The organism is Magnetococcales bacterium (assembly GCA_015231755.1).
In the GTDB taxonomy this organism is placed as follows: domain Bacteria; phylum Pseudomonadota; class Magnetococcia; order Magnetococcales; family Magnetaquicoccaceae; genus Magnetaquiglobus.
This window is the reverse complement of sequence record JADGAZ010000006.1, coordinates 57,672-115,342: the sequence shown is the minus strand read 5'-3', so window position 1 is coordinate 115,342 and position 57,671 is coordinate 57,672. Positions and strand designations below refer to the sequence as shown.

At 58.7% G+C, this 57,671-nt stretch carries 41 protein-coding genes, 4 tRNA genes, 1 other RNA gene and 13 pseudogenes (2 of these 59 cut by a window edge); 8 read left to right on the top strand and 51 right to left on the bottom strand.

Features of this window, described 5'->3' with window-relative positions:
- The 16 genes and pseudogenes from HQL98_05815 to HQL98_05740 all read right to left on the bottom strand — a co-directional run.
- Positions 1-50 (bottom strand): annotated as a pseudogene (locus HQL98_05815) (calcium-binding protein); it reaches 166 nt to the left of the window's first position.
- Between the two features lie 63 nt (positions 51-113).
- A pseudogene (locus HQL98_05810) lies at positions 114-272 on the bottom strand (calcium-binding protein).
- A 45-nt stretch (positions 273-317) separates the two neighbouring features.
- Positions 318-587: pseudogene (locus HQL98_05805) on the bottom strand (type I secretion C-terminal target domain-containing protein).
- A 6-nt stretch (positions 588-593) separates the two neighbouring features.
- Positions 594-992: pseudogene (locus tag HQL98_05800) on the bottom strand (calcium-binding protein).
- Positions 993-1,145: 153 nt separating this feature from the next.
- A pseudogene (locus tag HQL98_05795) lies at positions 1,146-1,403 on the bottom strand (type I secretion C-terminal target domain-containing protein).
- 312 nt (positions 1,404-1,715) lie between these two features.
- Positions 1,716-2,063: pseudogene (locus HQL98_05790) on the bottom strand (hypothetical protein).
- Between the two features lie 225 nt (positions 2,064-2,288).
- Positions 2,289-2,600: pseudogene (locus HQL98_05785) on the bottom strand (hypothetical protein).
- 24 nt (positions 2,601-2,624) lie between these two features.
- Positions 2,625-2,735, bottom strand: a pseudogene (locus tag HQL98_05780) (calcium-binding protein).
- 24 nt (positions 2,736-2,759) lie between these two features.
- Positions 2,760-3,104 (bottom strand): annotated as a pseudogene (locus tag HQL98_05775) (type I secretion C-terminal target domain-containing protein).
- A gap of 93 nt (positions 3,105-3,197) precedes the next feature.
- Positions 3,198-3,560 (bottom strand): annotated as a pseudogene (locus tag HQL98_05770) (calcium-binding protein).
- Positions 3,561-3,959: 399 nt separating this feature from the next.
- Positions 3,960-4,091, bottom strand: a pseudogene (locus HQL98_05765) (hypothetical protein).
- A 243-nt stretch (positions 4,092-4,334) separates the two neighbouring features.
- Positions 4,335-8,087 (bottom strand): annotated as a pseudogene (locus tag HQL98_05760) (hypothetical protein).
- A gap of 588 nt (positions 8,088-8,675) precedes the next feature.
- A pseudogene (locus HQL98_05755) lies at positions 8,676-9,407 on the bottom strand (FecR domain-containing protein).
- A gap of 16 nt (positions 9,408-9,423) precedes the next feature.
- Entirely contained in the window at positions 9,424-13,203 is a 3,780-nt protein-coding gene (locus HQL98_05750) for a tetratricopeptide repeat protein (protein ID MBF0271566.1), read from the bottom strand.
- A gap of 102 nt (positions 13,204-13,305) precedes the next feature.
- Positions 13,306-13,617: a hypothetical protein gene (locus HQL98_05745; GenBank protein MBF0271565.1), complete on the bottom strand. Its 312-nt coding sequence runs from the start codon at positions 13,615-13,617 to the stop codon at positions 13,306-13,308.
- A gap of 136 nt (positions 13,618-13,753) precedes the next feature.
- Entirely contained in the window at positions 13,754-15,523 is a 1,770-nt protein-coding gene (locus HQL98_05740) for an SLC13 family permease (protein ID MBF0271564.1), read from the bottom strand.
- Between the two features lie 207 nt (positions 15,524-15,730).
- Between HQL98_05740 and HQL98_05735 the strand changes: the two genes are divergently transcribed.
- Positions 15,731-15,806: transfer RNA gene (locus HQL98_05735), tRNA-Lys, on the top strand.
- Positions 15,807-15,988: 182 nt separating this feature from the next.
- On the opposite strand, the gene HQL98_05730 is transcribed toward HQL98_05735, so the two are convergent.
- The gene (locus HQL98_05730) at positions 15,989-16,525 is read right to left on the bottom strand and encodes a hypothetical protein (GenBank protein ID MBF0271563.1); all 537 of its coding nucleotides are present in this window, start codon (positions 16,523-16,525) and stop codon (positions 15,989-15,991) included.
- A 471-nt stretch (positions 16,526-16,996) separates the two neighbouring features.
- Between HQL98_05730 and HQL98_05725 the strand changes: the two genes are divergently transcribed.
- Complete coding sequence (locus HQL98_05725; protein MBF0271562.1) at positions 16,997-19,834, top strand: bacteriohemerythrin; 2,838 nt, start codon at positions 16,997-16,999, stop codon at positions 19,832-19,834.
- Between the two features lie 60 nt (positions 19,835-19,894).
- On the opposite strand, the gene HQL98_05720 is transcribed toward HQL98_05725, so the two are convergent.
- From HQL98_05720 to HQL98_05710, 3 genes are all read right to left on the bottom strand, one after another.
- Positions 19,895-21,457 (bottom strand): methyl-accepting chemotaxis protein, encoded by a 1,563-nt coding sequence (locus HQL98_05720; protein ID MBF0271561.1) that lies wholly within the window; start codon positions 21,455-21,457, stop codon positions 19,895-19,897.
- A 171-nt stretch (positions 21,458-21,628) separates the two neighbouring features.
- The gene (locus HQL98_05715; protein ID MBF0271560.1) at positions 21,629-22,288 is read right to left on the bottom strand and encodes a TIGR00730 family Rossman fold protein; all 660 of its coding nucleotides are present in this window, start codon (positions 22,286-22,288) and stop codon (positions 21,629-21,631) included.
- A 68-nt stretch (positions 22,289-22,356) separates the two neighbouring features.
- Entirely contained in the window at positions 22,357-23,025 is a 669-nt protein-coding gene (locus HQL98_05710) for an ABC transporter ATP-binding protein (GenBank protein MBF0271559.1), read from the bottom strand.
- Between the two features lie 97 nt (positions 23,026-23,122).
- Here HQL98_05710 and HQL98_05705 point away from each other — a divergent pair, with 97 nt between their 5' ends.
- Positions 23,123-23,734, top strand: coding sequence for an arylesterase (locus HQL98_05705; protein MBF0271558.1), 612 nt, complete (start codon positions 23,123-23,125; stop codon positions 23,732-23,734).
- On the opposite strand, the gene HQL98_05700 is transcribed toward HQL98_05705, so the two are convergent.
- The gene (locus HQL98_05700; protein ID MBF0271557.1) at positions 23,677-24,030 is read right to left on the bottom strand and encodes a hypothetical protein; all 354 of its coding nucleotides are present in this window, start codon (positions 24,028-24,030) and stop codon (positions 23,677-23,679) included. The genes HQL98_05705 and HQL98_05700 overlap by 58 nt on opposite strands.
- A gap of 143 nt (positions 24,031-24,173) precedes the next feature.
- Here HQL98_05700 and HQL98_05695 point away from each other — a divergent pair, with 143 nt between their 5' ends.
- Complete coding sequence (locus HQL98_05695) at positions 24,174-25,907, top strand: EAL domain-containing protein (GenBank protein ID MBF0271556.1); 1,734 nt, start codon at positions 24,174-24,176, stop codon at positions 25,905-25,907.
- A gap of 109 nt (positions 25,908-26,016) precedes the next feature.
- A complete protein-coding gene (locus HQL98_05690) occupies positions 26,017-26,976 on the top strand; it encodes an OmpA family protein (GenBank protein MBF0271555.1) in 960 nt (319 codons plus the stop codon).
- A 348-nt stretch (positions 26,977-27,324) separates the two neighbouring features.
- Here HQL98_05690 and HQL98_05685 read toward each other — a convergent pair whose 3' ends face one another.
- From HQL98_05685 to HQL98_05545, 29 genes are all read right to left on the bottom strand, one after another.
- Positions 27,325-27,924 carry a response regulator transcription factor gene (locus HQL98_05685; GenBank protein MBF0271554.1) on the bottom strand — a complete coding sequence of 200 codons (600 nt, stop codon included), beginning with the start codon at positions 27,922-27,924 and terminating at the stop codon, positions 27,325-27,327.
- Positions 27,925-28,409: 485 nt separating this feature from the next.
- Positions 28,410-28,580 carry a hypothetical protein gene (locus HQL98_05680; protein ID MBF0271553.1) on the bottom strand — a complete coding sequence of 57 codons (171 nt, stop codon included), beginning with the start codon at positions 28,578-28,580 and terminating at the stop codon, positions 28,410-28,412.
- A 26-nt stretch (positions 28,581-28,606) separates the two neighbouring features.
- Complete coding sequence (locus HQL98_05675) at positions 28,607-28,753, bottom strand: hypothetical protein (GenBank protein ID MBF0271552.1); 147 nt, start codon at positions 28,751-28,753, stop codon at positions 28,607-28,609.
- 64 nt (positions 28,754-28,817) lie between these two features.
- Positions 28,818-29,081, bottom strand: coding sequence for a hypothetical protein (locus HQL98_05670; GenBank protein MBF0271551.1), 264 nt, complete (start codon positions 29,079-29,081; stop codon positions 28,818-28,820).
- 259 nt (positions 29,082-29,340) lie between these two features.
- Complete coding sequence (locus HQL98_05665) at positions 29,341-29,778, bottom strand: hemerythrin family protein (GenBank protein MBF0271550.1); 438 nt, start codon at positions 29,776-29,778, stop codon at positions 29,341-29,343.
- A 71-nt stretch (positions 29,779-29,849) separates the two neighbouring features.
- A complete protein-coding gene (locus HQL98_05660; protein MBF0271549.1) occupies positions 29,850-32,072 on the bottom strand; it encodes an NADP-dependent isocitrate dehydrogenase in 2,223 nt (740 codons plus the stop codon).
- Between the two features lie 207 nt (positions 32,073-32,279).
- Positions 32,280-34,307 (bottom strand): sodium-translocating pyrophosphatase, encoded by a 2,028-nt coding sequence (locus HQL98_05655; protein ID MBF0271548.1) that lies wholly within the window; start codon positions 34,305-34,307, stop codon positions 32,280-32,282.
- Between the two features lie 138 nt (positions 34,308-34,445).
- On the bottom strand, positions 34,446-35,087 hold the full coding sequence (locus tag HQL98_05650; protein MBF0271547.1) for an adenylate kinase: 642 nt from the start codon (positions 35,085-35,087) through the stop codon (positions 34,446-34,448).
- Between the two features lie 165 nt (positions 35,088-35,252).
- Positions 35,253-35,549 (bottom strand): succinate dehydrogenase assembly factor 2, encoded by a 297-nt coding sequence (locus HQL98_05645; protein MBF0271546.1) that lies wholly within the window; start codon positions 35,547-35,549, stop codon positions 35,253-35,255.
- Positions 35,550-35,556: 7 nt separating this feature from the next.
- The gene (locus HQL98_05640) at positions 35,557-36,195 is read right to left on the bottom strand and encodes a pentapeptide repeat-containing protein (GenBank protein ID MBF0271545.1); all 639 of its coding nucleotides are present in this window, start codon (positions 36,193-36,195) and stop codon (positions 35,557-35,559) included.
- A 173-nt stretch (positions 36,196-36,368) separates the two neighbouring features.
- Entirely contained in the window at positions 36,369-37,247 is an 879-nt protein-coding gene (locus HQL98_05635) for a 2-oxoacid:ferredoxin oxidoreductase subunit beta (protein ID MBF0271544.1), read from the bottom strand.
- Entirely contained in the window at positions 37,247-38,965 is a 1,719-nt protein-coding gene (locus tag HQL98_05630; GenBank protein ID MBF0271543.1) for a 2-oxoacid:acceptor oxidoreductase subunit alpha, read from the bottom strand. Before HQL98_05630 ends, HQL98_05635 begins: the two co-directional genes overlap by 1 nt.
- Positions 38,966-39,031: 66 nt before the next feature.
- Entirely contained in the window at positions 39,032-39,904 is an 873-nt protein-coding gene (gene sucD / locus HQL98_05625; GenBank protein ID MBF0271542.1) for a succinate--CoA ligase subunit alpha, read from the bottom strand.
- Positions 39,905-39,917: 13 nt separating this feature from the next.
- Positions 39,918-41,078 (bottom strand): ADP-forming succinate--CoA ligase subunit beta, encoded by a 1,161-nt coding sequence (sucC, locus tag HQL98_05620; protein ID MBF0271541.1) that lies wholly within the window; start codon positions 41,076-41,078, stop codon positions 39,918-39,920.
- Between the two features lie 90 nt (positions 41,079-41,168).
- The gene (locus HQL98_05615; GenBank protein MBF0271540.1) at positions 41,169-42,836 is read right to left on the bottom strand and encodes an FAD-binding protein; all 1,668 of its coding nucleotides are present in this window, start codon (positions 42,834-42,836) and stop codon (positions 41,169-41,171) included.
- Between the two features lie 11 nt (positions 42,837-42,847).
- On the bottom strand, positions 42,848-43,609 hold the full coding sequence (locus tag HQL98_05610; GenBank protein MBF0271539.1) for a 4Fe-4S dicluster domain-containing protein: 762 nt from the start codon (positions 43,607-43,609) through the stop codon (positions 42,848-42,850).
- Positions 43,610-43,710: 101 nt separating this feature from the next.
- A complete protein-coding gene (locus tag HQL98_05605; GenBank protein MBF0271538.1) occupies positions 43,711-44,505 on the bottom strand; it encodes a hypothetical protein in 795 nt (264 codons plus the stop codon).
- A 1-nt stretch (position 44,506) separates the two neighbouring features.
- Complete coding sequence (locus HQL98_05600) at positions 44,507-45,823, bottom strand: EAL domain-containing protein (GenBank protein MBF0271537.1); 1,317 nt, start codon at positions 45,821-45,823, stop codon at positions 44,507-44,509.
- A gap of 87 nt (positions 45,824-45,910) precedes the next feature.
- On the bottom strand, positions 45,911-47,545 hold the full coding sequence (locus HQL98_05595) for a 4Fe-4S binding protein (protein ID MBF0271536.1): 1,635 nt from the start codon (positions 47,543-47,545) through the stop codon (positions 45,911-45,913).
- 46 nt (positions 47,546-47,591) lie between these two features.
- Positions 47,592-49,631, bottom strand: coding sequence for a 2-oxoacid:acceptor oxidoreductase family protein (locus tag HQL98_05590; GenBank protein ID MBF0271535.1), 2,040 nt, complete (start codon positions 49,629-49,631; stop codon positions 47,592-47,594).
- Positions 49,632-49,842: 211 nt separating this feature from the next.
- Positions 49,843-50,448 (bottom strand): recombination protein RecR, encoded by a 606-nt coding sequence (gene recR, locus HQL98_05585; protein MBF0271534.1) that lies wholly within the window; start codon positions 50,446-50,448, stop codon positions 49,843-49,845.
- A 26-nt stretch (positions 50,449-50,474) separates the two neighbouring features.
- Positions 50,475-50,795, bottom strand: coding sequence for a YbaB/EbfC family nucleoid-associated protein (locus tag HQL98_05580; protein MBF0271533.1), 321 nt, complete (start codon positions 50,793-50,795; stop codon positions 50,475-50,477).
- Positions 50,796-50,832: 37 nt separating this feature from the next.
- Positions 50,833-52,596 (bottom strand): DNA polymerase III subunit gamma/tau, encoded by a 1,764-nt coding sequence (dnaX, locus tag HQL98_05575; GenBank protein ID MBF0271532.1) that lies wholly within the window; start codon positions 52,594-52,596, stop codon positions 50,833-50,835.
- Positions 52,597-52,623: 27 nt separating this feature from the next.
- An RNA gene (gene ffs, locus HQL98_05570) (signal recognition particle sRNA small type) lies at positions 52,624-52,721 on the bottom strand.
- A gap of 71 nt (positions 52,722-52,792) precedes the next feature.
- Positions 52,793-52,882 (bottom strand) — tRNA-Ser (locus HQL98_05565).
- Between the two features lie 81 nt (positions 52,883-52,963).
- Entirely contained in the window at positions 52,964-53,425 is a 462-nt protein-coding gene (locus HQL98_05560) for a nucleoside deaminase (GenBank protein MBF0271531.1), read from the bottom strand.
- Positions 53,422-53,982 carry a hypothetical protein gene (locus HQL98_05555; GenBank protein MBF0271530.1) on the bottom strand — a complete coding sequence of 187 codons (561 nt, stop codon included), beginning with the start codon at positions 53,980-53,982 and terminating at the stop codon, positions 53,422-53,424. Before HQL98_05555 ends, HQL98_05560 begins: the two co-directional genes overlap by 4 nt.
- Positions 53,983-54,006: 24 nt before the next feature.
- Positions 54,007-54,363, bottom strand: coding sequence for a (2Fe-2S) ferredoxin domain-containing protein (locus HQL98_05550; GenBank protein ID MBF0271529.1), 357 nt, complete (start codon positions 54,361-54,363; stop codon positions 54,007-54,009).
- 144 nt (positions 54,364-54,507) lie between these two features.
- Positions 54,508-54,598: transfer RNA gene (locus HQL98_05545), tRNA-Ser, on the bottom strand.
- Between the two features lie 140 nt (positions 54,599-54,738).
- Here HQL98_05545 and HQL98_05540 point away from each other — a divergent pair.
- Positions 54,739-54,815 (top strand) — tRNA-Ile (locus HQL98_05540).
- Between the two features lie 139 nt (positions 54,816-54,954).
- Positions 54,955-56,025 (top strand): Rpn family recombination-promoting nuclease/putative transposase, encoded by a 1,071-nt coding sequence (locus HQL98_05535; protein MBF0271528.1) that lies wholly within the window; start codon positions 54,955-54,957, stop codon positions 56,023-56,025.
- 101 nt (positions 56,026-56,126) lie between these two features.
- On the opposite strand, the gene HQL98_05530 is transcribed toward HQL98_05535, so the two are convergent.
- A complete protein-coding gene (locus HQL98_05530) occupies positions 56,127-56,564 on the bottom strand; it encodes a hypothetical protein (GenBank protein MBF0271527.1) in 438 nt (145 codons plus the stop codon).
- A gap of 646 nt (positions 56,565-57,210) precedes the next feature.
- On the opposite strand from HQL98_05530, the gene HQL98_05525 reads away from it, so the two are divergent.
- A protein-coding gene (locus HQL98_05525) for a DUF4445 domain-containing protein (protein ID MBF0271526.1) crosses the window boundary here: on the top strand, positions 57,211-57,671 show its beginning. It continues 1,144 nt past the right edge of the window; 461 of the gene's 1,605 nt are visible here — the first part of the coding sequence; it begins with the start codon at positions 57,211-57,213; its stop codon lies off the right edge, out of view.

Genomic DNA, 57,671 nt, shown 5'->3' with positions numbered 1-57,671 from the left:
CTTAAGGTGTCATTGCCCGCGCCACCATACAGATACCCATGACCCGTCATGGTGTCGTTGCCGGCTTCCCCATACAGGATATCCCCGGCATTCTCGGAGCCACCATCCAGGGTGTCATCCCCCGCACCGCCATACAGGTAATCGGTGCCGAATCCGCCCAGAAGGGTATCGTTGCCCGCGTTGCCGGTCAGGGTATCATTCCCCCCCAGACCGGTCAGGATATCGTTGCCCGCGTCACCCGTCAGGCTGTTGCTGCCCCGATCCCCGGTCAACGTCAGATCGATCACCGGACCCGCCGGCAACAAGGCTCCCGCCAGATCGGACTGGGTGACCCCTTTCAGGGTGACCAGGATAACGGAATAATCGGTGCCGGCTCCGGTGGAGTCCAGACGGATCAACAGATCGCTGCCCGATTGCTCGGTCCGCAACCATCCTTCTCCAAAGGGATTGGAACCGTAATAACCCAACTGATTCAACACACCCGACAGATTCAACCGGTCGCCCAGGGTGAAATCGGTAATGGTATCACTCCCGCTGACCACGTATTTGGACAACGTGTAATCATAAGTAGCCGTCCCCCAATCCATCACGAAGGTATCCGAACCATCACCACCGGTCAGGGTGTCGGAACCGGCTCCGCCGTTGAGGGTATCATCCCCGCCGCTGGCGATCAGGGTATCATCACCGGCTTCTCCGTACAGGGAACCATTGCCGGTCAGGGTGTCGTTGCCGTCTCCACCATACAAGGTGCCAATGCCGTTCAGAGTGTCATTGCCCGCCCCCCCCGACAACGTACCGTAACCGGTCAGGGTATCGTCCCCATCTTCCCCATACAGTTGATCCCCATAACCATAATAGGAATTGTATCCAAATCCGCCACCATCCAGGGTATCGTTGCCCGCACCGCCATACAGATAATCCGAACCATATCCACCCGACAGTTGATCATTGCCCGCATCGCCATGCAGCGTGTCATTGCCCGATCCCCCGATGAGGGTATCGTCACCGGACCCGGCCGTCAGGTTGTCATCCCCCGACAGGCCCGCCAGGGTATCACTGCCGCTGCCGCTGGTCAGGGTATTGGCACCCGCGTCCCCGGTCAGATTCATGTTGAGGATCGGTCCACCCGGCAACATGTTGAGCAGCAGATCCTGGACGGTCACGTTTTTCAACGTCACCAGCCTGGTCGTGAAATCAAGACCGGTTCCCTTGGGGTCCAGGAGGATCACCAAGTCGCTGCCCTCCTGCTCGGCCCGCAACCACCCGTCGGCAAAAGGATTGGAACCATTGTAGCCCGCGTGATTCAGGATCCCGGTCACATCCAGCCGGTCACCCACGGTAAAATCGGTAATCGTGTCGCTGCCGCTGACCACATACTTGGAGAGGGCATAGTCATAAACCATGCTGTTCCAATCCAGGATAAAGGTATCGGTCCCCTCACCGCCGGTGAGGGTGTCCGAACCGGCTCCACCGTTCAAGCTGTCGTCCCCATCGGAGGCCACCAGAATATCGTTCCCGTCATCACCATACAGCGATCCATTTCCGGTCAGGGTGTCATCCCCGGCGCCACCGGACAAATACCCGGAGCCATTCAGGATATCCCGACCGTCTCCACCGGAAAGAGAACCATAACCGGTCAGGGTGTCATCACCCGCCTCGCCATACAGGGAGTCTCCATTGTAATAGCCATAATAGTAATTATAGCCATAACCGACATCCCCTCCTTCCAGGATATCGTTCCCCGCACCGCCATACAGGGAATCCTGGCCGTAACCGCCGTTCAGGGTGTCGTTGCCGTTATTGCCGTACAGCGTGTCATTGCCGGAATCCCCGGACAACAGATCGTTGCCGGCGCCACCCGTGATCTGGTCATCACCACCCGCACCGGCAATCGTATCATCCCCAACACCACCCTTCAGGATGTTGGCAGCCGCATCCCCTTGCAAAACCACGGTGACCACTGGCCCACCGGGCAGCAGGCCAGTCACCAGATCCAGCGGGGTGACATGACTCAGCACAACCACAGTGGAGGAAAAATTCTTGCCGGTTCCTGTCAGATCCATCCGGATTTCGGTATCGGTGCCGACCTGCACAGCCGTCAGCCAACCATCCCCGAAGGGATTGTTGCCGGAATAACCAACGGCACTGAGCAGACCACTCAGATCCAGGGTATCTCCCGCGGAGAAATCCTCGATGCGGTCGACGCCATCCACCGTGACGGTCTCGTTCCAGACCGATTCCTGATTGTACCCGTACTCGACGCGCAACGACGACGAATCCATGACAAACGTATCGTTGCCCAATCCACCGTTCAACGTATCCGAACCGGCCCCGCCAATCAGGGTATCGGAGCCATCGCCACCCAACACGAAATCGTCGCCTGCGCCGCCATGCAGCCAGCCACTGCCCCTCAGGCTGTCGTTGCCCCCTTCTCCCGAGAGGGTTCCCTGACCGATCAACAGGTCGTCACCCTCCCCGCCAGACAGATAGTCCGTGCTGCCATCCGAGCCGCCATCCAGCAGATCGTTGCCCGATCCGCCATACAGAGAATCCGATCCATCTCCGCCATACAGAGAATCATTCCCGGTGTTGCCGGACAAGGCATCATTGCCCGCACCGCCCAGGAGTTGATCGTTGCCGTAATCACCGGACAGGGTGTCGTTACCCCCCAGACCGGAGAGGGTGTCGTCACCGAGACCGCCTTGCAACGTATTGGCGGACTGATCTCCGTTCATCACCTTGTTGGCGACCCCCAACAAGATTCTGCTGGATGCATCGCTGGTGGTGACGTTGTTCAAGGTGAGCAGAGTGGTGGAATAATCGGTTCCCAGACCACTCACATCCACCCGGATGACCGCATTGGTGTCCACCTGCTCTAATTTGAGCCAACCGGCAGTAAAGGGCGTGGTGCCCGTATAGCCCAAACCGGTCAGCACACCCGCCAGATCGATCACATCTTGAGTGACATCAAAATCGGTGATGGTATCGCTGCCATCGATGACGAATTTGCCACCGGCCTGACCCACCACGCTGGCATCCAGCACAAAAGTGTCCTGCCCACCGCCGCCGGCCAAGATATCCGAGCCCTTGCCGCCATTGAGCACGTCATCTCCGGAGGCGCCATAGCTCCAGTAGGTCAGATTGTAATAATAGATATAATCGTTCCAGTACTCGGACGTGGGACCTTGATCCCCATACAACGTATCGTTACCCGCGCCACCCATCAGGTAATCCGAACCCGCAGCCCCACGGATTTCATTGTCGTTGGCATCACCGGTCAGGGTATCGCCGGACTCGGAGCCGAAAAGATTCTCGAAGTGCAGCGCCGTGGCATCGGCCAACGAAAAAGTGACGCCCGAATACTGGCCATTGTAACCGAAGTGGAGCCAGTCCGCCCCATCGCCGCCATCCAGCAGGGTATCGTTCCAGGAAGTTCCTTCCAGGAACAACACATCGTTGTCCCCTTCCAGCCGCACGGTATCCGCACCCGGACCCGGTCTGACGAAATCCCGCCCTGCCCCGGTGGTGATCGTATCCGCGCCGGTGGTGCCACGGATCAGATCATCATCCGACGTGCCGATAATGGTGGTGGAAACCGGAGAACCTGGGAAAAAGAGCGGCGCGTTGAACGCGTTGTAGGACAGTCCGCCATCATACAGGATCGCTTGGTTGGTCTCCGTCGAATACAGGAAGTATCCAGAAGAGCCGATGGAACTCATGGAATTGTTCGGAGCGGTCTGACCGATCTGATAGGTATGCTCTCCCACCTGCACCGCCTCGATGTTCTTGAACGAGATGGCCCCCCCATTGGCATCGGTCCACAGATGGGTTCCGTTGGTGAAACTGCGGGAAACGAAACTGTTCAGATCCGTCATGCCCGCATACTGAACCGACAGGGTATCGAAGCCGCCCCCGCCATTGATGTGATCCAGAAACGCCCCGCTCTTGTCGCTCACCCGGATCAGGTCGTTCCCACCAGCGGCGTGCAGGGAGTCGTTGCCCCCGAATCCGTCGAAGGTGTCGTTGCCCATGCCGCCGGTGAGCAAATCGTCACCCGAGGTGCCGATCACGGTCAGAGGGGTTTGGGTCATGCGAATGAAATGCAGGGCATTGAGATCGGTGGCGGTGACTCCTTGCAAAATGGCCAGGATATCCCCACCGCTGGCCAAACGCACGAGGGTATCCCCGGCGTTGACCCCGTCACCCTGGGTCAGGGAGAGATCGCTGTACGTCAAGGTGCCGTTCAGACCGATCCGGTCCGATTGGGGACTGAAATCCTGGATCACGTCCGCTTTGGAAAGCTCCGGGCCACCCGGGGCCGGGCCGATCACAAACAGGTCGTTGCCATTGCCACCTTTCAGGATATCCGCGCCGGCGGCACCGTCGAGAAGGTCATCCCCCGATCCGCCATCCAGGGTATCCGCCCCACCGCCGCCGGTGAGGGTGTCGTTGCCATCCAGCCCCTGGATCACCCAGCCATCGGCGTTGGGAGCCGTGAGGGTGTCATTGCCATAGGTACCTTGCAGAATGGTTCTCAACCCCAGAAAGCCGGTCACGGCCTCGGCCACCCCATCGCTCACCGAAACGGCGATCTGAACGGTCTGGGTCAGTCCCGTTCCCGGAGTAAAAGTCACCCCGGCCAGCAGGGTATTGACATCCGCTATCGCGCCACTGGCGCTCCAGATCGAGCCACTGAAGGTCGAAGTCACCCCGTTGGAGGTTCCCGTGGACAAGGTTCCCCCTACGCCCTGGGGCAGGGTCAGGGTGGCGGTCACCTGGGAACTGTCCACATCCTGGATGATCAGGTTGGGCAGATCGTAAACCGCAGTCTCCGGGGTAATGCCCACCACCGCGTTCAGATTGGCGACGGTCGGGGCGTCGTTGACCGGGGTGACCGTGACACTCTTGGTGCCGTTGAGGATCACAAAATCATCCGTCACCATGGTGGAGATGGAAAAATCCTGGGCCCAGTTGGCATCGGGGATGAAATTCACCCCGGAAAGCAGCACATTGACATCCTCCACCGAACCGGTGGCGCTCCAGGTGGTGCCATCGAAGTGGGAGGTCGAAGTTCCGGCAGTGGCGGTGCTCAAGTCACCGGCCTGAGCGTTGGAAAGGGTCAAGGTGACGGTGATGATCTCACCGGGATCCGCATCGGTGACCACGATATCGTGCAGGCTGAAAGCCGGCGCGCCTTCGTTGAGGGATTCGGCGGTATCCATCCCGGTGGCGGTGGGGGGATCGTTGACATCGGCGACCATGCTGGTGGGATCGCTGGTGACATGCTCCAGGTTGCCGGCGCCATCGGTATAGCTCACCTTCACCTGGATCACCTTGCCCACCTCGGCAGCCGACAGCAGCAAGGTCTCTCCCGTGGCCCCGTCAATCGGATTCCCGTTGGCCAGCCATTGATACGCCAGGGTTGAGGTATCGATGCCATCCAGATCCGCCAGCGTATGGGTGGCGTTCAGGGTCTGGCCTTCGGCGATGCGATCACCGCTGTGCAACTGGATCGCGTCGATCTCCTCCCAGGCTGAACTGTTGTGGGCGGTATCGACATAAACCTTGAGTCCTTTCACCAAAAACTCGGTGGCACTCCAGTTGGCCTGGAAATCCACCGGTTGCCCCGGCTGACTCGGATCCACGCCATTCCACACGGTGTGCAGCACCCCCTCCAGATCCATCGCGTCGATCCGGGTGACAAAACCATTGCCGTAGGTCTCACGGATGGTGGCTCCGGTGGCATGCACCGGGGTATCGAACAAAACGGTGACATGTTCGATGCCCGCGTTGCTCGGAGAAGGCGCCCATGAGGTGGAGATGTCCCCGTAACCGAAAGTGTTCGGCGCCCCCAGCACCTGACTGGCCGACCAACTGCCCGTGGACCACTGGGAACTGAAATCATGCACCGCGGACGCATATTGAGAGCCGGAACCGGTGGCCCCCAGGATCACGACGCTTCCGGTGGGCGCGTCGTTGGCATCGGCGACCGTGGCAGATCCAGCGGAAATCAGACTCTCCGCGGTACCCTGGAGGTCGGTGTAACGCACCTCCACGGTCATCACCTTCCCCACCTGACTCTGGGTCAAAAGCAGGGAACTTCCCGTCGCGCCAGAGACCGCCTCCCCGCCCGCGTACCACTGATAGTTCAACACCCCCAGACCATCCGGGTCCGCAATCGCCGCATGGTTCACGCTCAAGGTGTGACCCTGGGTGGCGGTGCCGACGATCACCGGTTCACCGGTGGGGGCGTCGTTGATGTTGGCCACAGTGCCGGTGGCCGCACTGGTGACGCTTTCGGGAAAGCCGTTCTCGTCGGTATAAAGCGCCTTTACCGTGATCACTTTTCCCACGTGGGATTGGGTCAAAAGCAGGGAGTCCCCTGTGGCCCCCAGGATGCTGCTGCCATTGGCCATCCATTGATAGGTGATGGTGCCCAGGCCATCCGAATCCGCCAGGGTATTGGCGACTGTCAGGGTGCCGTCTTCGACCGGTGTGCCACTGATCGTGACGCTTCCGGTGGGAGCATGGTTGTTGGGATCCACCACCGCGTCGGTGCCGGACGAAGTAAGACTTTCGGAAGTACCCTGGAGGTCGGTGTAGCTCACCTGCACGGTGACCACCTTGCCCACCGTGGTTTCGGTGAGCACCAGAGAAGAAGAGGTCGCCCCGGAGATGGCCTGATCACCGGCATACCATTGATAGTGCAAGCTCCCGAGGCCATCCACGTCGGCCAGCGACGCCGTGTTGACCGTCAGGGTCTGATCCAACTGGGCCGTACCGGAGATGATCGGTTTGCCGGTGGGGTCATCATTGACATTGGCGACCTGACCGGTCCCATCGCTGGTGACGCTTTCGGATTGGCCACGGGCATCGGTGTAAACCGCCTGGGCCGTGATCACCTTGTTCACCTGGGACTGGGTCAACTTCAGGGTGCTGCCTGTCTCCCCCGCAATGGCCACGCCATCGGCCAGCCACCGATAAGACACGGTTCCCAAGCCATCGGCATCCTCAAGGGTGTTGGACACGCTCAGGGTTTGACCCTGGGTGGCACTCCCACTGATCACCACCGATCCGGTGGGATCGTGATCGGACAGATCACTCATGCTGGTGGCGTTCTTGATGGTATTGATCGCCACCAAAACCTGGGGCAGCACGGCGGATGTCAGCACGGTGGTGGGAAAAATCTCGGTGAGGACCGCTTCACTCGCCAGATCGATGGGATCTGCTCCGGTGGAATTGGAAATGGCCGTCGTCAAGGCATCCACCGCCGCATCGGAAGAGGTGGAGGAGATGGCAAGGGTCACGATCTGGGCAATCGCCTTTTGCACCGTGACCGCATTGGCGTCCGAGGGGGTGGACAGGGGATCGAAAGTGGAAAGATTGACGCTGTTGGGCAGACCCAGCATGGTCTTGACCGTATTCTCGGCCAACGTCGGCTCGGAACCCTGCGGTTGCTGCTCCGACAGTTCCTGCACCAGCGTGGTCAACGGATTGACGATCGAAGAACCACTGGCGGCACGCAGAACCATGGTATTTGAAATGCCGGTCTGTTCGTTCACCCCGCCGACGGCGATGATGTTGCCTTGCAGGCTGCTGGTAAAGCTGATCGTTCCACCCGAACCCGTGGTGCCGACAAATTCATTTTCCTGGGCGACCCCATCTTTATTGACATCGATATAGACCCGCGCACCCACGATATAATCGTCCGCGACCTTGAAGGAGCGGGCCTCGCCCGTCTGGGTTGGGGTCTGGGTTTGTGGATTGGTCACAACCGGGATGATCGGAGTGGCAGGAGGCGTGGACTGTTGAACCCCGGTGGGAGACTGGACCGCATTCTGGCCCGCCGCCAGACTGTTGTTGATTGCAGTCTGAATCGTTTCCAGCGCCGTTCCTCCACCCGAAGTCCCACCCGAAGTCGCCCCAGGGGTCCCACCAAGGGTCGTTCCCGTACCGGGAACGGGAAGCGTGGTTCCGGGAACCACCGCAGACGTATTGATCACCGGTGTGAACATGGGAGCCTGCGCGGGAGGAGTCGCTTCAGCCCCCTGGGACCCGGTTTTCTGAGACTCGGCTCCCGGGTGCATTCCCGGATCTCCGGCTCCGAGATTCACCGGATCACCCGCATGCTGCGGATCTCCACCCGTCAAACCCGAACCATCCTTTGTGGCCCCTTCAGTCCCGACCTTGGCGTCACCCTTGTGTTCGCCGTCTTTGGGAAGCTCGCCGTCCTTTTTGCCGTCGCCTTCGCCCTCTTTCTTGCCTTCTCCGTCCTTTTTCCCGTCGCCCTCGCCTTCCTTCTTGCCCTCGCCGTCTTTTTTGCCTTCCCCTTCTTTCTGGCCCTCGCCGTCTTTTTTGCCTTCCCCTTCTTTCTGGCCTTCGCCGTCTTTTTTGCCTTCGCCGTCTTTTTTACCTTCCCCGTCTTTCTTGTCGGCGGCGGCCTCACCGGCACGCTTGTCGTCGCTCTTCGTCGTGGTGGGAATGACCTGGGGGGGCGGCAACGACTGGGTGGCGGAACCGTAGCGTTGCGCGATCTGGGAGGCCGGCATGATGTACGGCTGGGCCGGCGGCGCGGAATAACTCTTGACCGTCGTGGTCTGGTTGATCTGACTGAGCACCTGGGTGCCCGCCGAGTTGGTGACCGAAATCTGACCCACGCCACCATCCGCGTCTTGCAGCAAGGTGATGGTGTTTTCCTTGCCCTCGGCCTGAGCCTGCCCCGCCACGGTGGTACCCCGGATGCCGATTTCGGCCACCGGGGTCTTGAAGACCATGTTATTCGGACCCAGCTTGGCCACGGCGCCGCTGGTGAAGGTGAACACACCCTGCACCACATTGGTGGAGGATTTGCCGGTTCCGGCAGCCGGATCGAACTGCATGGACTCGATCACCAGACGGCCATTGTCTCCCAAGGCCACCGTGGACTTGTCGGCGTAGATCAGACCCACGCTTCCTTTGGCGCCGGTCTGGACAATATCCCCTTCCAGCAAGGCCATGCCCTGGGTGATGGGGATCTGCACCCCGGAACGAATCACAACGGCTTCACCCTTCACCGAATCCACGGTGCCGATTCCCGTCTGCCCGGGAGAGGCGGCGGCTTCGGCGTAGACCCCTGGCACCAGCGGTCCGGCCAGACGCGTCGCCAGATCCCCGGTGATGCGCGCTCCGGCGGAGGTCAGAAGATCCGGCGGCGTGGTCAACGAGAAGTATCCAGGGATCACCACCGATTGACCGGCGTGCTCTCCGGTGCCCCGCAGCATCAAATCCGCACCCTGCCGCTGAAACTCGGCCCGCAACATCATGTCGTCGCCCGGAACCACGATCCGTGACCCCTCGTGGGCACGATCCAGCACCTGCGAATCGATATTCAGGGGACGAAACGGGGTAAGTTCAATGCGCTTGGCCATGACGGACGACTCCTTCTTATTTTCCCACCAGCATGAATGCAGACCAGATGTACGGGTAAGACCACTCCTGAGAATCCATCAACTCCAAACGGGCCTCACGCAAGGATTCGTGGGGGGTCTTGCCATTCAGCAGACGCTTGTACAAGCCGGTCATCAAGGCCTGGGTACCTGCGTCGCTCACCTCCCACAACGAGGCGATCACCGATTCCGAACCCGCTTCCTGGAAGGAACGACGCAAACCGTAGACCCCTTCGCCTTCGTGAATCTCACCCAGACCGGTTTCGCACGCGGACAGCACGGTCAACCGGGTTCCGGTCAAATCCAGACCCAACACCTCCAAAGCTGTCAACACCCCATCGTTGCGGGTATCGATCTCTCCAAGGAAGGCGGCGTTGCTGTTGATGCCTGCAAAAGCAAGACCAGATCGCAACAAGGGATTGTCACCGGGCGGGGGAATGCTGACCTCGCCACCGCGCTGCATTTTCAAAAGCCGCTTTCTCAAGCTGTCATCGGCTTTGAGAAAAAATCCATGAGTGGCAATATGCAGCACTTCCGGAGGAGCGTCGATGGATTGCACCACCTTCTCCTGGGCATCGAACTTGAGAAACAGTCGATTGTTTTGGTTCGGATCCCCGGATTGACCCGTCTTCTTCGGATCTCCGGCCTGACCCAGAATCAGTTTTCCCTCCTTTTCGGCACCCGGCAACGGATCGAAGTGCAACCCGCGCATGCCCTGGGAAAAGGCCCGCATGCCCTCTTTCAACTCGCCGGAGGCGGAACGTTTGCCCTCGATCTCCTGAAGCACCTGACGATCCACCACCTTGTCCGAGTCGTAATCCGGACCCGCCAGAATCATCAAGCCCCCCTGGGCCGCCGGAATCTCCGAAGGCACCAGATCGCGACTGGAGGTGAGGATGTGCAGATCCAGGGTCTTGGCCAGATAAGCCCCTTCCTCATCCACCAGGGCATTGAAGGGCAGAATGTTCAGCAGTCCATCCGGCACCACATACACCACCTTGCGCTCCCCCAACGCCTCCTTGAGAGGCGCCCAGACCACCTCGTGGGTCTCTTGTCCGGCCTTGATCAGATCTTCGGGATCCAGATGTTCATCCTGGATGGCGGTGCGATAATCCACAATGACCTTTTGGATCTCATCCATGTCGGTCCGATAAGAGACCAAGGCAAAGACCGGTTTGCCCTTCTCGCGACGCACGGTTCCCGCCACCAGACGGTTTCTGCCATGCTCCGCATAGGTGATAAAATCCACCAATACCGCGTCTTCCGGGAGGTATTGGACCATTTTTTCCAGGGTGAGGGGATCCGTGGACCGGCGGAACCGCTTGCTCTCCCGCCCCAGATCCAGTTGCAGCTTGTCCACAGTCTCTTCGAGTTCGTGCAACACCCGCAGATGGTTCTCCTTGGTCTCCGGCGTCGGGCCGGAGAGGGTCAGGGCGGCCAGTTTTTTGCGGGCGGTGGTCAAACGACGCCCGATCACTTCCAATTGGGGATTCTTGGCCATCTGCACCACTTGGCGCATCTCGGCGGTGATCTTGAGCAGCAATCCCTTGCGCCGCAAACCCACCTCCAGCAACGCCTCCCCCCCGGCAACCGACTCCTGACGGGCCACCATCGACAGGAAGGTGTTGAACTCCTCCCGATGCAGCCGCACATACCCCTCCCGGGCATTGTCCCCGGTGGCCCACAACATGCGATTCAAAAACTCCGTGCGGCGCGTGAACCCTTCCCGTCGCAATCCATAGGCCTGCTGGATGGAGGCCTTGTCCTTCTTGGCCTCCAGCACATCCGCCAGGGTGTTGAGGGTTTCAAAGGTGTAGGGATGCTGCTTGCCCAACACCTGTTCATCCAGCTCCAACGCCTTTTTCAGCAACTCCTCGGCTTCCGGCAGACGCCCCATGTCCAGATACAAGGCACCCAGATCCCGCATGGAACGCAACACATCCATGTGCCGCTCCCCCAAAGCCGACTTGCGCAACTCCAGGGCCTTCTTGAACAGCTTTTCCGCCTCATCCCGCGCCCCGAGCTTGTGTCGCACCCGGGCGAGATTGTTCATGGCCTTGAGGGTCTTTTGATGGGACTCCCCATGAATGATGGTCCAATGGGCCAGCACCTTTTCAAACAAAGGTGCCGCTTCCTTGTAGTTCTGCTGCAACAGATACAGATAGGCGAGATTGTTCACGAACGCCAAAGCGTCCGGATGCTTCTCCCCCAGTTTGCGGGTCGATATGGCGATGGCGTTTTGATACAACGGCTCCGCCTTGTCGAAATTGCCCTGGCTTTCGTGCAACAAAGCCAGATTGTTCAACGTGGCCAGGGTTTCGGGATGATCCTCCCCGGAAAGCTTGCGGGAACTTTGCAAGGCGGCACGCAACAAAGGCTCGGCCTCGTCGTAAAGACCTTCGTTCTCATACACCAGACCCAGATTGTTCATCAGGTTGATCGAGGCCTGATGCTCGGTGCCCAGCACCTTGCGATACCCGTCGAGAACCTGAGCGTAAAGCTTTTCCGCCTCCGCCAGTTTGCCCTGACGGCGATAAATCCCCGCCAAACGATTCCGGGTGGCCAGAAGATTGGGATGATCCGCGCCCAGCATGGCCTGTTCGCCCTTCAACACCTCCTGAATCAAAGGCTCCGCCTTGTCGTATTCCCCCTGATCCTCGAACACCTGCACCAACGCCCCCTGGGCATCCAGCAGCGGTTGGACCAGCAACGGTTGAGATGCGGCATCCTTCTTGGCGAGGCCCATGACCTCCTCCAGAATCTTTCGGGCCTCGTCGAAACGGCCATCCCGACGAATCCACTCCGCCGCCTCCACCCGGGCGGTCAGCACCGCCGGCGTTCCAGCCGGCAAGGCGACCCGGTGAATCCCGTCCGCCTGCTCGTACAAGGCCAACGCCCCTTTGATATCCCCCTTGCGCCCGACGACCGCGGCGGTCAGGGTCAGACACTCCGCCAGACGGGGATGCCAGGATCCCAGACTCTTGTCGAAACGGGGACGGGCGGCCTCCAGCCACTGGAGCGCCGGATCCAGATTGCCCGAATTCACCAGCAGTCGCGCCAGAGTCATGCCCGCGTCCAGAGCGACGGGATGATCGGCCCCCACAGCCCCCTCCCATGCCGCCAGCACCGCCTTGCGGATCTCGACCGCCTTGGCCAAGCCCCCCCCGGCTTCCGCCAGATCCGCCTGCAAGGCTTGCACTTTCAGGGTTTCAGGATGGTCCGCCCCCAGAATCTCCACGCCCAAAGCATAAGCCTTGGCCAGTCCCGCCTCCGCCTCGGGAACCGCCCCGGCCTGATAGTGCAACAAAGCCTGCTCCCGCAACGCCACCAATACCGTGAAATGCTTGGGACCGAATTCGGTTTTGGCCATTTCCAAAGCCTTGCCCCCCCGGGCCAAGGCTCCAGCCGCATCCCCGCGCGCCATCAACGCGGCGGCTTCCTGGTTCAAGGCGGACCAAGCCCCCGCAGAGGCCGATTTTTCCGCAGACAATGCGGTCACGGTCGCCATCTTTGCGTTGAACCGCTCCGGAAGAGCCTCACGCAGCCGCAAAATGGCTTCATTGCTGGTGGCGAGTTCCTTCTGACGCTTGGCCTCGGCTGCCAAGCGGGCCGCCTTCAAGAAACGCTCCCAAGCCGACGCATCCCGTTTCGCTTCGGCCTCGACCGCCTGTTGCAGGGCTTCGGTCACCCCATCCTTGGACTGGACCGGAGCCGGATCCGCAGCCCATCCGGACCCGGGGCCCAAAAAAAGCCCCCAGACCAAGAGGCTCCATACCATGAAAACACGCCTCGCGGCTGACATCGAACCCGACGGACCTTGATTCGCACCGATCATTTCATCTCTCCAGGGGGCTTTTAAGGGCTGGATGCATCCGGTCCACTAGCCATTTTTGATCCGTTCGATCTCGGCGCGCACCAGCCGTTCGGCCACCTCGGGCAGATGTTCCAGCACCATTTCACGGGTGGTCTCACGGGCAATACGCTCCACAAGGGGTAAAAAGGCGTCACGGATCACGGCGACCCGTTGCGCGTCATCACCCGGCAAGGCCATTTCCTCGGCGCGAATGCGGTCGATCTCTTCCTGGATGACCTTGCGCGCCAAGTCGGGCAGCAGGGTTTTCACCAGTTCCCCCAACCCATCCCGGAATCCCGCGGTCAGCGAGGCCAGATGATCTTGTTGCGATGCCTGCATGCGCCATGCACTCCATGAATTTCGTTAACATGATTGATGGGCAGAATCCCAACATCCGGTTCATGCCATCAATATTCGGCATTAGGCATTATAACACAAAATAGATCCTGTGGGGTAAATTAATTTCGGCCCGGATTCAAAAAGGCCAGATCCAGGGAGTCAAAGTCACGGTAACGATTCCAACCAAAAAGAAAAGCGGCCAACCATAACGCATATAGTCCATAAAACGATAACCTCCCGCCCCTTGCACCATCAAATTGACCTGATAACCAATCGGCGTGACAAAAGCGGAAGAGGCCGCCACCAGCACCACGACGGCAAAGGGCATGACCGAGACATTCAAATCCCTGGCTGTAGCCATGGCGATAGGGAACATCAATACAGCGGTGGCGTTGTTGGTGACGATCTGGGTCAAAAGCGCGGTGACCAGATAGACCGCAGCCAACGAAGTCCAGGGATCCTGGTCCATGAATTGAATCAGCCGGGTGGCCAGAAAACGGGCCGCGCCACTGGTTTCCAGGGCGATACCCAGACTGAAGGAAGCGGCGATCACCAGCAGCACCTGCCATTCGACCGCCCGACGCGCCTCACCGCTGGTGACACAACCGGTCAGCAACATCAGACCGGCGGACAAAAGTGCCGCCTCCAGCGTGGCAAGCCCTCCCAGGGTGGCCATGGCGACAAAACCGAATAAAATCCCCAAAGCCACCGGTGCCCGCTGATGGCGCACCGGATGAAAATGTTCCACATTGCGCACCAGGAGAAAATCCCGGGTCAAACGATACTGGTCGAGAAAGGAGGGATGCGCCTCCAACAACAACTGATCCCCGGGGCGCAGGGTGATATCTCCGATTTTACCGGGCAATTTTTCTCCATTGCGGCCCACGGCCAGGATGGCGGCGTTATAAAGGGTGCGAAACCGTCCATCCCGCACGGTACGCCCCACCAAAGGACAGGAGTCGGAGACCACCGCCTCGGCCATGACCCGTTCCCGGGCCGGGGCATCGAGTTTGAACACCTGATCCGTGGCGGGCAGCAGGCCCCGCATGGCGCGCAAATGGGCCACGGAATCCACCACGCCGGTGAACAGCAATCGATCCCCCCCGTGGAGAATCTGGTGGGAAGAGACCGCGGGCAGCACTTCCCGGGTCCGGCGGATTTCCACCAGAAACAGACCCGGCAACTGTCTGAGGCCCGCCTCGCGGATGGATTTGCCTTCCAGAGGCCCACCGGGTTGCACCACCATTTCGACGGTGTATTCCCGGACATTGGCAAAGGATTCGGAGACCGTATGCCGCGCAGGCAAAAAGCGATTGCCGGTGATCAGGACATACCCCAGCACCGTTGCCGTCACCGGCAGACCGATGGCCGCCAGTTCCCACAAGGAAAACCCCCGCCCCCCGGAAGGCGCAAGCAACAAACCGTGCACAACCAGATTGGTGCTGGATCCCACCAGGGTACAGAGTCCGGCGGCGGAGGTCAGAAAGGCCAATGGCATCATCAATCCGGACATGGGGAGCCGATGGCGGGCCGCCCAGGCGCCAATGGCCGGAATGAACATGGCCACCACCGGGGTATTGTTGAGAAAGGGCGAAATCACCAGGATAGGCAAAGCGATGCGCCAGAGGGCATGACGCAGGGAACGGGGTTGTCCCAGGATGGTATCGGAGATCCAGCGCACGGCACCGGTCTCCTCCAATCCCGCGACCACCACATACAGCACTCCGACCGTGACCATGCCTTCATTGGCCAAGCCGGCCAAGGCCTGTTTGGGGGTCAGCACACCAAACAACAGCAGCAAGGTCACCCCCCCGAGCAACACCGCATCCGCCGAATGACGATTTCTGGCCAAAAGCAGCACACAAACCAAAATCACACCCAACGACAACCATGCCTGCCACATCATCGAAAAGACCCCTTTTCACCCGGGGGAAGAGAAGCGGAGAACGAATCGGCAAAAACGTTTTCAAACGATCCTGGCCATCGATTACACACCCCATCCACCCCACGTCAAGGGGACCGCACACTTTTTTGCTGCGAGACCACCCGCATTTTTTGCTTGACTCCCAGACCAGGAAATGGCATTTTTATGAAATCGATTGACACCCAGTACGGGTCGTTAGCTCAGTTGGTAGAGCAGCTGACTCTTAATCAGCGGGCCATAAGTTCGAGTCTTATACGACCCACCAATCAAAAAAAACGAAACATGGACGGCCACCTTCGGGTGGTCGTTTTTGTTTCGACAGTTCCGGATCAGACCCCATCCAATAAAAAACCTGAAGCCGCCATTCAAGACAGCTCCAGGTTTCATGACCATCAGACCGTTATCGTGGTGTGGTCAAACCACGATAACGACCCCCAAAAGACCCGATCAGCGACGTTTCCAGCTCTCTTTGCTGAGGAACGTTTCGCTTTGTTCAATGCATTGGCCCTTCCAGCCCGTTCCATCCGGCTCCATCAGACAAATGGTGGGCTTGTTCTCACCGGAATAGGCGATACCCAGCGTATTGCCGGTCATAAAAGCGATACCAGTATACTTGCCTTCAGAGTCCTCGTACTTGACCTGATAAGCCTCACCTTTCTTGGTGACGAGGGCGACACCTTCAAAATTGGACTTGTCCACAGCACTGACACCGGACACATCATAACTGCCGACAACAGCCGGGGCAGCAGCGGCCGGGGCAGCAGCGGCCGAGGCAGCGGCAGCCGGGGCGGCAGCAGCCGGGGCGGCAGCAGCCGGGGCGGCAGCAGCCGGGGCAGCAGCAGCCGGGGCAGCAGCAGCCGGGGCAGCAGCAGCCGGGGCGGCGGCATCAGGAGCGGCATCCACCAAAGTCGGCGAGATCCCACACAGACCTAACGTGAAAGCCGCGGCAACAGCACAGGAACTGCGCACTTGAAATTTTTGCATAGCACTACTCCTCTTTTTCCGAATACGGTGTGAGAAACATTACCGAAGAACATACAAACAGACCCGGACAAAGTCAATCACCAATAGAACTGATTTCCGGATGCCCTCTGCACCCGTGGCGACAACAATCGCACTTCCTGAGAAAAGGAAGGACCGGTTTATTGACTGTTCCCATCAAAACCTCCCCATCCTGAACGGTTGGAAAACGACGTTGCACCACTGACCGGGGTCAACGGGTGAAACAGCGAGGAGCATCCCATCCCCTGTCCATCACAAGAGGAGCGCGCCTCCAGAAATGCTCACTTGGATGAATTTGCAAATTTCCCTTGCCAAGGTGTGCAGATCATTTTACCGTGCACACGTAAAGATATGAATTGATGCCAATCAACCCAAGAAACGCATACCGATCATTTCATAATCATGAAGATTATACGGTTCATCTGACAGATCCGACGTTGAGGTAAACGACCAATGTTGCACAATCGTTTCGTTGGCCAGGACCAAAAAACGCATTCGGAGCACACCATTCCGAGACTTTCCCGCATCATCCGATCCATTCGCCGCATCCAGGCCTTCCGCACGGTCAGTTTCCGCATTCTGGCTGTGGTGGGGGTGATTGGAATCCTCAGCCTGTCCATCCTGGGTGGATTCCTGATCCACGGGATGGAAAAAAATCTGCTGCAACAAAACGAAGACAGCATCCTCAAACTGGCGGAACAGGCGGGTCAGGGATTGCAGACCATCATGCTGGCCGGCTATGCGGATATTGCACGCAACTATTCCGACAACCTCAAAAAAGTCCCCGGACTGCTCGAATTTCGCATTCTGAATCGCTACGGTCGCGAGGCCTTTCATCCCGAAGGAGAACCGGGCTTCGAGGCCAAAGGCGCCATTCTTGACGCCTTCAAGCAGGCGATCCAGGAGAAAAAACCCGCCTCTTTCATCGAGATCGGGGAAAACGGCAACCAGCGTACCCTGTTGATGCCTCTACTCAACCATACCCGTTGTCACGCCTGCCACGGGGGGGATCATGAAGTGCGGGGGGTATTCCAGTTGACCGTCTCCCTGAACGCCATGGAACAAGAAATCGCCCAGGCACGCACCCAGGCCATTCTGGGCATCATTGGCGCGGTGGGACTGTTTCTGGTGTTGCTGGGGGCTTTCCTGGCCCGGTCGCTGAGAGCGCCGTTGCAATCCATCAGCTCCGCCATCGAAGAGGTGGCCAACGGCAACCTGACCAGTCGCATCGCCACTCCCGGCGACGACGAAATCACCGCCATCGCGGTCAATGTGAATCGGCTCAAAGAAAAACTCATCGAGACGATCCGCATGATCAACCTGCAATCCGGCAGCATTACCGCCTTCATCCGGGAAGTCCTGAAACTGCGCGCCGCCATTGGCGCCGACGCCTCGGGGATTCAAAAGCTCTCCGGGGGGGTGGCGGATGAAAATGACCGCTTGGCTGCCGAAATCCACCACATGATGCAACTGTTGAATCAATCCCTGGACAACATTTCCGCCATCGCCACGGAAGCGGAAAGCGTGGCCAATGGCATCCAGGGAACCGCCCGCAATGCCGACCATGCCAGTCAAAACGTCACCACCATGGCCATGGCCGCCGAAGAGATGACCACCAACCTCAACGAAGTGAATCACAGCCTGAGTCAGGTCAGCCACTCCGTGACCCGTGTGGCCAGTTCCATTCAAGAGATGACCACTTCCCTGGCCGGGGTGGGTCAACGCTGCGAAAACGCCAATCACGACTCCCGCCAGGCCCACGATTACGCCCTGGAGGCCTTCTCGGCGGTGGATGACCTTTCCAATTCGGCCAGCGAGATCGGCAACGTGGTGGAGATGATCCAGGCCATCGCGGAACAGACCAACATGCTCGCCTTGAACGCCGCCATCGAAGCCGCCGGGGCCGGCGAAGCGGGCAAAGGGTTTGCCGTGGTCGCCAACGAGGTCAAGGAACTGGCTTTGCAAACCGGTCGCGCCACCCATCAGATCTCTCTCAAGATCGAAGACATCCAATCCGGAACCGCCAACGTGGTGGAACGGGTCAAAGAGATCACGGTGATCGTGGAAAAAATCAACGCGGCCAACAGCGAAATCCTGCACGCGGTAGACGAACAGCATGTGATGATCCAGGGGATCGCGGAAGCCATGTCGGAGGTGACAGCGGCCACCACCATGGTGACCCAGAATGCCGACACCCTGAACAACGCCGCCCAGCAGGTGGCCCGTTCCGCCTCCGAAGCGGCCCTGGGCACGGCGGAGATTGCCACCACCAGTTCCGTGGTGGCGGGTTCGGCGAGCGGCATGGCGGAACAGTCGGACGCAGCGCTTCAGTTTGTCCGGACCGTGCTCTCCTCCTTCACCACCACGGAAGCCGCCTCCGATACCGTGCGTCGCAGCATGCAGGACGCCTTGAAAGCCGTGGGGCGTTTGCATGGCACGGTCAACCATTTCCACGCCCTGGGGGATGTGGCCAGCAACATCAGCGACGCGCTTTACGCCGCCCAATCCTCCTTGGATATCGGTCCCGAACTGTTCGACATCCGCAAACTGAAAGAATCCATTCTCCACCTGCTGGGCCGCCTGGAGCAGGCCACCCATGGAGACGTTCCTTTAACGGTCACCGATGTCAACGCCTTGTGCGCGGTATGCGCCTGGGAACGGACCGCCGAAGCGGAACTCGGCGCACGCCCGGTGTTCCAGCGCATGAAAGAGACCCACCAGCAGATCCATCAGACCTGCGACGAGGTGATCCAGCGACTCGGCGCACAACGCAACGAACAGGCCGCCGCCGATGCCATGCGCTTTTTCTGCGCGTTACAGCACACCTTTTTCGAGCAACTCGATCAGATTTATCTGGGCCGGGAGAGTGTGGGCGCCTACCGTCCGTTGATCACCTGGACGGAAAAAATGGCGGTCAACGTACCCCCGTTGGATGCGGACCACCGGCAACTCATCAGCCTGATCAACGAACTCCACGCCGCGGTGCAGTTGGGCAAGGGGCAGTCTCTGCTCAACCAGATCGTGGAAAATCTGCTCAACTACACCCGTACCCACTTTGCCCGCGAGGAACGGTACCTGGAGTCCATTGGCTTTCCCGGACAAGAGGCCCACAAGGAGGAACATCGCCAGTTTTGCGATCAGGTGGTGATCTATCAGCAAAAACTGCTCGACGATCCCTTTGCCCTGTCCAGCGATGTGTTGCAATTCCTGCGCAACTGGCTTATCCACCACATCCAGGGATCGGACATGGCCTACCGCAACCATATGGAATCCAAAAAGAAGCCCGTCTGATGGTCCACACCCCAGCCTGACGCCATCCCATCCGCCCCCTCACGCGGATCCGGGTGGATTTCACGCCTCCGGGTTGCCGGCGGGGACCGAACGACCTTCCTGCAACTTGAAAACCGCGATGGAGTGTTCCAACCGGTCGGAAGCGACCCGCAACTCCTGGGCGATATCGCTCACCCGTCCCGAGGTGAATACGCTATCCCGCACTACCCGATCCAATCGGCTCACCGCCTCGGAGATCCGTCGCGCGCTGTCGTTTTGATTGCCGGACAGCTGATCGATCCGTCGCACTTCCTCGGCGGTACGGGTGATCCAGGGCACCAACTCCTCCAGTACATCCCCCACCCGTTTGGCCGTGGCCAGGGTGCTGGCGGTGATCTGACCGATCTCTTCGGCGGCGTCCCGACTGCGTTCCGCCAGTTTGCGCACCTCTCCCGCCACCACGGCGAAGCCTCGACCCACATCCCCGGCCCGGGCCGCCTCAATGGCGGCATTGAGGGCCAGCAGATTGGTCTGACGGGCAATCTCTTGAATGATGCCGGTCTTCTCCGCCACTTCGGCCATGGCGGCAATGGCCTCGCGCACGGTCTCACCCCCCTCCACCGCCCGACCGGCGGCCTGTCGGGCCACCTGCTCGGCGGATTTGGAGCGTTCCACACTCTCCCAGATGCCGCCGATGATGACCTGCATGAAGCGGGCGACCTCCTCGGAAACCGATGTAGTCTGCCCGGTTCCCTGTTCCAACTCCTCCCGCACCTTCAGAAACGACCCGATCCCCGACGACAAGGTCCGGGATTGCTCCTGAACCGTCAAAATAGTCTCCTCCAGGTTGTCGGCCATGGTGTTGACATGGCGCCCGATCTCCGACACCTCATCCCGCGCCCCCGGGGCGACGCTCAGGCGGGGACGCAGATCCCCGGCGGCGATCACTTCGATCACCCCCCGCATCCGGGACAAAGGACGGGTCACCAGCCGCTTGAAAATCTCCCAGGAGGACCACAAGAACAACGCCAAAAACGCCACCAGCGCCATTCCGAGTTCCCCCCGCACCCGATGAATCCGGGCTTCCGATTCGCTTAAGGAGAGGGTCAGATGCAACACACCCCGCACCTGGTGGTCTGGACCGTGACAGGCGTGACACTCGGGTTTGTTGATCAGGGGCACCCAATAATTCACCCGCGTGAAGCCATCCTCCCCCTGACTCAACACAGAAACCGGCTGCTGCCCTTCCACCGCCTTGGCAAACTCCGGACTAACCTTTCCGGAATCAAAATGGGTAAACCCAACATAACCATTCTCGTTCGGACTGGCGCCATTCTCCGCACGGAAGGCTTCCTGCGCATCCAGCCGCAGCACCTGGAAGAGATCGACTCCTTTCACCCCCTTGAGGCTTTCGGCGTAACGACGGGCCACATCCGAATTGCCCCCCAGCATGATGGACTCGATTCCCCGCAATGCGGTTTCGGTCAGTTGTCGCACGTTCTGCTCGGATTGCTCGACGATGCCCGCCTGCATCCGATGGAGCGCGATCCCCCCCATCCCGAGCAGACTCCCGGTTCCCGCAATGCCGGCCACCAGCAACAACCGGATGCCAATGGAATGTTTCAGCCTTGAAGTCACGGCCATGCGGTTCACCCCCTTCAGTCCCATTCATTGCACACAAGGAGACAACATCCTGCGACGCGAACCAACCGCATACCCTGATATCATTACTACAAAGATCCATGCCATCACAATATCCGGTCGATCAACTTACGCAAAAAATGCAAAATTTTTGCGGGCTGTTACATATTCATCTCATTTTTTCCCCCTGTCACACGCCTTCAGATGGGCCGTGACCAGTCGTACCACCTGCTTCGGATCATCCGTGATCACAAACAGATCCAGGTCTTCCGGAGAGATGGTTCCTGCGGCCAACAGGGTATTGCGCATCCAATCCACCAGCCCTTTCCAGTATTCCGAACCGAACAGGATCATGGGAAACGGACGGGATTTGCGGGTCTGAACCAGGGTCAACGCCTCGAACAGTTCATCCAGGGTACCGAAGCCGCCAGGAAAGACCACCATCGCCTCCGCATGTTTGGCGAACATCAGCTTGCGCACAAAAAAGTACCGAAAGGCCATGCGTATATCCAGATAGGGATTGGAATGCTCCTCGAAGGGCAGTTCGATATTCAACCCCACGGAAATGCCCCCTTTTTTATAGCATCCCCGGTTGGCCGCCTCCATGATCCCCGGCCCGCCGCCGGTGATCACCGAGATTCCCTGGCGCGACAACGCCCTGGCCACCTTGTGGGCCAGTTTGTAATAACGGGACTCCTTCGGCGTGCGGGCGGAACCGAAAATGGTCACCGCCCGACCCAGCCCCCGCAACGACTCAATGCCATCGATCAATTCGGCCTGAATGCGGAAAATTCTCCAGGCTTCGCTTGTCTTGAAATCCTCGACCTCTTTCATGCTTTCCTCGCCTTGGTTCTTGCGGCAGCCCATGCCCCCGGTATCCGGTGACATCGAAAGGGATTGTCTCACGGCGCCATTTTTTGTAGTGTTCCCGCGTCCAGTCGATAGTGATGATCCGCACGGGCGGCCAATTCCGGATTGTGGGTGACCAGCACCATGGCGGCTTGCCAACTCCGGGCCAAACGAAACAACAGCGCCACGATCCGCCCTCCGGTCTCCAGATCCAGATTGCCGGTCGGTTCGTCGGCCAGGATCAACGCGGGACGAGCCACGAAAGCACGGGCGATGGCCACCCGTTGCTGCTCTCCGCCGGACATCTCCAAAGGTCGATGGTCGGCCCGATCACGCAGTCCCACCTGATCGAGCATGACCTGCGCCCGTTCCATGGCATCCCGGACGCCGGCCAACTCCAGGGGCAGGGCCACGTTTTCCAACGCGGTCAGAGTGGTGATGAGATGAAAATCCTGAAAGACAATCCCCATGCGTCCACCCCGCAACCGGGCCAGATCATCATGGGTGAGACCGGCGAAATCCTGGCCATCGACCCGGATCCGCCCCCTGGTGGCCCGCTCCACCCCGGCGATCAAAGCCAGAAGCGTACTTTTGCCGCTCCCCGACGGCCCGGTTAAAGCGACGATCTCGCCGGAAGCCACCGTCAGATCCACCCCGCGCAGGATCTCCAGAGGTCGCCCGGCATGAACCACCGCATACTCCACGGATTCCAAGATGATCATCTTCCACTCCCTGTCCCTGTCTGGTCCATTCCGACCTTTTCACCGTCACACCCGTGGTGCACGGTTGTCCCTCACCCTTGTTATGGGAGTTTTGCTCATGTGCGCAACCCTGGCAACCGCCTCTGAAACCCCGGTGATTCTTTGTCTTGGAGACAGCCTCACCGCCGGTTTCGGCGTGCCTCCGGGAGCCGACTATCCGGCCTTGCTGCAAAACAAACTCCGGGAACACGGATATCCCCACCGGGTGGTCAACGCCGGACTCTCCGGGGATACCACAGCCGGCGCCCTGCGTCGTCTGGATTGGTCCCTGCGCTCCAAGCCGACCATCGCCATCGTGGTTCTGGGGGCCAACGACGGACTGCGGGGACTGGATCTGACCGACATGAAACACAATCTGCTGGCCATCACCACCCGGTTGCGCCAGTCCGGGGTATCGCTCCTGCTGCTGGGAGGCATGCGTCTGCCCCCCAACTACGGAGCGGGTCACGACTCCCGGTTTCAGGCCATCTATCCCGAGGTGGCGGAAGAGAGCGGAGCGGAACTGATTCCCTTTTTTCTAGAGGGGGTGGCGGGCAAGCCCGGCTTGAACCAACCCGACGGCATCCATCCCACGGAGGCCGGCTATCGGGTGGTGTTGGAGAATGTCTGGCGTCACCTGTCGCCGCGATTGGAATCGGCATCCTCGGCCCAATCCTCCCGACCGAAATAATGACGCCATCCGATCACCAACCCGGACGCCACCTGTACCAGCACCAATCCGACGTAGATCAGCGTCGGCCGATAGATCCCATCCCGCAGGCCGGCCATGGCATTGAACCGGATGAAGTCCGATAGAAACAAAAGATGCACCGCGTTGATTCCCACCCCGATCAACGCGGCGGGCGCGCTGGCCCGCCCCACAAAAAAAGCCAGAACACCGGGCAACACCGTCAAATAGCCCCCCAGCAACGGCACCAGCACCAGAACAAAGGAAATCAGCAGGATAACCCCTCCAAACAAACCCATGCATCACCTCGTTTCAAAAAATCGCATGCCCCATGGCGGCTTGCGGGGTATCAAAAACGATCCGATCTTTGCTATCATTCCATCTCGTCATTCAGCAATACATATCAAGATGGGCGGATCACCAAATCTTAAGGAAGAACAGCATGACGGATCATCCCGACACTCCGACGACCGGTGACGTGACCGGACCAACCAGCCTGGACGATTGCCGGCGTGTGATCGAAAATCTGCCGGATGGACTCCTGATCCATCGTGACGGCATCATTCTACTGGCCAATCGAGTCACAGCGGCCATTTTAGGGCTTGGAGAGGCCGATGAATTGATCGGTACGTCTTTGATCGCGTTTTTCAACAACGACGCCTGGAAACGGTTGTTGCAATCCATCGACGACCAGCCTCCCATGACCCAGCGCCGTTGGACCGCCGACATGGAACTGACCCGCTGCGACGACCGGGGCGCGATCATCGATACCGCCACGGGCTGGACCCTGTTTCAGGGGGCACCCGCGCTGATCACCACCTTGCGGGATATCACCCAACTCAAACGGGGCGAGGAGGAGATGCGCCGTCAGGCCAACTATGACACCCTGACCGGCCTGCCCAACCGCAGCCTGTTCCTGGACCGGCTGAACCGGGAACTGATCCGCGCCAAACGCGCCAACAGTCGGGTGGCGTTGATGTTCATCGATCTGGACCGTTTCAAATGGGTCAACGACACCCTGGGTCACGCCGCCGGAGATGACCTGTTGCGTCAGACCGCCAAACGCCTGCTGTCGTGTGTACGCAAATCCGATACCGTAGCCCGCCTTGGCGGAGACGAATTCACCGTGATCCTGCCGGACATGGCCCGGGGTCCCTTCGCGGAACGGGTGGCCGCCGAAATTCTCTCCCAGTTGGTGAAGCCGTTCATTCTCATGGGACAAGAGGCGTTCATTTCCGGTTCCGTGGGGGTCACGGTGTGTCCCGACGATGCCCAGGATCTGGACAGTCTGCTCAAAAACGCCGATACCGCCATGTACCGCGCCAAAAGCGACGGACGCAACGCCTATCGTTTCTACACCCCGGACATGCACGCTGAAGCCGAAGAGCGCATGGCCCTGGAAAAAGATCTCCACCACGCCCTGGAACGCAATCAACTGGTGGTCCATTATCAACCCATCATCAATCTGGCCTCCGGAAAACTGATCGGCGCGGAAAGTTTCCTGCGTTGGGAGCATCCCACCCGTGGCAGCGTCTCTCCCGGCACTTTCGTGCGTCTGGCCGAAGAGATCGGCATGATCAGCCAGATCACCGCCTGGACCATCCAGACCGCCTGCGCCCAGGCCCAGCAATGGCGTCAAAGACCGGACAGCCAGGATTTCCTCATTTCGGTCAACATCTCCTGCACCCGCTGCCGGGAACTCTCCACGGATGACAAAATCCCCGACATCCTCCGCGCCACCGGTCTGCCCCCCACCGCCCTGGTCCTGGAAATCACGGAAAACATCCTCTCCGAAGACGAAGACAAGGCCATGGCCATGCTCAACCATCTGAGCCGCCTGGGGGTCAATCTGTGGCTGGACGACTTCGGCACCGGCTACTCCTCCTTGAGCGTGCTCAAACGCCTGCCGGTCAACGGTATCAAGATCGACCGAACCTTCATTCCCGACATCTCCGTGGATCCGGAAACCAGCATCCTGATCCAGGCCATTCTCTCCCTGGCCCACGCCATGCACCACCAAGTGATCGGCGAAGGGATCGAAACCGCCAATCAAGCCGATTTTCTGCGCACCCGGGGCTGTCAGATGGGTCAGGGCTACCTGTTCCACAAACCGGTGGACGCCGCCGGATTTGAATCCATCCTCGGCAAAACCTTTTCCATAGGACTGACGGGATGACTGAATAACCATTGCATCAACGCGCTTAATCCGCGAGAATTATATTCCAAACATGATCATGCCGTCTTCATCCATCCGGCCAAATCTTTTAGCTTGAGGGATCACTCCAATGAAATCGACCCGTCGTTCAACCCTGGCTTTGCTCTCCATGGGTATCCTCTCCCTGGGGGTGGCGTCCTGCGTTCCTCAACAACAGGTAGTGCAAAGCTGGCAAGTCGCCTCGCCCCGTATCAACGAAGGCTGGACGGGCAACAACGGTCAGCTTCAATGGCATCCCCAGACCGGCAACCAATCCCTGTCTTCCATCGGAACCCAGTGCTATTTCTGCGGAGAAGGGATCGACTCGGATGGAGATGGCATTTTCGACAATCGCGATGAATGTCCCGGCACCCCCAAAGGGGTCAAGGTCTATTGGCAGGCGGAACATTTCGGTCGGGTCGAAACCCCCATCGGTCGTCCCGGCTGTCCCTTCGACGGCGACCTGGACGGCGTCCCGGACTACCAGGACAGTTGCCCGGATACCGCCCGGGATGTCAAGGTGGATGCCATGGGATGCCCGCTGGACTCCGACCATGATCGGGTTCCGGACGACCGGGACAAGTGCCCCAACACGCCCCACGGCGCCGCGGTCGATTCCACCGGTTGCCCCCTGGATGCGGACTCCGACGGGGTCAACAACGATATGGACAAATGTCCCAACACCCCGATCGGGGCGCGGGTCAACCAGATGGGATGCTGGGTGCTGGAAAATCTCCAGTTCTCCTTTGGCAGCGCCAAAATCGAATCCACCTCCCTGCCCACTTTGAATCGGGCTGTGGATGTGCTGGCGGACAATCCGAAAGTGAAAGTCGAAGTGCAAGGACATACGGACAACATCGGAGGCGAAAAAGCCAATCTCCTCCTGTCGCAACAACGGGCCGACGCGGTACGGGAATTTCTGGCCTCCCGCGGCATTGCCGCCGACCGCCTCACCTCCAAAGGCTACGGCTTCTCCCAACCCCTGGCCAAAGCCGATGACCCGGTGAGCCGCGCCATCAACCGACGGGTGGAACTCAAACCCCTCCCGTAACAGCCGGACCGCAACGCCCATGTTTCAACGTGCTGTGGCGCGGAAATAATCCCTTTCCGCGCCACAGGGTTGGTTCTCTCCCTCCTGGCTGCTACCCCGCCAATCAATACCTTCCTGTGGCCACTGGGTACGGCATTACAGCCAGATCATCCCGGCCAATGCCGGAATGAAAATCACCAAAACGATCCAGGAGGAAACCAGGGAGTTGCACAACGCCCGGAACTGCTGTCGAAGGGCTTCAAGGCACCGTCAGGGATGATGACCACACTCAACACGCCGACCATCCACGGGGCAAACACCGCACCGGGGGATTCTCATGCCACCCTCCCGCCTTTCCCCTTGAACCAACTAAAGCGACAAGGCATTCTCCATGGCATAACGGACCAGATCCGCTGTCGAGCCTTCGATACCGAGCTTTTCCTTGATGCGACGACGATAGGTGGTCACCGTGCTGGGACTGAGATGCAACTCCTCGGCGATGCGGGAGACCGTGTATCCACGGGAAATCAACAGCAGAATATTGAACTCTTGCGCCGAAAGCCGGTCGTGGGGCAGACCGAATTGCGCCTGGGGCGCATGCTCGGAAAAATGATTTCTCACATCTTCGGTCAGAAAAAACTCTCCCCGGGCCACCACCCGAATGGCCTGCAACAGTTCTCCCGACAAGCACGACTTATCGATGAAACCGCTGGCCCCGCTGTGCATCAATCTTCTGGCCAGATGAAAATCCCGATACATGGTTAAAATCAGCACCTTCCGGTCACATCCGGAGGCCCGCACCTGTCGCAACACCTCCAACCCGTTGATATCCGGCAGATTGACATCCAACAACGCCACATCCCAATCCATGCTCCCGATCAGGGCCAGGGCCTGCCCGCCGGTTTCCGCCTCACCGACAATACACATATCCATTTCCGGCCCGATCAGGGATTTCAGCCCATCACGCATAACACCATGATCATCAATTATTATAATTCTAATCATTTGATATTCCCCTGCCCATTTCCAAATCATGCGGGAATGTTATCACACCCCCCCCCATTTCCGCACGGTCTGTCTCACATCAATTATGAAAATTCCGCAAAAAAATCGCCAAACATCATGACACAACAGCAAAAGAATCCACTCCGCCAAGCACCGAATCCGTCCACTCTGCTCCCAAAACAAGAACGGCCCCTCAGAAAACCACAAATTAACATTAATTAATTAGCACTTCAATCTCCAGCCATTCCAAAACAACCTGCCTGACTCCATTGACCACAAATCCACACCATCATCAACCTCCCCACGCGCCCCCCGGGTACGATCAGCGTCCACAAACGGAGCATGAATCACCGCGCCATCAACCAGACAGGAGATAGACAAATCACGCCACACCAACGATCCATCCTCCGTGGGCACGGTTTCCGTGATGAAACCATACACACTGCCGATCAACCGCAGATTTTCCAACAACCGGTATAAGACAGCGCGTCGGGATGGGACGCCTCAATGAACAACAATCCCTGAACGCGATTGATGCAGGCGATTTGCAGGTGCAATAGATTCTTGGCAGCCCACCATTCGGCTTCAGCCTTTTTGCGGGCCGTGATCTCCTCGGCCATGGCCGGCCTGCAACAGGCGATCCCGTCTATCCCAACAAGGCCACGGCCAAGGCGGGATAGATCCGGTTCAACACCCCATCACCACCCAGGATCCAGAAGGAATCCGGGAAAAGATTGAAGAACCAATCCCGTTTCTCCTCGACTGCGACATGCCGATCGATCTGGTCGCGCACCCAGCCCCCACCATCCCTCCTGAGTCCATCATCCCGATTTGCTTTCTTCCAAACAACCCCACCCTCAGGATTGGGTGGCCGTCCCCCCAGAGGCCGCGGGAGTCTGACGCAACACCCCGGCTTCCACCAGTTTCTCGATCACCTGCCGGCTCATGCCATAGGCACGCAAGAAGCCATCCAGCGGCATCACCAGCCGGGATCGGGTTTCCAGCTTCAGGTTGTTCTGATCCGGACTGGTAGGATCCAGGGTGGACAATTCGATACGCACAATATTGCCGGTCACAACAATATTGCCAAAGGTATCGCAATAGTTTTCTTGAATGGTCATTTTTTCATCTCCAAATCCTATGATCGAATCCATACCAACTCAAAAACACCTGAAAAACAAAAAAACATCCCGTTTCAGGATTTTTCCAGTTCGGATTGTATACTCAGGATTCAGGATTGGAAAGTCAAGAACAGCGTGCCGACGGGCCAGCGGAGAGCAAAACCGGAAAAAATGGATGACGACGGCCATTTCCGAAAAAAACGGCAGAACCAAACATTCAAGATGGACCACTCAAACCCGGAATCCAGTCACCAGCCCCTCAAGGCGTGTCGATTCCCTGTTCAAGCAGGTATTCACACAACTCCCGATCCACTTCGGCGATATGATGTTCCAACCAGCCGAGCAAAAAAACCGCCACTTCCCCGGCGATGGCCCGTTTTTCCTCCTGGGAACCGGCCAGAACAAACCGACCCCGCAACTGACCTACCTGCAGGGCCAGACTGCGGTGTTCACGGATATGAAATTCCGTGCCGGGAAACCCGCAGGCACGCATGAAATCCTCTTCATGCCTGAAATGGGTGCCCGCATAACTGTTGAGGGAGAGAAAAACGAATTCGAGTTCATAGCTGTCCTCGCCCTGCTGTTGCGAGCGAAGCAGTTCATGATACATGGCAAAGATCAACTCGTGCTGGGTGTCGATGGAAGGACACCCCAATCGAAATTGCTCCGGCATGCGACTCCGTCGGTGATCTGACATGGACACGTCTTCCCGATAAGGGCCATGAATCCGCCAAACACGGATTCATGGCCCATGAGGTCAAAACACGATCAACCGATAATGGCGTTCAAGGTCGGGCTGGGGCGCTGGGCCACAGCCACCTTGGCCGGATCGGTGTGATAATAACCACCCAGGTCGATACGCGATCCCTGGCCGATCTTCAACTCTTCCAGAATCCGGGCATCCTGGCTGGCCATCTGCTGGGCCATGGCGGCAAAATGACTCTTGAGCTCGGCGTCCTCGTTCTGATCGGCCAAAGCCTGTGCCCAGTGCTTGGCGATATAGTAGTGGCTGCCTTTGTTGTCGTTCTCGCCCACAGCGCGGCCCGGAGACATATTGTTGTCCAAAAGCTTGCCGATGGCCAAATCCAGGGTCTTGGCCAAAACCGCGGCCTTGGGATTGTTGCGGGTCTGGGCCAAATGTTCCAGCGAGGCTCCAAAGGCGGAAAACTCACCCAAAGAGTCCCAACGCAAATGCCCCTCTTCCACAAACTGCTGCACATGCTTGGGCGCGGAACCGCCGGCACCGGTCTCGAACAGTCCACCACCCTGCATCAACGGAACGATGGAGAGCATCTTGGCGCTGGTACCCAGTTCCATGATCGGGAACAGATCGGTGAGATAATCCCGCAACACGTTGCCCGTGACCGAAATGGTATCCTGGCCATCTTTCATGCGTTGCAGGGAAAGGGTGGCGGCATCCTCCGGGGTCATGATGCGTATATCCAGACCCGAGGTGTCGTAATTCTTGAGATAGACCGTGACCTTGGCAATCAACTGGGCGTCGTGGGGACGGGCCTCATTAAGCCAGAAAACCGCCGGCGTCCCGGTCAGACGGGCCCGATTGACCGCCAGTTTCACCCAGTCCTGAATCGCCGCATCGGTGGCCTGACACATGCGCCAGATGTCACCCGTTTCCACCGTATGCTCCATCAGGGTGGTGCCGGCGGCGTCGATGACGCGGATCACCCCATTGCCAGGAGCCTTGAAGGTGGTATTGTGGGAGCCATATTCCTCGGCTTTTTGGGCCATCAGCCCCACATTGGGCACGCTGCCCATGGTGGCGGGATTGAAGGCACCATTTTTCCGACAGAAATTGACCGTGGCATCGTACACCCCGGAATAACAACGATCCGGAATCACCGCCTTGGTGTCCTTGGCCTTGCCATCCGGACCCCAACCCTTGCCACCGTTACGGATCATGGCGGGCATGGAAGCGTCGATGATGATATCGCTGGGAACGTGCAGATTGGTGATGCCCCGATCCGAATCCACCATGTAAAGGGTCGGACCGTTGGCGAAACCGGCCTGAATGTCCGCCTCGATCTCCTGACGTTGCGCCTCGGGAAGCGAGGCGATCTTGGCGAGCACATCGCCGAAACCGTTGTTGGGATCCACGCCGAGTTGGGCGAAGGTGGCGGCGTGTTTGTCGAACAGATCCTTGAAGAAGACCGTCACCGCGTGTCCGAACATGATCGGATCGGAGACCTTCATCATGGTGGCTTTCAAGTGCAACGAGAACAGCACACCCTGCTGTTTGGCATCGTCGATCTGCTCGGCCAGGAACGCACGCAACTGCTTGACGCTCATGAAGGTGCCATCGATGACATCGGCCTTTTTCAAAGGCACCTTGTCCTTCAACACCGTGACCGCGCCATCGGCACCCACGAACTCGATGCGGGCATTGCCCACCGACGCATCACCGACAGTCAGGGATTTTTCGTTGGCGAAAAAGTCGCCGCTGGTCATGGTGGCGACATGGGTTTTGGAATCCGGACTCCAGGCACCCATTTTATGGGGATTCTTTTTGGCGAACGCTTTGACGGAAAGCGGAGCGCGACGATCCGAATTGCCCTCTCTGAGGACCGGATTGACGGCGCTGCCCTTGATCTTGTCGTAGCGGGCCCGGGCTTCGCGCTCTTCGTCGGTTTTGGGATCGTCCGGAAAATCGGGGATGTCATATCCCTGGGACTGCAACTCCTTGATGGCGGCCTTCAACTGGGGAAGCGAGGCGCTGACGTTGGGGAGCTTGATAACATTGGCTTCCGGAGTTTTGACCAGTTCACCCAACTCGGCCAGATCATCGGGCTGTCTTTGCGCCGGAGTCAATTTTTCCGGAAAATTGGCGATGATCCGTCCCGCGAGTGAGATGTCCCTGGTCCCGATGGTGATGCCTGCCACGCGGGTAAACGATTGGAGGATGGGGAGAAAAGAACCGCTGGCCAGTTCGGGGGCCTCATCGACCTTGGTGTAGATGATATCCGGTTGTGACATCGTACTTGAGCTCCTGAAGGTAGAATCTGTTGCGGATGGACTGACAACCGGGCTATTGCAAGAACGGGCGCGACGATCCTTCATTGAATGGCACCGGGTTGTCAAGCGTAGCCACCGAGTGATGAACCCCTTGGTGGAAGCTTAAGCCGAAGGTCGGCCCCCGGGATGAAAAGGGACCGACCTTACGACTGGCAGGATAAACAACAATCAGACGATGAGGGCCACGATCAGCAGGGCCACGATGTTGGTGATTTTGATCATGGGGTTGACCGCCGGGCCAGCCGTATCCTTGTAGGGGTCGCCCACCGTGTCACCGGTGACCGCCGCCTTGTGGGCTTCGGATCCCTTGCCGCCAAAGTTACCCATTTCGATGTACTTTTTGGCATTGTCCCAGGCGCCACCACCGGTGGTCATGGAGATGGCCACAAAGATACCGGTGATGATGGTACCCATGAGTACGCCACCCAGAGCCTGCGGCCCAAGAGCGAAACCGACCAGCACCGGCACGAGTACCGGCAGCAAGGAAGGAACGATCATTTCCGAGATGGCGGCTTTGGTCAGCATGTCCACGGCCTTGGAATAGTCGGGCTTGCCCGTGCCATCCATGATGCCGGGGATTTCCCGGAACTGACGACGCACTTCGATCACGACGCTGCCCGCCGCACGTCCCACGGCTTCCATGCCCATGGCCGCGAAGAGGTAAGGCATCAGACCACCGATGAACAGACCCACGATGACCAAGTGATCGGACAGGCTGAAGGTGATGCCGTGCGCGAACTTCTCCAGTTCATGGGTGTAGTCAGCGAACAGCACCAGGGCGGCCAGACCGGCGGAACCGATGGCATAGCCTTTGGTGACCGCTTTGGTGGTATTGCCCACCGCATCCAGAGGATCGGTGATGTCACGGATTTCCGAGGGCAGATTGGCCATTTCGGCGATGCCGCCGGCATTGTCCGTGATGGGGCCATAGGCGTCTAAGGCGACGATGATGCCGGTCATGGAGAGCATGGAGGTGGCTGCGACGGCGATGCCGTACAGACCGGCCAACTCATGAGCGGCGAGGATGCTGGCGCACACGGCGAGAACCGGAGCGGCGGTGGACTTCATGGAGACGCCCAGACCGGCGATGACGTTGGTGCCGTGGCCGGTTTCGGAGGCCTTGGCGATGTCACGCACGGGTTGGTACTCGGTGGCGGTGTAGTATTCGGTGATCATCACCATGGCGGCGGTGAGGGCCAGACCAATCAATGTGGCGCCGTAGATGGCCCCCACGCTGTATTGGCCATTGCCCGCCATGATCCACTTGGTGATCGGCAGATAGATGATGGCGGCGATGGCGCCGGAGACGACCAGACCACGATACAGAGCGGTCATGATCTTTTTGCCCGGCAGATACTTGACGAAATAGACACCGACGATGGAGGCGATGATGGAAACCCCACCCAGCACCAACGGATAAACCAAGGCATTGCCGAACTTGGGCAGCAGCAGGGCGCCCAGCAGCATGGTGGCCACCACGGTCACCACATAGGTCTCGAACAGGTCGGCGGCCATGCCAGCGCAGTCGCCCACGTTGTCGCCCACGTTGTCGGCGATCACGGCCGGGTTGCGTGGGTCATCCTCGGGGATGCCGGCTTCCACTTTACCCACCAGATCGGCACCCACGTCCGCGCCCTTGGTGAAGATACCACCACCCAGACGGGCGAAGATGGAGATCAGCGAGCCACCGAAGGCCACACCCACCAACGGCTTGAGCAGTTGGGACATGTTGCCGCCGCCGGCTGCCTTGATGAGGATCAAAAAGAAGATCGCCACACCCAGCAGGCCCAGACCCACCACCAGCATGCCGGTGATGGCACCACCCCGGAAGGCCACCTGCAACGCCGCGTCCAGGCCATTCTTGGCCGCTTCGGCGGTGCGCACGTTGGCTTTGACCGACACGCCCATGCCGATGAAGCCCGAAGCTCCGGAGAGCACCGCGCCCACGGCAAAACCCATGGCCGTGCTCAGGTCCAGGAACATGGCCATGAGCATGAACAGCACGCCGCCCACATAGCCGATCGTGGTGTATTGACGACGCATGTAAGCACGCGCGCCCTCTTCCACGGCCCCCGAAATTTCCCGCATCCGATCCGTACCAGTGGGCAGGCCAAGGATCCACTCCCTGGTCATCCACCCGTACACCACTGCGCCGATTCCGCACAGTATGGCGAAGTACAACGCTCCCATCGACATTTCCATAGCCTCAAACCCCTTACCCGATGAATGGTTTTACAATCCCGCTGACGCGGATTTCCTGATTTTTCCTGACATGTCACCCCTCTTTATAGAAAATCTCAAGAGAGGATTGATCATAAATGGCCCAGTTCTTGCTTAACCGATAATAGCGCACAAAGCGTCAAAAACCACGCCCATGTCCTGCATGCCGTCCACGGTTTTGATCTCCCCCTTGCCACGATAGAAATCAAGCACCGGGGCGGTTTGGGCATGATAGACCGACAAACGGTTGCGCACCGTCTCTTCGGTGTCGTCGGCCCGGGTGACCAGGGCGCCGCCACACTTGTCGCAGACGTTCTCCTGGGCGGTGGGCTTGAACTGAATATGGTAACCCTCACTGCATTTGCCGCAGGTGCGACGACCGGTGATGCGACCCACCAGGGCTTCGTCGGCGGCGGTGATGTCGATGACCTGATCGATCTTGAGGCCACGTTCGATCAGCATGCTGTCCAGGGCCTGGGCCTGTCCCACGGTTCTGGGGAAGCCGTCGAGGATGAAACCCTTGGCGCAATCGGCCTCGGCGATCCGGTCGCCGATGATCCCGACCACAATGGCGTCGGTCACCAGACCACCGCTTTCCATGGCGGCTTTGGCCTGCAATCCAACCGGGGTGCCGGCCTTGACCGCGGCCCGCAACATGTCACCGGTGGAAAGCTGAGGAATTCCATATTTTTCAGCAACTTGACGTGCCTGGGTACCCTTTCCGGCACCGGGAGGTCCCATAAAAATCAGATTCATGCCTCACTCCTTGCAATGGGGATAATGGTGTGAAAATTGTTTAAAAGGTAAGCCAATCGCTTGAGATTGAGCCAGTCTTGCAATTCAAAAAATAATGATGGTAAACGATTCCCACGCGCTTGTCATACCCTAAAACGCACCCCGGCCAAAAAAACAGCATCCCCCTCACTCCCCCACGGCCATTCCCTCTTCCCGGGAATGCACCATCAGACGGGCCAGGAGATCGGCTTCCAGGTCATCCGGCATCGGCTTGAGACCAGCCATCCAGTCCATCAAATCCGCGTCGGCACGATTGAGCAAGGATTCCAGACGCTGGCACTGGCCATCGTCCAGTTCCGTCAATTCCCTGACCAGAAACCGGTGCAGAATGCGCTCCATCTCGGCCATGGCCCGACGACTCGCCAGATAAACCAAACGTCGTTGCGCACTGCTCCGGGCCATCGGCACTTCCGGAAATGGCATGGTTTCGTCACTCTCCGTCAAAGACCAACAGATCACGCACCCAATCCCGTCCGGGAATGGTCTCTCCACCCCAGGGGGGTTTGCCATAATACAAGGCGTCGTCGGTGCAGACATGACGATACTCGGCGTGGTGCAGATTGGTCTTGCGAAAATCCACGCCACGCAAATCACAAGAGATGAACCGGGTCTGTTCCAGGGAAGATTCCCGCAGCTGGGCGAACGACAGATCCGCACCCGTGAAATCGGCGCGATCCAGATTGGTTTCCAGAAATTGCGCCTTGATCAACTTCGCATGACGGAAATCGGTGTCGGACATCACACTCAAGAAAAAGGAGGCTTCAGAGGCTTCGACCTGCTCGAAGGCACACCCCTTCAGTTCGACACGCTGCCACAACGCATGATCAAGTCGGGTACGCCGAAAATTCACCCGGGTGAACTGGGACTCCACCACATGCACGTTGCTCAGGTCGCACCCGTCCAGGTTGACATCTACCCAGGCCCCACCGGAAAGATTGGCCCCGGAAAGATCCATCCCGGAAAGATCCACACCCTCTACTTGAATGAACGACAAATCCGCATCCACCAGCGTTCCGCCCGGTGTGCCGAACGCATCCATCAAGTCCTGTTTTTCTGTAAAGCGTCGCATGGCGTTATCGAAATAATGGATTTACAATTAAATTACTGTCGAGACAGTCTAGCACAGAAAAACACAGCCATCCAGGTGGAAAACTGGTTGCGATCCACATACAAAATCTGAAAGCGGGTGTCCCCTTCCCGATCCTCCCAAAAGGGGACACCCGCTTCGCAACCCGTATGCGATCAGGGACGGTACTGATTGATGATCTTGTTCCGATCAAAATCCGGATGTCCACCGACCTGTTTCACAATCGCGGCCAGACGCTCGTCCAGGGTCTCCCGCTGCACCTGATACAGCAGTCCCATGGGACGATGTCCTTCCGTGTCACCACGGGCCAGTTCCATGGCGGCGCTCAGATCCGAAGGATCATGATCCGCCGGAATCTCCCGCATCAAATCCCGATAATACTGGATGGTATCGATGCGGTTGTAGGTGACGCACTGGGAATAGATGTTCACATAGGAAAAGCCCTTGTGTTCCATGGCGCCCTTGATCAGATCCGCGCACACCTTGGGCTTGCCCGCGAAGGCCTGAGCCACATAGGTGGCCCCGTAGGTGAGCATGTACAGCAACGGATTCATGGGATCGTCCGGACCGCCATAGGGGGTGGTATAGGCCTTCAACTCCCGGCGAGAGGTGGGAGAATACTGCCCTTTGGTCAAGCCATAGATGCCGTTGTCAAACAGGATGTAGGTCAGGTTGACATTCCGGCGGGCCATGTGGGGCATGTGACCCCCACCAATGGCAAATCCATCGCCGTCGCCACCGGTGACGCACACCAACTGGTCGGGACGGGCCAACTGAACCCCAGTCGCCACCGGTCCGGCGCGACCATGCAGGGTGTGCATCTTGTAAGACTGCATGAAATAGGGCGTGCGGGAAGAACATCCGATGCCGGACACATTGACCAGATTGGTCGGATCCACACCCAGTTCGGACAACGAGCGCAAAATCGCGTTCAAGATGCCATGATGCCCACACCCCGGACACCAGACAACGTTCACGTCGGATTTGTACTCTTTGGGAGCCATCTCTTTCTTGTGCAACGCGGCGACGGACATCAGAGCACCTCCTTGACTTTATTCACGATCATCGCGGGATTGAAAGGCAGCCCGCCGCAGATGGTGTAGGGAATGGGACGAATGGTCGTTTCCGCACGGATAAAGTGGGACAGTTGACCCTGGAAATTGACCTCTGGAACCAGAATCTTTTTACAGGTGGCCGCGAAAGCCTCGTACTGAGCCACAGGCATGGGCCACATCAGCTTGGGATAGAATCCCTTGACCTTGATCCCCTCGGCCCGCAACCGCATGATGGATTCGCGCACCACACCGATGGTGCTGCCCCAGGCGATGATACCCACATCGGCTTCGCCTTCGCCATCCACTTCCACCGGCTTGTAGGTATTCACCAAACCGCTGATCTTGCCGAACCGCTTGCGGTGCATGGCCTCGTGATTTTCCGACGACCAGGACGGCGCGCCGCTGGCACCGTGTTCCAGACCCGTGGCGATATGCTCGCCTCCCGGAGTGCCCGGATCGGACATGGGGGAGATCAGGTCTTCGGTCATGGCATAACGGAAATACTTGCCTTCCCCATCCCACCGTTTGCGATTGACCAGGGTATAGTTCTCCGGCTTGGGCGCGGGAATGGTCTGGGTGGAAAAGGCCAGCGAACCGTCGGACAACAAAATCACCGGGCACTGATACTGTTCGGCGAGATTCAAGGCGTCCACGGTCATGTCCACGCAGTCTTTCACGTCCTCGACCGACAGCACCACCCGGGGCGCATCACCGTGGGTGCCGTGAATGGCCAAAAACAGATCCGATTGCTCATGTTTGGTGGGCAGACCCGTGGACGGTCCACCACGCTGCACATCCACCACCAACGCGGGAATTTCACCCATGGAAGCCATACCCAGCAACTCGCTCATCAGGGAAAGCCCTGGACCTGAGGTGGAGGTCATGGCTTTGCGACCGGCATAGGAGGCACCCAACACCTGGGCGATGGAGGCGATCTCGTCTTCGGCCTGCACCAGGGTTCCGGTCAGCTTGGGAATGTGGATGGCCACAAATTTGGCGATTTCCGTGGCCGGCGTGATGGGATAGGCCGCGAAAAATTCCAGTCCGCCCAGCAAAGCGCCCATGCCCACGGCGTCGTTGCCGGAGATGATGATCACATCCTTGGGTTCCACCGGATCCGCCACCCGCCACTCATCCTGCTTTTGCAAGGCGGCGCCCAGCTCTTTACCCTTTTCAAAGGCTTTCAGGTTGAAGCCCAGAATCTCGTCGCCCTTCTTTTTGAACTTGTTGGTCAAAACCTGCTTCAAGGTCTCCTCGCTGATGTTGAACAGCACCGAGAGGGCACCCATGGCCACCATGTTCTTGGAACGATACGAACCCAACTCCTTGGAAGCCTGCGACATGGGGATCGGATAGGCGATCACCCCTTCCGGGATGGCGTCGGGTTGAAAATCTCCCCCCGGGTAATCATAGACAAAGGCGGTCCCCGGGGTGAGGAGATGCTTGTTCAGCTCGTAGGCCTCACCATTAAAGGCGCAAAAAACATCAAAGGTGTCACCCTGATTGTACACCCGTTCGGAACTGACCCGAACCTGGTACATGGCATACCCCCCTTTGATCTCCGCCGGGAATGTCTTGAAGGTATACACCTCCAAGCCCGCCCGGGCACAGGCTGCGGCAACGAAATCACCGGTCGAGATGATTCCCTCGCCCCCCTCTCCGGCAACCCGGATGATCAGGTCATTTGCTTTAGACATCGAGCGTTCCTTTCCTTCCGAAAAAGTATGCCGCCCCAATCGAAATTGGGGCGGCGACTGTCCATCCTAGCTTTTCAACGACTGTTTGACAACAACTCCCATCTCGGCCGGTGAGCGGGCAATGTGAACGCCAGCCTTTTCCAAAGCCTCGAATTTTTCGGCAGCGGTCCCCTTGCCACCCGAAATGATCGCCCCGGCGTGACCCATGCGTTTACCCTTGGGTGCCGTGGCTCCTGCGATGAAGGCGGTGACCGGCTTGGTCATGTGCTGCCGGATCCAGGCCGCGGCCTCCTCTTCGGCGGTACCGCCGATTTCACCGATCATGATGACCGCCTCGGTTTGGGGGTCATCCTGGAACATCGACAAACAGTCGATGAAATTGGTGCCATTGATCGGATCTCCACCCAGTCCCACACAGGTGCTCTGCCCCAATCCCACGGCGGTGGTCTGGGCCACGGCTTCGTAGGTGAGGGTGCCGGAACGAGAGACCACACCCACGTTGCCCACCTTGTGGATATGACCCGGCATGATACCGATCTTGCAGGCTCCCGGCGTGATCACCCCAGGACAGTTGGGACCCACCAGACGGGTGACGCGACCCGCCAGGAACCGTTTCACCTTGACCATGTCCAGCACCGGGATTCCCTCGGTGATGCACACCACCAGTTTCAAACCGGCGTCCGCGGCCTCCAGGATGGCATCCGCCGCAAAGGGGGGCGGCACGAAAATGACCGAAGCATCCGCACCGGTCTCACGCACCGCGTCGGCCACGGTGTTGAAGACCGGACGATCCAGATGACGGGTTCCACCCTTGCCCGGCGTGACACCTCCGACCAGTTGGGTGCCATAGGCGATGGCCTGCTCGGAATGGAAGGTTCCGTTGGCCCCGGTAAAGCCCTGACAGATGACCCGGGTATTCTTGTCAACCAAAATGCTCATGGAAAACCCTCCCTTATTGAATGGATGCCACCACCTTGGCGGCGGCGTCGTCCAGGTCGTCTGCGGGGATGATGGCCAAACCCGACTGACGCAAAATCTCCTTGCCCAGATCCACGTTGGTTCCGGCGAGCCGGACCACCAGGGGCACCTGCACATCCACCTGTCGGGCCGCGGCCACCACGCCATCGGCGATCACGTCGCAGCGCATGATGCCACCAAAGATGTTGATCAACACCGCCTTGACGCTGGGATCGGAGAGAATCAGCCGCAGGGCCGCCGTCACCGACTCCGTGGTGGCACCACCCCCCACATCCAGGAAGTTGGCAGGACTGCCCCCCTTGAGCTTGATGATATCCATGGTGGCCATGGCCAGTCCCGCGCCATTGACCATGCACCCGATGGTGCCATCCAGGCTGATGTAGTTAAGATCATGCCGAGAGGCTTCCACTTCCCGGGGATTTTCCTCGTCCAGATCCCGCAACTCCACCAAATCCTTGTGGCGATACAGGGCATTGCCATCGAAATTCATTTTGGCGTCCAGGGCCATCACATCCCCGTCTTCGGTGACCACCAGGGGATTGATTTCCGCCAAGGAGGCGTCGGTGGCGACAAAGGCGTTGTACAAGGCGGTCATGAACTGCACCGCCTTGTTGACCTGTCCACCCACCAGACCCAGACCGAAGGCCAGATTCCGGGCCTGATAGCCCTGGAATCCCACCGCCGGATCAATGGCCTCTTTGAGAATTTTTTCCGGAGTGCGGGCTGCGACCTCTTCGATCTCCATGCCTCCCTCGGTGGAAGCCATCATGGTGACACGACTCGTGGCGCGATCAATCACCATGCCCAGATACAGCTCACGGGCGATACGGCATCCCTCCTCCACATAAATCCGCTTCACCTCTTTGCCGGCGGGACCGGTCTGTTTGGTGATCAACGTCATGCCGAGCATGCGTTTGGCCTCTTCACGCACCTCGTCCACGCTTTTGACCACCTTCACACCACCACCCTTGCCACGGCCTCCGGCATGAATCTGCGCCTTGACCACGAACACGGATGAGCCTAACTCCTTGGCTCCGTTCACAGCCTCTTCCGGGGTAAAAGCGACATGACCACGGGGAACCTTCACCCCGAAGCCGGCCAGAATTTTCTTAGCCTGATATTCATGAATGTTCATATTCTGTCACCTGTTTCACTCCAACGGTCAAAGTCCAAGCCTCCCTGCGTTCGCAGTCATCAAATCGGGCGGTCCACCCCATCATCGACTTCAAATCGGACGCACCGTCCCATAAGCCGGCAACAACCGGGGAGAGGTTTGCCCCGGTTGAATGCCTGCAGACATCAATTGATCCAGATAGGCATCCAGATGGCCCAATCCCGGTTCCTGGGCATGCTTCACGCCTTTGGCGAACGCAGCCGCGCTGGCCCCGGCCCGACGGCCAAAAACCAGAATCTCCAATAATGCATTACCCATCAGACGGTTACGACCATGCACCCCGCCTGTCATCTCCCCGGCGGCAAACAGTCCCGGCATGTCGGTGCCGCCATTGGGCCAGATCACCACCCCGCCGTTTTGATAATGAAGCGTGGGATAGGCCAGTAACGGCACCTGACGTATATCCAATCCCATGCGCAAATATTCTTTGAAACGCCCCGGAAACTCCCGTTCGATGGTGCCCCGGCCATGAATCTGGTCGATCAGAGGAATATCCAGCCACACCCCCACCGCGCCACTGGGCACGTTCACCCCATTGCCGAACTCGGAACACTCCCGGATGATGGCGGCAGTGGTCACATCCCGGGGTTCCAGGCTGAACACGAATTCATCCCCGTGGCGATTGAGGAGTTGCGCCCCCAGTCCACGAAACTTTTCGGTGAGCAGCAGACCCGTCAATTTTTCCGGAAATACCACCCCCGTGGGATGATATTGACAGTTCTGCATATCCCGCAGGGGAACACCGGCCCGATAGGCTAAAACCAGACCATCCGCCGTGGCCCCGTGATGGTTGGAGGTGGGAAACCCGCTCAGATGGAGCCGACCGAATCCACCGGTGGCCAGTACCACAGCCTTGGCTCCGACCACAAGGGGTCTGCCACTGGGCAACTGTTCCAGGATCGCCCCCACGGCCCGACCGTTTTCATCCGAAAGCAGTTCCACCGCCGGGGCAAAGGGCATGACCGTGACCGCATTCAAACACTCCATGCGATCCTTGAGTACCCGCATCATCTCCAGCCCCGTGACATCTCCGGCAGCGTGCAACCGCTTGCGGGAGGTGCCTCCCCCATGACGCACCTTCATACGGCCTGTGGGGTACTTGTCGAACAACATGCCCAAGGATTCCAGCCAACGCAGCACAGCCGGTCCTTCGGTGACCAGGGCCTCCACCAACTCCGGATTGCTGCTGAAATGACCCCCTCCCATCACATCCAGGAAATGCTGGGCCGGGGAGTCGCATTCGTGATCGGCCACCTGCATGCCGCCTTCCGCCATGACGGTATTGGAATCCCCATGACGCAGTTTGGTGACCACCATCACCCGGGCTCCGGCCTCGGCGGCGACAATGGCCGCCGCCGTACCGGCCCCGCCACCGCCGATCACCAAGACATCGGTGGTCACCTCCGGCACCAGCAGACCGGCTTCGCGACTCTTCTCCAGCAACGGCATGACCACGGGCCTGGGCCACGCTTCCAGCAACGCCACCAGTTCCACCGGCACCGCGATCCCCTTGGAGGGGCCGATGGACAACACCCCACGCCCCTCCACCCGGTGATCCGGATGGAACTCCTCCAGCATGGCGCGACGATCCGACAACGACAACGCCTCAATCCGCTCCCCCATGCGACGACGGGTCAAACGACTCTCCCGCGTCCGTTGCACCATTCGGGCGGAGTCGCGCAGGGCTTCGGGAAAGACGTTCAAGGGTGGAATTGTCATGGAGTCGGAGCCTAGAGAAGCGACTGATCTTCGGGCAGCCAAGTACCGGGAGGAGACTCATCCGGTTCCCGTTCCCGACGCAGATAAAGCGCCTGAAACTCCATGGAATCCATATGCCGCATCCAGCGGAAAACCGAAGTGTAACGCCCGGAATCCACCTTTTCCAGCATCCGGGTCAAATGGTCGGCGCGGGGTTCCTGATGACCGCCATACCAACGGCGGGCGGCCAGGGCCGCATTGGGCTGGGAGATGCTCGCCGGACAGCGGATCACGCACAGTTGACAACCAATGCAGGTAAAGGATTCCCGGGCCGCGGCCTTGAGATCGCCCCGTTTGATCATGCCCACATATCCCATGACATCGATATCCATGGGACACATGCGCACACACTCACCGCACATCACACAGTGATTGACCTCGGGATACAGACGCAAAACATGATAGGCCGGAGTTTCATCCTCCGGGAGGTCCAGGTGGTGGGGAACTTTTTTATGGGGAACATGAGGCAGAGGAAGAATCTCCATCCCCGGTTGCACGGTCTCTTGACACATCAGACCGGCGGACATGGTATGGGATTGGGCCGGAACCCGATACAAAACCGCACAAGCGCCACAGATGCCGCCTCGGCACCCCACTCCCCGCACCATGCCGATGCCCACCGACTCCAGTGCGGACAGAATGGTTTTACCGGACGGGACTTCCAGCCAAGTCTCGTCGTAACGAATGGAAACCGTGAAAGGGGGATGAGTTGCTGTATTCAATGATCCGGCCATGACCCGTTCGAGGTTGGCTTTCTTCCATAAACCCAATCAATCATCCATAATTACGTGAATGCGATCAAACGGGTGAAGAATGCCACGAACCGGGTCCAGGATCAAGGCACCCTGGAATTTTTTCCAAAATCCGCGAGAAGCTCCCGTGCCATGGCCACGCGATGCAGGCGCACGGCCTCGTCGCAATGATGGGAGCGGATGGACTCACCCTGTTTGTCTTCCAGGGCCGGATTGTTGAAGGTGGGATGGTCAGCGTCGATGCGGTAGGATTCAATCAGGCTTTTCAAGCCCCGGATCAACTCCGACTCGGTGAAGCAGCGATAGGTACGCACAAACTCGGTCACAAATCCCATCTTGTCCGTGGTGATGGCGCTGCCCTGGGCCATGACCCGCAATACCCGGGAGAGCAACTCCCCGCTGCTGGGAGTTTGCCACACAAGACGACGGGCCAGACTCATGACCCAATCCCGGTCCGCGCCCACCAACCGGGAATCGATCCATTCATAAGCTTCCGCCGAGACCGGCTGATCCAGCCCCAACAGACGGACATAACGGGCCACAACCACCTCGGGCACCGGACAAAAACCACTCCGTTGTCCCGAAGTCACCGGAAAACAGGGGGTCTCCCGGGCCAGGGTGGCGATCAGAAGATCGACCTCTTCGCCTGTGAGTCCAGCACGGGGCAGCACGGGTTCACAGGCGGCGCGTTCCGCCTGTCCGGGGGTAAACAAGGGGGACAGGAGGAGTTCCTGCTCGAACTCCTCCAGTTTCAAGACCCCTCCAGACGCCTGACCGGGCGACGAATCCTCAGGATTCAGCGGCAGATCGATCCGGGTCGGGAGGGTCCGCGATCGTTTCAGTTGATCGCGGACGGTTGTGATCAGGTCAGAGGTCATGTCAGAAAATCTTGTCTTCATTCCACTCCACATCGCAGCACAGAACATAGGCATGACTGCCCTTGCGGAGCGACACCGAAAGGGTGGTGCAAATGTTCAGACTGGTATTGGAGCGATAAGGGGGCGAAATTTGCACCACCCCCGGATTTTGAATGGCGCTGTAGAAACTGGTACGCCGGGTCCAGGTGGCGCCATAGGAGTCCCACAACGGCTTGTGACGGGGATCGACCCGTTTGAGTTTTTCTTCGGGAAAGACGTTCTGGCTGACCTGGAGACCTTTGTGGTCCAACAGGTAAACCCGCTCCACACCATTCATTTTCACCAGACGGATCGCGGCCTCTTCCAAAGGAACATCATCGGCCACAGCCCAGGCGCACTCCATGAACTCGTTGGTGTATTGCCCCATCTCCAGATTGTGGTGATGGACCTCCTTGAACACCTCCCGTTCACAATGGGAGGCCAGATTGCGGAAGGCGCCATCCCAGTCCACGGCACTGCGCCGGGTGGCGCGACTTTCCATATTGCCGAAATAACGTCCCTGGACAAAATCGGCCTCCAGGCGCATCACCAGGAAGGCCTCCTGTTCGGTTTCGATCTTTTCCATCAACACCAGTCCACCCGAGGCGTGAATCAGGGAGACCAGTTTGAACAACATGCGTTTGGCTCGACCACTTCTCAAGGCGTTGTCGATGAGGGAGCGATCCAGCTTGACGATATCCGGCGACAACCGCCACAAACGATCCAGATTGGCCGATTCGGCGCGGAAATCATCAAACAGCACCAGACATCCCAACTCTTTGAGCTGGGCCATGGTGCGGGTCAGGACGGTTTCAAAATTGCCCGCATGCTCCCGCAGAGCGATCACCAGTTGGTGAGGCGGGAATCCGGTATGTTCCAGCACCTCGGCCAGAAATTTCACGTCCGGATCCTTCACGCCCAGCATGACCCGGGGGTGAAGATTGGTGATCAGCCAGCGATCCTCGATCTCGGAGGCCATGAAGTTCTTGAAGTGCAACAACATACGCATACGATCCATCTGGATCACATCTTCCGGATCGGAGATGGACGAAAAGATGGATGAAGCCGAACGGGTCATGCCATCAGGCTCGATGGCGCGGCAAAACGCCTCGAAACCCACACCACGCTGATGGGTGGTGCTGTAGACCCGTTGAAAAAAGGTCCCCACCCGCCAGGAGTGGAAATCCGCCTGAAACACGCCATCGCGCTGGAAGATCTGTCGTTCCAGCATATCCAAATTGGTGGACTTCAAACCTCCGGGGGAGTTACCTTCCGGGGTACTGATGACCCGATCCTCCATCGCTTTTGCTCCTTCCCCATGATCCGTCTGATATTGAAATGGCCTCATGAGGCCTTTTGGACAGGATCATACATGATCCCTGATCGATTATCCATTCTGTTCGAGTTCTTCCATCCAGTCTTCGTTCTGGATCCGGGCCAACTCCTGCAACAGACGCCAGTTCATCAACCGATCCTGCTGGGAGCGTTTGAGAACCTCGCTGGGCTGGCCATTGGCATCAAACTGTTTCTGGAAGCGCCCCTCACCCCTGGCAAAGGCGATGAAATCCACCGGTTTTTCCTCGCCATTGGCATCTTTCTTAATGTGCCAGTCCCGGCGCATCGAAGGATTGCCCTGCAAGGAGAGCCGGGAAGCCAGGGTCGGACCCGCATCCGGATCGTAAATGAACACCGGAAAGGCCCGGGATTCCACGGCCATCAACGCCCGGGTATTGGAAAGGTCATCGGCCACCTGATGTTCCGGCTGACAGGTGGTGTACACATTGATCAAGGCCGGGCCATCAAACTCCAAAGCCTGCTCGATGGACTTGTAGAAATGATTGATCATCGGTCCCACGGTCTGGGCCACGAACACGCGGGGATGCATCAAGGCGATGTTGGCGATCTCCTTGCGCCGTTCCCACTTGCCTTGCACATGGGAACCATGCACCGACATCTTGGCATCCTGACCGATGAAGGTGGCCGTGGAGGTCTGACCGCCGGTGTTGGAATAGACCTGGGTATCCAGGACCAGGACCTTGATGTTCATGCCCGAGGTAAGCATACGGGACAGAGACTGGAAGCCGATGTCCAGCATGGAACCATCGCCGCCCACCACCCAGAGCTGATGATCCTGTTTGCCCATCTGATCCCAGTGGCTGCGGATGCCCATGGCCACGGTGGGACCGTTTTCAAACAGGGAGTTGACCCACGGCGCCCGGAACGGATTGTACGGATAGGTGGAACCATACACCGTATTGCAGCCGGTATTGGCCACGATGCCATACTTGTTACCCACCTTGGCATGGGTCATGGCCAGGAACTGACGCAGCACCGAGGTTTCGCCGCATCCCATGCAGGATCCGGCGCCACCCACATACTGATTGGCCCCGTCCCGAAGCATGATATCCACTTTGAGCTTCGGATTGATGTACAGCTCCGGGGTATCGGGAGCTTTTTTGTAAAACTCCCAGATGGTGAAGTAGGACGGCAGATTGACCGGCGTTTTCTTGATCATTTTCAAGGCGTTGTGACTGCCACACGCCGTGACGCACTCGCCGCATCCCTTGCACTTGGTGGGATCGACGAAAATGCCGAACCAGGCTCCTCCGGGGGTGTCGGAACCTTTGCTCTTTTTCTTGTCGTAAGTTTTCCAGAATTTGGTGGTCTGGACAAGCTGTTCCCGCAAGAGCAGCTTGTCGTTCTCCTCACCAAAGGCTTCCAGGGTCTTTTCCACCGTATCCGGGGGCAACACCTTGCCCCAGATGGCGGAGTCGGGACAGTTCTGGACGCACTCCATGCAGGCGACACAATGGCTGGCATCGTATTCGGGCAGATCGGGCGCAATGTAGGAAAAGTCCCGATACGAACCCGTACCGGCAGGAACCAGTGAACAGGCCACGAATTTGTCGGCCGGCTGCCCGGATCCGGCGCCTGAATTGTAGGCGCTCATGATCTCCCTGGCGCGATCGGCGTCGTACCATTGGGGAGTGGCTGAGGAATAGATTAACGCTCGCTGAGTCATGACGATCCTCCATGGGGCGCGGCCACAAGCCGCACCCGGCAAGTCCCTAAATGAAGAACGCGTTGACGTCCTTGCCTTTTGCGTCCCACTCCTCCTTGCCCAAAGCGAGCAGGTCGGCGGGTGTGGTTTCCATGATCTCGGGCGTCACCTCCATAACCCGATGATACCCTTTCTTGACTGCGGCCAGGTTGTCCTCGACCACCTTGGAGCCACGTTTGCCGAAATATTTGGTCAAGGGTTTGGCCACCTTGACAAACAAATCCTCTTCGGTCATTCCGGCATTTTCGCGGAACGGCGTGACTCGCAAAAACACACCCAGCAACACCACACCCTGGAAACGCTGCACCAGGGAAGAGTCGTTCTTGCAGGACTCCCGGGCGATCTGGATGGTGTCCACGCCATAGAAACGAATCCGATTGGACTTCATGAAATACTTGGCGTAAGGGGGCAAGGATTCCCACAAAGCCTGGGCGGAGGTTTCGTCGGTGTGCTGGAAGACGATCCCCCCTTGTTGCAATCCCACCAGCGGATTGCCCATGTACCAAGTGGTGGGATCCATCAAGGGCACGAACTCCACCTGTTTGAGTTCGCAGTGGGTCAGAATCTTGCCTTCCGGGATCACCGTCAGATAGGTATTGGTGGGCAGACCTTTCTTTTCCGAGCCATACTTGGGCGCGGCCTGCACCCGGAATCCGAAAATGTCCCCCAACATGGTGGCGATGATCTTGTTGGTGGTCACCGAGCCGTAACCGCCCACCGAGTGGGCGCGCACCGAGAACGATCCGGCGGGGCGCACATCCGGTTCCTCTTCCGAGGGCAGAGCGCTTTCGTGATCGATTCCCAGGGTGAAGAACCGCTTGCCCGCCACCGGACCGGCGATCATATTCTTGACCACAGCCAGCATATGGCCCGGCGTCACATCCCGGGAGCCGAGTCCGGCCGCACCGGAAAAGACCACCGGAACCCGATCGATCTTGGTGAAGCCCGGCAGACCCATGGCCGCCTTGGCCAACGAGGCCTCCACATCCGTGGTGAGGGGATTGTCCACCATGGTGGGAATGTCGCACCGTTCGAGTACCGCCACCGCTTTGCAGTTGCCGAGCGCCTTGGCGACCTGAACCGCGGGAAACGGACGGAAACTGGTGAGAATCACCACGCCCATTTTGACCCCCAACCGCTCCCGGACCACCTGGATACTGGAGATGGCGGTTTCGGCGGTGGTACCCATGGCGATGATGGCATATTCGGCATCATCCATCATCACAGGCTGGGCCATGTAATAACGCCGTCCGGTCAGACGGTAATACTCATCCATGGCGGATTCGATGAGGCCGGGCAGCTTGTCATAGAAATGACGCTGGGCGACCTTGCCTTGCATGTAGGCATCCTGATTCTGCACCACACCGATCTGCATCGGGTGGGCCGGATCAAAGATCGCACGGATCCTGTCTCTGGGATTGCCCAGATACTCACGAATCAGTTCATCTTCGGGAAATTGAAGATTTTCGATGGTGTGGGTACCCAGAAAACCATCCTGGACATTCATCATCGGGGTCAACGCATCCTCGGAGGCGCGACGGGCGATCAGACACAGATCCGCCGCCGCCTGCACACTGTGGGCAAACAGAATGCCCCAGCCGCAATCCGCCACACCCATGACATCGTCATGACCGGCGTGGACGTTCAGGGCCTGAGAGGTCAAAGCCCGCGCACCGATGTTGAGCACCTGGGGCAACCGTTTGCCGGAGATGGTATACAACACCTCCTTCATCAGGATCAGACCCTGGCCGGAGGTGAAGTTAGTGACCCGGCCACCCGCCAGGGCGAAGCCCTCGCAGGCAGAGGCGGACGAGTGTTCGGACTCCAGTTCCATCCAGGCCAGCGGCGTACCCCAGACATTTTTCCAGCCATTGGCCACTGCAACCTGATACAGCATGCCCATGTTCGTGGACGATGTGATCGGGTAGGCTGCGGCTCCATCGGTGGCCCGAGTCTCCACATAAGAGACCGCATCGGATCCATCTCCGGTACCGGGCTTTCCCGGATAGGGAAATGTCGCCTTTGATTGGGCTGCTTGCTCGCTCATTGAAATCGCCCTCCAGGGGTTAAGGTTCCATTCGTGCCGGATCGATCCGGGGCAGACTGATAATCATCTTGAGAAATAGACGATATCCTTCCTGGCATATCCCGTTTCTCAATCGATCCGAATTCAGCTCTGTTCCCTCGTGTCACGCGGTACGGGGATCGATTATATTGCACCGCAAAAAAAATTTCAAGTCCTTCTGAAGGATTCCCGACTAATCCCGCCGAAAATCCCTGCGACCCACCATGGCCTGATACAAAGTGGACTCGTCCAGGTACTCCAACTCCCCGCCCATGGGCAATCCGTGGGCCAGGCGGGTCACCCGTGAGACCAAGGGTTCCGCCAGTTGCGCCACGAAGTGGGCGGTAGCTTCACCTTCCACCGTGGGATTGGTGGCCACGATCAACTCCACGAATCCGCCTTCCGACAACCGGTTCTCCAGAGAGGCCAAATGGAGCGCATCCGGACCCACGCCATCCAGGGGACTCAAACGCCCCCCCAGAACATGATACACCCCCTTGAACAGACCGGCCTTTTCCATGGCCAACAGATCGGAGGGTTCTTCGACCACGCAGATCCGGGTTGGATCCCGGGCCGGATCCGAACAAATCCAGCACAGTGGCGCCTCGGACAGATTGTGACAGCGGTCACAGGAACGAATCCGCTCTCCGATCCCTTCCAGGGCGTCGAGGAGTTCCCGGATCGCATCCGGCCCCCGACGCAACAGATGATACACCATGCGTCGCGCGCTCTTGGGACCCACCCCGGGAAAACGGGACAACACCACCACAGCCCGTTCCAACGACGGCAATCCCTTCACTGCGCACTCCTGGATGCTTAAGGAATTCAGAATGGGAGATTCAATCCGGGGATCTTGAGCCCACCGGTGATCTGGGCCATGCTGTCACGGGTGGCCTCCTGGACTTTCCGCTGGGCGTCGTTGAAGGCGGCGGCCACCAGATCTTCCAGCATTTCGATCTCTTCCCCGCTGACCACCGAAGGATCGATCCGCACCCGCAACACTTCCTGCTTGCCGTTGATCACCACCTGCACCATGCCTCCACCGGCGTGCCCGGTGAGAACCAGCGCCGCCAACTCTTCCTGCATCTTGGCCATCCGGCCTTGCATGGCCTGTGCCTGTTTCATGATGTCGCCGATATTTTTCACAACCACTCCTCCTGACTCGCCAAATGTGTTGGACCACTCATGAACCCAAAGGTTCCACGGCGATCATTCTGGCGGAAAAAGTTTTTATCAATCGTTGCACATCCGGCCGCGCACTCATCTCCTGCTCCAGTCTGAGCCGGAACTCCCGTTCTTTCCGTTCCGCCCGTTCCTGAAGGGTTTCGGGCCGGGGAGCACCGGATGGGGACTCGACCACAACCCGTATATCGCCCTGGCCCAACTCCCGCAACACCCCTTCCATCAACTCCCGCATCCGCTCCGGGGTGCCGAAACAGGCATCCACCATGCGCAGACGCAAACAACTCCCTCCGCCATCGGCGGGAACACCAAAAAAAAGACAGGCCAACTGGCCCCACATCTTGCGCGCCACCTCCGGGGAACGCTCGGTGGCGGAGGATAACAGGCGTTCCCAGGAAGTCAATGTCTCGACATCCTCCACCACAAGCTCGGGGGGAAGCCCTTGAGTCTTCTCAGGCTCTCCGGTGCCGACCTCCCCGCCACCCGACCGGGTGGTGATGACGATGGCTCCGGGTTGGGTGGTCGCAACCGCCTCCGTCACCAAGGCCACCGATGGCGGTTCCAGCGGAAGGGTTGACACGGACGGTCCCGCCGTTCCCAGGGCAACCGCCCCCCCTGGTCCCGGGGAACCCCTCCGGGTATTCCCGGGGATACCCAACGCGGGAGGAGCACCGGAACCCGGCCCCAGATTGGCGATCAATTGCTCCAGATCGGGAATCGGCTTCAAATAGGCGGCCCGCAACAAGACCATTTCCAGAGCCTGGGCGGGTTGATCCGCCACCTTGATCTCCCCTTCCCCCTTCAGGAAGGTCTGATAGACCATCTGCAACTGTTCCAGAGTCGGTCCGGTGGTCGGGACAGGATTGGCCGTCACCCGCGCCCGCGCCCGCCGATGCACCAGATCCAGCAGATCCCGCATCAAGGCGACCGGTTCCACCCCTCCGGCGTGAAACCGGTCGGCGGCACTCAACACGTCGGGTCCACGCCCGGTCAGCACATGCTCCACCAGACTCTCCACCGCCTCCAGATCGGTCAATCCCAGCAGGGTCTGCACCGCCTCCAGACGCACTTCGCCGTTGCCGTGGGCAATGACCTGATCCAACAACGACAACCCATCCCGCACCGATCCATCCGCAGCCCGGACCACCGCCTCCAACGCGGCGGCATCCCAGGGGATCCCCTCTTTTTGCATGATGCTTTCCAGATGCCCGATCAACTGGGCCGCCGTGACCCGTTTCAAGTCATGACGCTGACAGCGACTCAAAATGGTGGCGGGAATCTTGCGCGGTTCGGTGGTGGCAAAAATGAACTTGACGTGGGAGGGTGGCTCTTCCAGAGTCTTCAACAAGGCGTTGAAGGACTGGGTGGACAACATGTGAATTTCGTCGAGAATGAAAACTTTGTAGGGCGAAGAGGAGGGCGCATACGGAGCGAGTTCCAACAATTCCCGCATCTGCTCCACCTTGGTGCGCGAAGCGGCGTCGATCTCCATGACATCCGGATGAGAACCGGCGATCACCTCTTGACAAGAGGCGCAGGTACCACAGGGTTCGGGGGTCTGGGCGTCGCGACAGTTGAGCCGCATGGCCAGAATCCGGGCCAAGGTGGTCTTGCCCACCCCCCGGGTGCCGGAAAAAAGAAACGCATGGGGCACTCTTCCGCTGGAGATGGCGTTTCTTAAGGCCCGCACCACATGTTGCTGACCGACCAGGGCATCAAAATTCCTCGGCCGCCAACGACGGGCCAGAACAACATAAGAGGACATGAGGAGTACCCGAAAATTAAGGGCGGCTCCGGTCAGGTGGTATACGGCACACAAAAGGTCCCGCTGCCGCTGCTACCTTCCGGTCCTGACGGGGTTCACGGGTTTTTGTTGCGCATGACCTGACCATCAACGCCGCCCACTGATCCAAAAGCAAGGAAGGGTGAACTTCCAAAGGACAGACAATGGGGTGGGATAATGGCGGAGAGAGAGGGATTCGAACCCTCGGTACTGATTAGAGTACACACGCTTTCCAGGCGTGCACCTTCAACCGCTCGGTCATCTCTCCGCGAATCCAAAACGCCACCGCGGATGGCTTTTCCGAAGAGCGGCGACTCAATCAAGCGCCTCATCGTCGGAATCAGGGGATTTAAACAGACTTTCCGGAAGAATTCAAGTCCGCACGTCTCTCCGAGAAAAAAAATTGCAACAACGCCACCGAAGAGGCCCCATATTCCGCATCCTGAGCCAAAAACGGATCCACCACCTCCGCAAAACCACCCTCCCGACGCGCCGCGAAGCGGATTTGGTCCACTCTGGCCAGGGAGGCGGCCTCGCGGCACATGGGACACGGTTCCAAAGACACGGCCATCCGGGTTGCGGTGAGTCGATAATTGTCGAGGCATCGGGCCACCTGCCGCATCACCCGCATTTCGGCATGTCCCACCGGATCGGCGTTGCTCACGCAAAGATTGCCGCACACCCCGAGGATTCGACCCAGCGCATCGGTCAACACCGCCCCCACCGGCACCTCATCCCGGGCACCCGCCTCGGCGGCGCCAACCAGAGCCAACAAGGCCGCCGCCCCCTCGGCAGACAGCCAGTCACTCATCGTTTCTCGGGCGGGGCCTCGACGGCGACCCCCAGAAAGGTCAAATCAAAGCGAGGATGATCCCAGGCGGTCTGGGCCGAATCCCGGGCGAAGAGCCACCCTTCATAGAAGGATTTCTGATCCGAGTTTTTCAACTCCACCCACACCGCCGGATTGACATGTCCCTCGGGACCATGCACCGCCTCCCCTTCCCGGATCACCAGATCCGGCGCGTAGGCCCGAGGCAGGATCCAACCTCCCCAGGGGGTGGCGTGCAGTTCACCCACGGCGATCACCAGTTGATCGATGCGCATGGTACGTTTGTCCATCAACCGGAAACGCATGGGCAGACCGGTGGTGGCACGGGCCATGGCCTCGTCGGGACGAGCACGCAACTGGTGGACATGGGGAGCCAAAGGCAATCGGGGGGTTTTGTTGGTGTCCTTGGTGTCCACGGAGATGAATCGGGCCTTGGTCAATGGTTCGGGCATGTTCTTGACATATCCCACCACCCCACCAATCGCCACCATCACCAGAAGCCACGGCCAGATTCGGAATGTCTGTTTGGTTTTGTTCATCGCCCTGTTTCCCGGATGGTTCGATCAGACCGGAGGATGAAGCGCGTCGTTGTTGAGAAGCAGTCGGTATACCCGTTCGCCCGAAACAATGTGGCGATCCAGGATTTCATCCACGTCCTCCGGGGTACGATAATGATACCAGACACCCTCCGGATAGATCACCATCACCGGCCCCAGTTCACAGCGGTCCAGACAGCCGGACTGGTTGATGCGCACGCTGCCAACATTCGGCAGCGACTTGACACGCCCTTTCAGATAGGCATGCAACGCCACCGACCCTCTGCGGGAACAATCCCCTCGGGGATGGCCGGGATCCCGGGAATTGACACAACAGAAAACATGAAGATCATAGAAAGCCGTTTCAGGGGGTGTCGAATCCATTCCCTTCTCCATTGCCCAGAACAATCACCAAAAAAAGGCGTTGAGCAGCCTTGGGCTGTACGCGTTCATTCGGACAGGTTACCTTGAGAGGATCTTGATCGACAAGGGATGAAACCGGCAGGCACAACGAACGGCAGGAACAAATGGCGGAGAGAGAGGGATTCGAACCCTCGATACCCTTTCGAGTATAACACCTTAGCAGGGTGCCGCCTTCAGCCGGCTCGGCCATCTCTCCTTGGGGGTCGATCAACAGTTTGGCCCAAAACGCCCCCCATTGTCAACCTTCCTTAGAAAAAACTCTCTCGCAAAAAATAACGATTCCACCCCTTGACCCCCTTCCTCAAACCGTGTATAAATGGCCCTGTTACACAGCAAGGGCCTATAGCTCAGATGGTTAGAGCGCACGCCTGATAAGCGTGAGGTCAGTGGTTCAACTCCACTTAGGCCCACCATTTTTTAAAAAATTAAGATTCTCATCATCAAGGCCGCCCTTCGGGGCGGCTTTTTTGTTCAAAAAAGTCCAGTCTTTTCAACACGCAACAAGACCACCCCCACCCCAAACCCCATCCGCCCCGAGCGAATCCCCCTTGCTTGGCTATTTGGCGCGCAGGCCGTTTGATTTCACTGGACACTGAAGCGGATTTTCACGAAAATCAAAGACAAGATAGAGATTCCAGCGGTCGCGAAGGTCCAATGACTGATATGATTCATCCCCACGACCGATTCCTGAAGGCTTTGCTTTCCAATCCGGATACGGCGGGAACGTTGCTGCGGGAACGGTTGCCAAAAGCAGTGGTGGAGGTGCTGTCCCCCGATCCACCGGAGTTGATGGATGGTTCATTCGTCGATGAGGAACTGCGCGCCCACCTGACGGACCGACTCTACCGGGTCAAGACGATCACCGGTCGGGCCGCTTTGTTGTACGTGCTGATTGAGCACAAGAGCGCTCCCGACGCGCGTATCGGGTGGCAATTGCTGAAATACCTGATCGAGGCATTGAAGCAATGGGAACGCGAAAATCCAGAGTGGAAACATCTTCCGGCCATCATCCCCTTTGTATTCTATCATGGCTCGGCCATCTGGCGGATCCCGGATGAATTTCTGGCCCTGGTGGACGCTGAAACGGGTTGGCGTCCGTATCTGCTGAATTTCCGGTTCACGGTGCTAGATCTGGGCCGGATTGACGATCGGCAACTATCCCGTCAACCCAGCCTGCGGGCGTGGCTGTTGGCGGCGAAATACGCGACCCGCGATGGCCAACAAATTGAGGTGAAAGAGTTGCTGGTCGAAGCACTGGTCGGAATTCCGGATGAGGACTTTCGATTCCTCATGCGTTACGTGGTGGAGACCTACCGCAGTTACGACGAACCGATGGTACGTGAGATCATTCGCAGAGTACGTCCCGAGGAGGAAGAAAAAATGATGTCCATGTTCGCACAGGATATGATTGCCAAGGGTGAACGGAGAGGGAGACAAATCGGACGACAGGAAGGACGACAGGAAGAAGCGGCTTCCATGCTGCTCAAACAGATGCGTCGCAAATTTGGCCAAATACCAGACTGGGTGGCCGCAAAGGTGAACTCGGCGGACCTGGAACGAATCGAAGCATGGAGCGACAACTTCGTGTTCGCCAACTCTGTGGATGAGGTATTCATATCGTGACGGGGGATGTCACCGGACTGGGAAGGTCGCCCCCGTCACATGAGGATCCCTGGGTGGTCACATCCAGAATCGGCTGAACCTTGGTTGGAAGCCATTCAGGCTCAAGTCGGCAATCCGGGGACCAACTGCGCCAGTACAGCTGCAAGCCAGGCATCCTTCATGCTTTGCAACATGGGGCTTGGGTGGGCGAACAGACAGGGTTCCCGGTCCACAGGAGCACCCACCAGGATCCGATCCTTGAGTTTTCCCAAACACTGTTGCGCCAACCCTTTCAACCCTGGATGCCGCCCCCAGCCGACAATCACCGGCACGGATGTGGAAGATGCCAGTATTCGTTCCCGTTCGCCTTGTCTCGCTTCGCAGAACAAGGAGTGAACCTCTCCGCCGGCAACATGACGCAATGTCTCCACCATGCCCAGAAACACCGGACTTTTGGGTTCTCGCAAATCGGACAGATTCACGATGCGTGCGTGACGGTACCCCCTGGCCACCATGATTCTCATGATTTGATATTGGGTATTGTCCGGTCTGGTCGGCACGAGACGAATCTTTGAAATAGCCGCAGGCGTGGAAACCGAGGAGATCGGGGTATCGACTGGAAGCGGATGCGATGACCCGGGATTCATCATCACCACATGGAGATCTGGAGAATGGCTGTCCCAAACATTGGGGTCGGATCCTGGGAGGGTCCTTCGATCCACCAACTCCAACACCGAACGACAAGGATATTCGGTCCCACCCAGACGGATACGGTAGAATCGGCCATAGACGCTGAAAATTTTGGATAACTCCTTGGCGTACAAGGCGTCAGAACGAACCATGGGCGGCATTGTTGGTCTCATATTGTTGGTGAACGTTGCAAGCCCGGATGGCAGACACCGTTCTCAAAGGGAATCCCCAGAATCTACCGCTTCTTGCCGGCATTGACAATCGCATCCAATGCGCTCTGACACCTCTCCCGCTCAGAAATCAAAACGATCCACTGTGCCCTAAGGTGGAAAGATTCGTTCGTTGCGCGGGGTTGGTTTCTGGTATCATCCTGGTATCAAAAAACGCGACCTCACCCACGACTTCCTGGCATGGAATTCTTTTTTCTGGATCAGGGAGATTGCATGCGCGGGGGGCACCCGAGGCCATAACCCGTTTCGACGGTTGCGACCATTCATACGCCGGGACGAATCAATAATGGTGACGATACGCTGTGGGGATACGCTGTTGCGCCTTGCGCTGATCCAAGGGGCATCGGTCCGCGAATTGCTGGATACCACACACTTGCGGGTACGTGCTTCCTGCGGGGGCAATGGCAGTTGCGGCGCCTGTTGCATTCTCCTGATCCACGGAGCATGCAATCCACCGACCCGCTCGGAGTGGGAAAAACTCACCCCGGCGCAAAGAGCGGAAGGCTACCGCCTAGCTTGCCAACTGCGCCCCGCAGGCCCCTGCGAACTCCAATTGATCCAACCGGCAGCGCCATCTCCCTGGAAAAGCATTCCGCCACCAGAACTGCATCACCCCCCGAACACCCCACCCACCCCCTCCCCATATCCATTGGGCGTGGCGGTGGACTTGGGAACCACCCACTTGCGTATCACCTTGTGGGACCGCACCGCCAAACGTCGAATCGCCAGCCGCTGGGGAATCAATCC

Excerpts from the sequence above, each read along its gene's own strand:
- HQL98_05750 (MBF0271566.1), bottom strand. The coding sequence starts at position 13,203 with ATGGTATGGAGCCTCTTGGTCTGGGGGCTTTTTTTGGGCCCCGGGTCC.
- HQL98_05745 (MBF0271565.1), bottom strand. The coding sequence starts at position 13,617 with ATGCAGGCATCGCAACAAGATCATCTGGCCTCGCTGACCGCGGGATTC.
- HQL98_05740 (MBF0271564.1), bottom strand. The coding sequence starts at position 15,523 with ATGATGTGGCAGGCATGGTTGTCGTTGGGTGTGATTTTGGTTTGTGTG.
- HQL98_05730 (MBF0271563.1), bottom strand. The coding sequence starts at position 16,525 with ATGCAAAAATTTCAAGTGCGCAGTTCCTGTGCTGTTGCCGCGGCTTTC.
- HQL98_05725 (MBF0271562.1), top strand. The coding sequence starts at position 16,997 with ATGTTGCACAATCGTTTCGTTGGCCAGGACCAAAAAACGCATTCGGAG.
- HQL98_05720 (MBF0271561.1), bottom strand. The coding sequence starts at position 21,457 with ATGGCCGTGACTTCAAGGCTGAAACATTCCATTGGCATCCGGTTGTTG.
- HQL98_05715 (MBF0271560.1), bottom strand. The coding sequence starts at position 22,288 with ATGAAAGAGGTCGAGGATTTCAAGACAAGCGAAGCCTGGAGAATTTTC.
- HQL98_05710 (MBF0271559.1), bottom strand. The coding sequence starts at position 23,025 with ATGATCATCTTGGAATCCGTGGAGTATGCGGTGGTTCATGCCGGGCGA.
- HQL98_05705 (MBF0271558.1), top strand. The coding sequence starts at position 23,123 with ATGTGCGCAACCCTGGCAACCGCCTCTGAAACCCCGGTGATTCTTTGT.
- HQL98_05700 (MBF0271557.1), bottom strand. The coding sequence starts at position 24,030 with ATGGGTTTGTTTGGAGGGGTTATCCTGCTGATTTCCTTTGTTCTGGTG.
- HQL98_05695 (MBF0271556.1), top strand. The coding sequence starts at position 24,174 with ATGACGGATCATCCCGACACTCCGACGACCGGTGACGTGACCGGACCA.
- HQL98_05690 (MBF0271555.1), top strand. The coding sequence starts at position 26,017 with ATGAAATCGACCCGTCGTTCAACCCTGGCTTTGCTCTCCATGGGTATC.
- HQL98_05685 (MBF0271554.1), bottom strand. The coding sequence starts at position 27,924 with ATGCGTGATGGGCTGAAATCCCTGATCGGGCCGGAAATGGATATGTGT.
- HQL98_05680 (MBF0271553.1), bottom strand. The coding sequence starts at position 28,580 with ATGGCCGAGGAGATCACGGCCCGCAAAAAGGCTGAAGCCGAATGGTGG.
- HQL98_05670 (MBF0271551.1), bottom strand. The coding sequence starts at position 29,081 with ATGACCATTCAAGAAAACTATTGCGATACCTTTGGCAATATTGTTGTG.
- HQL98_05665 (MBF0271550.1), bottom strand. The coding sequence starts at position 29,778 with ATGTCAGATCACCGACGGAGTCGCATGCCGGAGCAATTTCGATTGGGG.
- HQL98_05660 (MBF0271549.1), bottom strand. The coding sequence starts at position 32,072 with ATGTCACAACCGGATATCATCTACACCAAGGTCGATGAGGCCCCCGAA.
- HQL98_05655 (MBF0271548.1), bottom strand. The coding sequence starts at position 34,307 with ATGTCGATGGGAGCGTTGTACTTCGCCATACTGTGCGGAATCGGCGCA.
- HQL98_05650 (MBF0271547.1), bottom strand. The coding sequence starts at position 35,087 with ATGAATCTGATTTTTATGGGACCTCCCGGTGCCGGAAAGGGTACCCAG.
- HQL98_05645 (MBF0271546.1), bottom strand. The coding sequence starts at position 35,549 with ATGCCATTTCCGGAAGTGCCGATGGCCCGGAGCAGTGCGCAACGACGT.
- HQL98_05640 (MBF0271545.1), bottom strand. The coding sequence starts at position 36,195 with ATGCGACGCTTTACAGAAAAACAGGACTTGATGGATGCGTTCGGCACA.
- HQL98_05635 (MBF0271544.1), bottom strand. The coding sequence starts at position 37,247 with ATGTCCGTCGCCGCGTTGCACAAGAAAGAGATGGCTCCCAAAGAGTAC.
- HQL98_05630 (MBF0271543.1), bottom strand. The coding sequence starts at position 38,965 with ATGTCTAAAGCAAATGACCTGATCATCCGGGTTGCCGGAGAGGGGGGC.
- sucD (MBF0271542.1), bottom strand. The coding sequence starts at position 39,904 with ATGAGCATTTTGGTTGACAAGAATACCCGGGTCATCTGTCAGGGCTTT.
- sucC (MBF0271541.1), bottom strand. The coding sequence starts at position 41,078 with ATGAACATTCATGAATATCAGGCTAAGAAAATTCTGGCCGGCTTCGGG.
- HQL98_05615 (MBF0271540.1), bottom strand. The coding sequence starts at position 42,836 with ATGACAATTCCACCCTTGAACGTCTTTCCCGAAGCCCTGCGCGACTCC.
- HQL98_05610 (MBF0271539.1), bottom strand. The coding sequence starts at position 43,609 with ATGGCCGGATCATTGAATACAGCAACTCATCCCCCTTTCACGGTTTCC.
- HQL98_05605 (MBF0271538.1), bottom strand. The coding sequence starts at position 44,505 with ATGACCTCTGACCTGATCACAACCGTCCGCGATCAACTGAAACGATCG.
- HQL98_05600 (MBF0271537.1), bottom strand. The coding sequence starts at position 45,823 with ATGGAGGATCGGGTCATCAGTACCCCGGAAGGTAACTCCCCCGGAGGT.
- HQL98_05595 (MBF0271536.1), bottom strand. The coding sequence starts at position 47,545 with ATGACTCAGCGAGCGTTAATCTATTCCTCAGCCACTCCCCAATGGTAC.
- HQL98_05590 (MBF0271535.1), bottom strand. The coding sequence starts at position 49,631 with ATGAGCGAGCAAGCAGCCCAATCAAAGGCGACATTTCCCTATCCGGGA.
- dnaX (MBF0271532.1), bottom strand. The coding sequence starts at position 52,596 with ATGTCCTCTTATGTTGTTCTGGCCCGTCGTTGGCGGCCGAGGAATTTT.
- HQL98_05560 (MBF0271531.1), bottom strand. The coding sequence starts at position 53,425 with ATGAGTGACTGGCTGTCTGCCGAGGGGGCGGCGGCCTTGTTGGCTCTG.
- HQL98_05555 (MBF0271530.1), bottom strand. The coding sequence starts at position 53,982 with ATGAACAAAACCAAACAGACATTCCGAATCTGGCCGTGGCTTCTGGTG.
- HQL98_05550 (MBF0271529.1), bottom strand. The coding sequence starts at position 54,363 with ATGGATTCGACACCCCCTGAAACGGCTTTCTATGATCTTCATGTTTTC.